39 protein-coding genes and 2 tRNA genes (1 of these 41 cut by a window edge) are annotated in these 43,879 nt (G+C 72.3%); 19 read left to right on the forward strand and 22 right to left on the reverse strand.

Features of this window, described 5'->3' with window-relative positions; genetic code table 11:
- The 3 genes in view from ACWC2T_RS04825 to ACWC2T_RS04835 are tightly spaced (at most 8 nt apart) and all read left to right on the forward strand, a layout consistent with a single transcriptional unit that may run on beyond the window.
- Positions 1-624, forward strand: the 3' portion of a protein-coding gene (locus ACWC2T_RS04825) for a DUF1648 domain-containing protein (protein ID WP_450669014.1). The gene continues 357 nt to the left of window position 1, outside the view; only the last 624 of its 981 coding nucleotides appear in the window; the start codon falls outside the window, past its left edge; its stop codon occupies positions 622-624.
- Positions 625-632: 8 nt separating this feature from the next.
- Complete coding sequence (locus ACWC2T_RS04830; RefSeq protein ID WP_450669015.1) at positions 633-1,184, forward strand: RNA polymerase sigma factor; 552 nt, start codon at positions 633-635, stop codon at positions 1,182-1,184.
- On the forward strand, positions 1,181-1,645 hold the full coding sequence (locus ACWC2T_RS04835; RefSeq protein ID WP_450669016.1) for a hypothetical protein: 465 nt from the start codon (positions 1,181-1,183) through the stop codon (positions 1,643-1,645). Before ACWC2T_RS04830 ends, ACWC2T_RS04835 begins: the two co-directional genes overlap by 4 nt.
- On the opposite strand, the gene ACWC2T_RS04840 is transcribed toward ACWC2T_RS04835, so the two are convergent.
- Positions 1,633-2,535 carry an alpha/beta fold hydrolase gene (locus ACWC2T_RS04840; RefSeq protein WP_450669017.1) on the reverse strand — a complete coding sequence of 301 codons (903 nt, stop codon included), beginning with the start codon at positions 2,533-2,535 and terminating at the stop codon, positions 1,633-1,635. The two genes, ACWC2T_RS04835 and ACWC2T_RS04840, sit on opposite strands and share 13 nt — an antisense overlap.
- A 64-nt stretch (positions 2,536-2,599) precedes the next feature.
- The gene (locus ACWC2T_RS04845) at positions 2,600-3,463 is read right to left on the reverse strand and encodes a hypothetical protein (protein WP_450669018.1); all 864 of its coding nucleotides are present in this window, start codon (positions 3,461-3,463) and stop codon (positions 2,600-2,602) included.
- A 577-nt stretch (positions 3,464-4,040) separates the two neighbouring features.
- Here ACWC2T_RS04845 and ACWC2T_RS04850 point away from each other — a divergent pair.
- The 4 genes from ACWC2T_RS04850 (at position 4,041) to ACWC2T_RS04865 (ending at position 7,697) form a co-directional block, all read left to right on the forward strand.
- Positions 4,041-4,115, forward strand: a tRNA-Arg gene (locus tag ACWC2T_RS04850).
- A 7-nt stretch (positions 4,116-4,122) separates the two neighbouring features.
- A tRNA-His gene (locus ACWC2T_RS04855) sits at positions 4,123-4,194 on the forward strand.
- Positions 4,195-4,196: 2 nt separating this feature from the next.
- A complete protein-coding gene (locus tag ACWC2T_RS04860) occupies positions 4,197-6,545 on the forward strand; it encodes a hypothetical protein (RefSeq protein WP_450669019.1) in 2,349 nt (782 codons plus the stop codon).
- Positions 6,546-6,656: 111 nt separating this feature from the next.
- On the forward strand, positions 6,657-7,697 hold the full coding sequence (locus tag ACWC2T_RS04865; RefSeq protein WP_450669020.1) for a BRO family protein: 1,041 nt from the start codon (positions 6,657-6,659) through the stop codon (positions 7,695-7,697).
- 91 nt (positions 7,698-7,788) lie between these two features.
- Here ACWC2T_RS04865 and ACWC2T_RS04870 read toward each other — a convergent pair whose 3' ends face one another.
- From ACWC2T_RS04870 to ACWC2T_RS04885, 4 genes are all read right to left on the reverse strand, one after another.
- Positions 7,789-9,180, reverse strand: coding sequence for a dihydrolipoamide acetyltransferase family protein (locus ACWC2T_RS04870; protein WP_450669021.1), 1,392 nt, complete (start codon positions 9,178-9,180; stop codon positions 7,789-7,791).
- Positions 9,181-9,191: 11 nt separating this feature from the next.
- A complete protein-coding gene (locus tag ACWC2T_RS04875; RefSeq protein ID WP_450669022.1) occupies positions 9,192-10,169 on the reverse strand; it encodes an alpha-ketoacid dehydrogenase subunit beta in 978 nt (325 codons plus the stop codon).
- A gap of 1 nt (position 10,170) precedes the next feature.
- The gene (pdhA, locus tag ACWC2T_RS04880) at positions 10,171-11,370 is read right to left on the reverse strand and encodes a pyruvate dehydrogenase (acetyl-transferring) E1 component subunit alpha (RefSeq protein ID WP_450669023.1); all 1,200 of its coding nucleotides are present in this window, start codon (positions 11,368-11,370) and stop codon (positions 10,171-10,173) included.
- Between the two features lie 389 nt (positions 11,371-11,759).
- Complete coding sequence (locus tag ACWC2T_RS04885) at positions 11,760-12,176, reverse strand: hypothetical protein (protein WP_450669024.1); 417 nt, start codon at positions 12,174-12,176, stop codon at positions 11,760-11,762.
- 354 nt (positions 12,177-12,530) lie between these two features.
- Between ACWC2T_RS04885 and ACWC2T_RS04890 the strand changes: the two genes are divergently transcribed.
- Entirely contained in the window at positions 12,531-13,547 is a 1,017-nt protein-coding gene (locus ACWC2T_RS04890) for a phosphotransferase (protein WP_450669025.1), read from the forward strand.
- A gap of 61 nt (positions 13,548-13,608) precedes the next feature.
- Here ACWC2T_RS04890 and ACWC2T_RS04895 read toward each other — a convergent pair whose 3' ends face one another.
- Positions 13,609-15,240 (reverse strand): protein kinase domain-containing protein, encoded by a 1,632-nt coding sequence (locus tag ACWC2T_RS04895; protein WP_450669026.1) that lies wholly within the window; start codon positions 15,238-15,240, stop codon positions 13,609-13,611.
- Positions 15,241-15,583: 343 nt separating this feature from the next.
- Between ACWC2T_RS04895 and ACWC2T_RS04900 the strand changes: the two genes are divergently transcribed.
- Positions 15,584-17,245: a protein kinase domain-containing protein gene (locus tag ACWC2T_RS04900; protein WP_450669027.1), complete on the forward strand. Its 1,662-nt coding sequence runs from the start codon at positions 15,584-15,586 to the stop codon at positions 17,243-17,245.
- A 171-nt stretch (positions 17,246-17,416) separates the two neighbouring features.
- On the opposite strand, the gene ACWC2T_RS04905 is transcribed toward ACWC2T_RS04900, so the two are convergent.
- Entirely contained in the window at positions 17,417-17,962 is a 546-nt protein-coding gene (locus ACWC2T_RS04905; RefSeq protein ID WP_450669028.1) for a bacterial proteasome activator family protein, read from the reverse strand.
- A 173-nt stretch (positions 17,963-18,135) separates the two neighbouring features.
- Between ACWC2T_RS04905 and ACWC2T_RS04910 the strand changes: the two genes are divergently transcribed.
- Entirely contained in the window at positions 18,136-18,936 is an 801-nt protein-coding gene (locus tag ACWC2T_RS04910; protein WP_450669029.1) for a hypothetical protein, read from the forward strand.
- Between the two features lie 345 nt (positions 18,937-19,281).
- Here ACWC2T_RS04910 and ACWC2T_RS04915 read toward each other — a convergent pair whose 3' ends face one another.
- The 6 genes from ACWC2T_RS04915 to pdhA (ACWC2T_RS04940) form a co-directional block, all read right to left on the reverse strand.
- On the reverse strand, positions 19,282-20,262 hold the full coding sequence (locus tag ACWC2T_RS04915; protein ID WP_450669030.1) for an NAD(P)H-quinone oxidoreductase: 981 nt from the start codon (positions 20,260-20,262) through the stop codon (positions 19,282-19,284).
- 132 nt (positions 20,263-20,394) lie between these two features.
- Positions 20,395-21,744 (reverse strand): molybdopterin molybdotransferase MoeA, encoded by a 1,350-nt coding sequence (locus tag ACWC2T_RS04920; RefSeq protein ID WP_450669031.1) that lies wholly within the window; start codon positions 21,742-21,744, stop codon positions 20,395-20,397.
- Entirely contained in the window at positions 21,741-22,673 is a 933-nt protein-coding gene (locus tag ACWC2T_RS04925) for an NTP transferase domain-containing protein (protein WP_450669032.1), read from the reverse strand. The genes ACWC2T_RS04920 and ACWC2T_RS04925 overlap by 4 nt, the downstream gene beginning before the upstream one ends.
- A gap of 69 nt (positions 22,674-22,742) precedes the next feature.
- Entirely contained in the window at positions 22,743-24,203 is a 1,461-nt protein-coding gene (locus ACWC2T_RS04930) for a dihydrolipoamide acetyltransferase family protein (RefSeq protein ID WP_450669033.1), read from the reverse strand.
- Positions 24,203-25,207: an alpha-ketoacid dehydrogenase subunit beta gene (locus ACWC2T_RS04935; RefSeq protein WP_450669034.1), complete on the reverse strand. Its 1,005-nt coding sequence runs from the start codon at positions 25,205-25,207 to the stop codon at positions 24,203-24,205. The genes ACWC2T_RS04930 and ACWC2T_RS04935 overlap by 1 nt, the downstream gene beginning before the upstream one ends.
- Positions 25,204-26,358 (reverse strand): pyruvate dehydrogenase (acetyl-transferring) E1 component subunit alpha, encoded by a 1,155-nt coding sequence (gene pdhA / locus ACWC2T_RS04940; protein ID WP_450669035.1) that lies wholly within the window; start codon positions 26,356-26,358, stop codon positions 25,204-25,206. Before pdhA (ACWC2T_RS04940) ends, ACWC2T_RS04935 begins: the two co-directional genes overlap by 4 nt.
- A gap of 175 nt (positions 26,359-26,533) precedes the next feature.
- Between pdhA (ACWC2T_RS04940) and ACWC2T_RS04945 the strand changes: the two genes are divergently transcribed.
- Positions 26,534-27,067 (forward strand): Lrp/AsnC family transcriptional regulator, encoded by a 534-nt coding sequence (locus ACWC2T_RS04945; protein WP_450669036.1) that lies wholly within the window; start codon positions 26,534-26,536, stop codon positions 27,065-27,067.
- Between the two features lie 90 nt (positions 27,068-27,157).
- Here the strand turns inward: ACWC2T_RS04945 and ACWC2T_RS04950 are convergent, their stop codons facing one another.
- Both ACWC2T_RS04950 and ACWC2T_RS04955 read right to left on the reverse strand, forming a co-directional pair.
- Positions 27,158-27,745 carry a TetR/AcrR family transcriptional regulator gene (locus ACWC2T_RS04950; protein ID WP_450669037.1) on the reverse strand — a complete coding sequence of 196 codons (588 nt, stop codon included), beginning with the start codon at positions 27,743-27,745 and terminating at the stop codon, positions 27,158-27,160.
- Complete coding sequence (locus ACWC2T_RS04955; RefSeq protein ID WP_450669038.1) at positions 27,742-29,259, reverse strand: 3-hydroxyacyl-CoA dehydrogenase; 1,518 nt, start codon at positions 29,257-29,259, stop codon at positions 27,742-27,744. The genes ACWC2T_RS04950 and ACWC2T_RS04955 overlap by 4 nt, the downstream gene beginning before the upstream one ends.
- Positions 29,260-29,419: 160 nt before the next feature.
- Here ACWC2T_RS04955 and paaN point away from each other — a divergent pair, with 160 nt between their 5' ends.
- On the forward strand, positions 29,420-31,117 hold the full coding sequence (gene paaN / locus ACWC2T_RS04960) for a phenylacetic acid degradation protein PaaN (RefSeq protein WP_450669039.1): 1,698 nt from the start codon (positions 29,420-29,422) through the stop codon (positions 31,115-31,117).
- Here the strand turns inward: paaN and ACWC2T_RS04965 are convergent.
- Genes ACWC2T_RS04965 through ACWC2T_RS04975 form a run of 3 tightly spaced genes read right to left on the reverse strand, consistent with a single transcriptional unit; the run spans position 31,114 to position 34,072 of the window.
- On the reverse strand, positions 31,114-31,869 hold the full coding sequence (locus ACWC2T_RS04965; protein ID WP_450669040.1) for a TrmH family RNA methyltransferase: 756 nt from the start codon (positions 31,867-31,869) through the stop codon (positions 31,114-31,116). The genes paaN and ACWC2T_RS04965 overlap by 4 nt on opposite strands.
- Positions 31,866-33,110 (reverse strand): HTTM domain-containing protein, encoded by a 1,245-nt coding sequence (locus ACWC2T_RS04970; RefSeq protein WP_450669041.1) that lies wholly within the window; start codon positions 33,108-33,110, stop codon positions 31,866-31,868. The genes ACWC2T_RS04965 and ACWC2T_RS04970 overlap by 4 nt, the downstream gene beginning before the upstream one ends.
- Complete coding sequence (locus tag ACWC2T_RS04975; protein WP_450669042.1) at positions 33,107-34,072, reverse strand: DUF5819 family protein; 966 nt, start codon at positions 34,070-34,072, stop codon at positions 33,107-33,109. The genes ACWC2T_RS04970 and ACWC2T_RS04975 overlap by 4 nt, the downstream gene beginning before the upstream one ends.
- 359 nt (positions 34,073-34,431) lie before the next feature.
- Between ACWC2T_RS04975 and paaA the strand changes: the two genes are divergently transcribed.
- The 6 genes from paaA to ACWC2T_RS05005 all read left to right on the forward strand — a co-directional run bounded on the left by paaA (position 34,432) and on the right by ACWC2T_RS05005 (position 39,442).
- Positions 34,432-35,499, forward strand: coding sequence for a 1,2-phenylacetyl-CoA epoxidase subunit PaaA (gene paaA, locus ACWC2T_RS04980; RefSeq protein ID WP_450669043.1), 1,068 nt, complete (start codon positions 34,432-34,434; stop codon positions 35,497-35,499).
- Positions 35,496-35,783, forward strand: a complete 288-nt coding sequence (gene paaB / locus ACWC2T_RS04985) for a 1,2-phenylacetyl-CoA epoxidase subunit PaaB (protein ID WP_190016117.1) — start codon at positions 35,496-35,498, stop codon at positions 35,781-35,783. The genes paaA and paaB overlap by 4 nt, the downstream gene beginning before the upstream one ends.
- A complete protein-coding gene (gene paaC / locus ACWC2T_RS04990; RefSeq protein WP_450669044.1) occupies positions 35,780-36,499 on the forward strand; it encodes a 1,2-phenylacetyl-CoA epoxidase subunit PaaC in 720 nt (239 codons plus the stop codon). Before paaB ends, paaC begins: the two co-directional genes overlap by 4 nt.
- Positions 36,493-37,044, forward strand: a complete 552-nt coding sequence (gene paaD / locus ACWC2T_RS04995) for a 1,2-phenylacetyl-CoA epoxidase subunit PaaD (RefSeq protein WP_450669045.1) — start codon at positions 36,493-36,495, stop codon at positions 37,042-37,044. The genes paaC and paaD overlap by 7 nt, the downstream gene beginning before the upstream one ends.
- Complete coding sequence (locus tag ACWC2T_RS05000) at positions 37,044-38,108, forward strand: 2Fe-2S iron-sulfur cluster-binding protein (RefSeq protein WP_450669046.1); 1,065 nt, start codon at positions 37,044-37,046, stop codon at positions 38,106-38,108. Before paaD ends, ACWC2T_RS05000 begins: the two co-directional genes overlap by 1 nt.
- Positions 38,109-38,299: 191 nt before the next feature.
- A complete protein-coding gene (locus tag ACWC2T_RS05005; protein WP_450669047.1) occupies positions 38,300-39,442 on the forward strand; it encodes an acyl-CoA dehydrogenase family protein in 1,143 nt (380 codons plus the stop codon).
- Positions 39,443-39,495: 53 nt separating this feature from the next.
- On the opposite strand, the gene ACWC2T_RS05010 is transcribed toward ACWC2T_RS05005, so the two are convergent.
- The 3 genes from ACWC2T_RS05010 to ACWC2T_RS05020 all read right to left on the reverse strand — a co-directional run bounded on the left by ACWC2T_RS05010 (position 39,496) and on the right by ACWC2T_RS05020 (position 42,356).
- Complete coding sequence (locus tag ACWC2T_RS05010; protein ID WP_450669071.1) at positions 39,496-39,825, reverse strand: rhodanese-like domain-containing protein; 330 nt, start codon at positions 39,823-39,825, stop codon at positions 39,496-39,498.
- A 69-nt stretch (positions 39,826-39,894) separates the two neighbouring features.
- A complete protein-coding gene (locus tag ACWC2T_RS05015) occupies positions 39,895-40,707 on the reverse strand; it encodes a hypothetical protein (protein WP_450669048.1) in 813 nt (270 codons plus the stop codon).
- Between the two features lie 251 nt (positions 40,708-40,958).
- A complete protein-coding gene (locus ACWC2T_RS05020; protein ID WP_450669072.1) occupies positions 40,959-42,356 on the reverse strand; it encodes a DUF2252 domain-containing protein in 1,398 nt (465 codons plus the stop codon).
- A 483-nt stretch (positions 42,357-42,839) separates the two neighbouring features.
- Between ACWC2T_RS05020 and ACWC2T_RS05025 the strand changes: the two genes are divergently transcribed.
- Complete coding sequence (locus ACWC2T_RS05025) at positions 42,840-43,628, forward strand: Fpg/Nei family DNA glycosylase (protein WP_450669049.1); 789 nt, start codon at positions 42,840-42,842, stop codon at positions 43,626-43,628.
- Positions 43,629-43,879 lie beyond the last annotated feature (251 nt).

The following is a 43,879-nucleotide window of genomic DNA, read 5'->3' on the forward strand; positions in this document are numbered from 1 at the left end:
GCCGACTGGCACGAGGCCCGCGATTCGCCCCTGGACGTCGTGCTGGTCCTCGTGGCGACAGCGGTTGCCGGTGTGCTGGCCTGGAGAGGGAGCACCCGCCCCAGCACCGCCCCGGTCGCCGCCACCCCCGAACTGCGCCTGCCGGAGGGCGAGCGGCTGGTGTGGTTCTCCCGCGCGGCCAACCCCTGGCTGCAACTGCTGGCCGCGTCGACCGGCCTGGCCGGCGTCGGCACCCTGGTGGCCCTGGCCGTCGGCCTGGCCGACTCCCTCGCACTGTGGCTGGTGTGCGCCTCCTGCAGTCTCACCGCCCTCCTCGGCGCCGCGTTCTCCTCGGTCCAGGCGAAGGTGTCGGAATCGGGCCTGGAGGTGTCCTTCGGCCCCCTCGGCTGGCCCACCCGCCGCTGGTCTCCGGCCGCCATCGAGTCCGCCCGCGCCGAGCACCGGCAGCCCTCCCAGGTCGGCGGCTGGGGCTACCGCCTCAGCGGCCTCGGCACGACCGTGATGCTCCGCGCCGGCGACTGCCTGGTCGTACGCCCCCGGGGCCGCCGTACGGACTTCGCGGTGAGCGTGGACGACGCCGAACGGGGCGCGGCCCTGCTGAACGCGCTGCGACGGCGGGGTTGAGCCGGCCCATGGCCCCCCAGGCAGAGGACGACGGCCGGGCGGCGCCCTGGGACACGGCCGCCGCGCTGGTCCGGGCCTCACAGGACGGGGACGCCCTGGCCATGGACGAACTGCTCACACTGGTCACCCCCTATGTGACCCGGCTGTGCCGCCCGATCGCCCCGCACGACGTGGCCGACGCCGTACAGGAGTCGCTGCTGGCCGTCTTCAAGGGCCTGCGCACACTCCGCGATCCCCAGGCCTTCTACGGCTGGCTCCGTACGACCACGGTGCGCGAGGCGGTACGGGTCGCCCGCCGCACCCGTGCCGAGGAACCGGCCGACCCCGCCGACCTGGCCCGCCTCGGCGGGCTGCGCGCGGACGCCGACGGAGAGCTGCCGGCCGATGTGCGGGACGCACTGGCCCGGCTGCCGGTCCGGCACCGCGCGGTGCTGGTCCTGCGCGAACTGGAGGGCCTGGACGAGGCCACCGTCGCCACCCTGCTCGGCGTACCGCAGGGCACCGTCAAGTCCCGGCTGAGCCGGGCCCGTTCCTCCTTTCGGAAGGCGTGGTCACGATGAATTCCTCCGATCCGGTGCTGCGACTGCGGGTGCTGGCCGCGGGACTGCACGCCGGCCTGTACACCGAGGAGCATCTGGCGCTGCCGTACGACCGGGTCTGGGCGGTGGCCGCCGACCTGGAGGCGGAACTGCCCCATCTGGTGCCCTTCCTCCGCGAGTTCCGTGTTCCACCCGGCGACGCGGAGCGCAAACGGGCCGTGGCGGTGGGCCGTTCGGGCCTGACGGAGTCGTTCGAGGTACGGCTCTCCCCCGGCTGGTGCCTGATGCAGTCCCGGCTGATCGTCGGCGGCATGGCGGCCGCCCCCGAGGCCGGCGGCACCCGTTTCGCCGTCCTCGGCGCGACCCGCCCCACCGCCCTGCGCCCCGCCCAGTGGCTCTACGGCAGGCTGCTCGGCGCACGGCGCGGACGGGCGTTCACCACCCGGGTCGCCGAGCGGGCGGCGCTGCGTCAGACCTCCTGAGCGAAGGGGGCGAACAGCTCGCGGACACCCTCGGCCACCTCCTCCGGCCGCTCCTGTGGCAGATAGTGCCCGGCGCCCGGCACCAGCCGCACACGCAGCTCGTCGGCGTACGGTTCGGCGCCGACCAGCATCGACGGCACGACCACGTTGTCCCGCTCCCCGCCGAGCAGCAGCGTCGGCACGGTCAGCCGCTGCCGCCGCGAGGTGCCCCGGAGCTGCGCGGGGATGTCGTGCAGGACGTACTGCCAGAACAGGGACTGAACGGCGGGGGCGCTCACCGAGGTTGCCTCCGCGTACTCGGCGATCTCTGCCTGCGTCCACACGGCCGCCGGATCGGCGACCTGGTGACGCAGCAGGAAGCGGGTGAAGCCGGGCCAGTGCCGCAGCACGGCCCGCCCGAGCACCGGGTACTCGACGAACGCGGTGAACCACAGCCGCCACAGGTTGGGCAGGACCGCCCGGTGCCGGGGCCACGGGTGGGTCATGTTGAGCGCGAGGTAGCCGGTGAACCGCTCCGGCGCCCTCAGGCACAGCCGGAACCCGAGATGCGCCCCCCAGTCGTGCCCGACCAGCCCGACCCGCTCCAGCCCCAGCGTGTCGAGCAGCGCGAGGGCGTCGTCCGCCAGGCCGTCCATGTCGTAACCGCGCCGTGTGATCTGCGACCAGCCGAAGCCCCGCAGGTCCGGGCAGAGCAGCCGGTATCCGTCGGGCAACTGCCCGGCGACCTTGTGCCAGGCGTACCAGTGCTGCGGGAAGCCGTGCAGCATCAGCAGCGGGGTGCCGCCGCCGGTGCTGTACTGCGCGAGATGCAGCCGGGCGGAGCCAACGTCCAGCAGGCGGTGTTCGGCGCGCTCGTCCTTCGGCAGTGGACGGTCGGTGTGCGGTGCCATGCATGACCCCTCTCGGACAGGTGCGGTCCCCGTCGGGCCCGCGTCGCCGGGTCAGGAGTCGGCGTCAGCGCGAAAGGTTCCCTCCGTTCTGTCTCTTGCCGTCGGCCCGATCAGCAAGCCGGTCGTAGGTCTTGAAGGTGTACGAGGCGTCGTACGACAGCAGGTTGCGCTCGGCCGAGGGCAGGCCCAGGGGTCGGTCGAGGGCTCCGTTGAGGGGCCCGCAGTGTTCGGCGGCCGGGGCGGTGAAGGTGTCGTCGTAGGCCGAGAACTCGATCACCGGAGGGTCCTGGGAGACCCACTTGGAGGGGCCGGAGCGCTTCAGGCGGAAGTCCAACGGTTCGTCCTCGCCGATCGTGCAGCCGCGAGGCACCAGCGGGCCGAGGAGCCGGAAGCGGAGGCTGAACTGCCCGGTGTAGAAGTCGGACCGGCCGCCGTACTCCGGCTGTATCGCCAGGCCCAGGACGGCCGCGCGATCGCCCGCGGGCGTGCCGGTCAGTCCCCCCGGAACGGCGGTGGGGGAGCTGTGCATGGCACCCCAGACCTGGCCGTTGCTGCCGTCCGGCATCGGGCCCTCGGCGTGCGTCATGGTGATCGGAGCGAGGTTCACCGTGACCTTGCCCATGGTCAACCGTGGGGCGGCCGTGTGCACTTCGCATCTCCATCGGGCCGGGTCGACACCGTCGGGCAGGGCCGGGCAGTCGCTGAAGTCGGGCGCGGAGACGGCGGCGACACGAGGTGCAGCGTAGGCGACACCGGGTGCGCACACCGCAGCCGTACCGGCGAGGACGGCGGCGCCTGCGACGGCGGCGACACGGCGGACGGAGGAGGAAGAGGAAGAGGAAGAGGAGGGGGAGGGGGACGCCGAGGCGGAGAGGGATGGGGAGGGGCAGAGGGCGGAACTGGGGCGGGCGGCAATTGATTTCGTCATGGCACCAGCGTGCCGCCGTGGCCACTCCACCACCATCGGTGACGTCCCCGACAGCACCCCGACCCTTCCCTGATACAACGTCAGGGGGCCGCCCGGAGCGACATCGAGGCGCTCGCCGAGGCCAGCGGGAACCGGGAACCCGTCGAAGTTCGCCGGTCTTCAGTGCTTTGCCCACCGCCACATGGACGAGACCGAGGGCGAGCGAGCCGGCGACGGTCGTCAGAAGCGTCCCCGCCGTACCATGCCCCGCCACCCCGGCGCAGCCCCGCGCCACGGCCCAGCCCGCCACCGCAGCGACACCTCCGGCGCACAGCAGCTTGGTGTAGGCGCTGCGCAGGGTGCCGTCGTCCAGCCGGCCCCCGGTGCGGCGGGCCAGCAGAGGGGCGGTGAGGAGGAGCCCGGCGAAGTAGGAGACGGTGTAGGCACCGGCCATGCCGGTGACCGCCCACCGTCCTTCGGCGCCATGTGAAGCCGCCTCCGATCGACGGGTCGGTGGTCGAACGCCGTCCGGCCCCGGCCGGGCGAGGCGCCAAAACCGTTTGTGCGTACGGTTTCTCGCCGTCTACCGTCGCCCCATCGGCGTGTAGCTCAGCAGCAGAGCACCGGGCTCCTAACCCGGAGGGCGCAGGGGCGGAACCTGCCACGTCGGCCAGGAACGACGACGTGTAGCTCAGCAGCAGAGCACCGGGCTGTGATCCCGGAGGGCGCGGGGGCGGAACCCGCCACGTCGGCTATGAACGACGACGCTGAGCAGCAGCACCTCGCGCAGGCGAACCCCGGGTACGCGGCCGGTCAGCTGGCCGCCGCGCTCCGTACGGCCGCCGCACACCCGGACCCGGAGACCCGCCGACGCGGCGAGGAACGCGGCCGCAGGTGGCGTGCGGTCCTGAACGGGATGGCGGACGGCCTGCTGAAGATCGGTTCCCGCACGCCCGTCTCCGGGCTGCCCGCGTGGGTCACGCCGGAGGTCGTCCGGGGCGGCTTCGCCACCGGCGAGCCGAGCGCGGGCGGCGCCTTGCTCGACTTCGAGGTCGCGACCGCGCGCCGGGCCGGTGTGCCCGAGGAGCGGCGGGCCCTGTTCGGCTATTTCCTGTCCGAGGACGGGCTCGCCCATCTCCACGGCCTGCTCGACAGCGGTCGTTACGAGGTGACCGTCCCCGAGGAGGCCGCCCTGCTCACCGTGGCCTGGCTGGTCCGGGCCGGGGAGCCGGACGCCGCCCTGGATCTGGTCGAGGAACTGGCGCCGTTCGCGGACCGGCTGCGGTTCAGCCCGCGGCCGGCCGAGCGGCCCGCGCCCCGGCCCGACGCCGTGCACCGCTCCACCGTGGGCGACGCCTGCGCGGCACTCGCGCGTCGACGTCCCAGCACGGCCGTCGAGACCCAGCGCGAGGCCCTGGCCGTCTGGCAGCCCTTCGGTGACGAACTGCTGCTGCACTGGCTCGAGGTGACGGACGAGGAGGGATACGTGCTTGTCCCCGCCGACGACCGCGACGCCTGGCACGTCCGCTCCGCCGAACTGCTGCGCCGTTACCACGGCCTGGCCCGGCGCCACACCCACTGCACCAAGCACCTCAAGCCCAAGGAGAACCTGGGCATCCTGCGCGGCGCGCTGGAGGAGACGGTCGCCGGACGGGACCTGGAACCGCGGCGGCTCGGACTGCTGCGGCACGCCGTCGCCTCCATGGTCCGGCGGCGAGGCCGGCCCGGCTCCGCGACGCACACCGCGCTGCGCCGGGACCAGGCCGCCCAGGCCGCGCTGCCCTCGCACCACGCGCTGGCCGGAGTGGTGCTGGCGCGGCTCTCCGCCCTGCCGCAGGACGGCGGGGTGCCCGAGACCACGCCGCTCGTCGCGCCGGTGAGCACCCAGGAGGCCGACGAGACCGGTGTGCCCGCGGGCACGGCGATCCCGGCCGCCGTACGCCGGCCCGTCGAGGCGGCACTCAGTGCATCCGTCGGCACGCTCGTGGAGCGTGGTGTCGTCCCTTCGGCGGAGGTCCTGGCCGAGCTGGTCCCCCAGCTCGTCGCCGCCGCCACCGCCGCGGCACACCCCGAACCGGCCCTGCGCTCACTGGCCGCCGCGAACTACCGCGCGTTCCGCAACCGCCGCTCCCTGCTGCTGCTCAACCTCCAGCGGCAGGTGCGGGTGGAGGAGCTGCCGTGGGTGCGGGCCGTCGCCGCCCACCGCGTCGACGCGGGGGCGGAGGAGGTCGCGGCCGGCGTGCTGCGGGAGCTGGGCGGGCTCGCGGTACGGGCCTTCCCCGGCACGATCCTGCCCAACCCGCTGATCCGCGAACTGTCCGTGCTGGCCCGGCAGGCCGAGCTGGGGGCGCCCTTCGTCGAGGAACTCGCGGCGGACATCTTCATGGGCACGTTCACCCCGAAGTTCCTGACCGCCGCGCGTGTCGCGGCCGAACTGCTCGGCGGTGGCTCGCTCTACGAGCGGTACTACGCCATCGACTACCGGGCGGTGCGCAACCTCGCCGTCGCCGAGGCGGGGGACGCGGCACTCCGGTCCCACGGTGCGCGTACGTCGCCCGGGTTCGCCGCGCTGTGCCGGCAGCGGGCCGCCGAACTCGCGCCGGGCGCAGGCACGGGCACGTCCGGCTCCTGGGTCGCCGGGAACGGCACGGTGATCGAGCAGGCGCAGATCCTCACGACCCACAACCTGGCCACCCTCGTCCACCGGGTCGGCATCCAGCCCGGCGCCGGCTGGGACGAGCCGGCGCTGCGCTGCTTCGACACCGTGTGCCTGCTGACCGGGCGCGTGCACCACAACCCACGACCGCTCGGCACCATCAAGGACGTCGCCTACGCCTGGCGCCAGATGGTGTTCCACCTGTCGCTGTGCACGCCGCAGGAACAGCGGCGCGTCCTGGACCGCATGGCCGAGGAGACCGCCCGTCTCCCGTGGCACATCGCCGGCCGTCTCGCTCCGGCCCTCACCGGGCTCCGCCAGGTCATGGACGGCGCCCCGGCCGACGCCGGCGCGGGCCGTCGTCTGCTGGGCTGGAGCACCGGGGGCCACTGGTTCCGTGCGGACCCCGGTCCGTCTGCAAGAGGAACTGCCGTGCTACGACGTTGAGTTCCCCTGTCCGGAGTTTTCGGCAAACTTCACCCTCAATTGTGAACATCATGCTTGCGACTGGCATATTCGAATTCCTCCGCTCTACGTTCCGCAGCGGAGGTGGTTCACATGAGCGAACCCAGCAAGCGACCCGACTCGCCCGCACGGCACGAGGCGATCGACATCAGCGACTTCGTGTACGCGGCGACCGGAGCCCGCGTGCGCAGGCTGACCATGCCGGACGGGAGCCATTGGTTTCCGGCGGTGGATGTGTGCAAGGAACTCGGGCACACGAACCCGCAAAAGGCACTCTCCGACCATGTGCCGGCCGACCATCGAGAGTCTCTCGAGACCCTAACTGGAGGTTACGGTCTCAGCGTTCCCGCAGGTAGGGAGTGGCGCCGAGACCTGAATGTCATCTCTCTGCAGGGTCTCATCCTCCTCGTCAACGCCTGCACCAAGCCGGCCTGCGCCCCCTTCAAGCAGTGGGCCGCCGAGGTGATCGAGACCATTCAGCGAGACGGTTCCTACACGCTGGAGGAAGCCGAGGTTCAGCCCGCCGAACCGGGCGCCCCGATCGCCTACGCCATGCCCGAGCAGGTCGCCGAGGCCATCGTCCGCCTGGAGGCGCACAACCTCCAGCTGGACGAGGAGCTGGCGAACGGGCAGCGCAAGTCGATCGAGCTGCAGCAGGAAACGCTGGGCGTGCAACGGGAGACCCTGGCCCTGCAGCAGGAATCACTGACCCTGCAGCAGGAGTCACTGACCCTGCAACGGGAGATGCTGGCCACGCAGAAGGCCACCCTCGCCGTGCAGCAGGCCATGGTCCGGGCGATGGAACGGATCGCGGACCGGCTCGACGCCCTCGTGCTGGACCGCCGTAGGCCTGTCGCAGAGCTCAAGGCGCTGCCCACCACGGAGACCGTGCTGGCCGACTGGCGGCAACGCCTCTCCGTGACGGAGGACGTGTGGACCGTGGCCGTGGTCATCGCCCCGGTCCTCGTCGAGCGGGGAGAGTTGCGCGAACCGCTTGAATCCCTCGCGGCACGTACGGGGCTCTCCGTGCACCGCGTCAACGAATGTCTGCGACTTCTGCGCAAGCACGCCTGCATCCGTTCGCGCGGCGGAGCCGAGGACGGTGCGCCGGTGTACGTGCTCCACCAGGTCTGATAGCCGAGCGGAACCTGAAAGAAGAGGGGGCGGCCGCAAGGCGATTTTGCGGCCGTCCCCTCAACGCTTCGAGGCTACCCACTCAGAGCCCTCACGCCCAGGTGATCAACCTCTTCGGCTGCTCCAGAATCGCCGCCACGTCCGCCAGCACCTTCGAGCCCAGCTCGCCGTCGACCAGGCGGTGGTCGAAGCTCAGCGCCAGGGTCGTCACCTGACGCGGCTTGACCTTGCCCTTGTGGACCCACGGCTGGAGCTTGATCGCACCGATCGCCAGGATCGCCGACTCGCCGGGGTTGAGGATCGGCGTGCCCGTGTCGACGCCGAAGACGCCGACATTGGTGATCGTCACCGTGCCGCCCTGCATGGCCGCGGGGGAGGTCTTGCCCTCTCTCGCCGTCGACACCAGCTCGCCGAGCGCAGCGGCCAGCTGCGGGAGCGTCTTGTCGTGCGCGTCCTTGATGTTCGGCACGATCAGCCCGCGCGGGGTGGCCGCGGCGATGCCCAGGTTGACGTAGTGCTTCTGCACGATCTCCTGGTTGGCCTCGTCCCAGGACGCGTTGATCTCCGGGTTGCGCTTGATGGCGACCAGCAGGGCCTTGGCGATGAGGAGCAGCGGGTTGACCCGCAGGCCCTGCATCTCCTTGTCCTGCTTCAGCTCCTCGACCAGCTTCATCGTGCGGGTCACGTCGACCGTGACGAACTCGGTGACATGCGGCGCCGTGAACGCCGAGCCGACCATCGCCGCCGCCGTGGCCTTGCGGACGCCCTTGACCGGGATACGGGTCTCGCGCGTGCCGTCGTAGGACGCGACCGGGGCCGGTGTCACCGGAGCCGCAGCGACCGGGGCCGGCGTCGGCTCGGTCGGCTTCGGCGTGGCCGCCGCGTGGACGTCGTCGCGGGTGATGATGCCGTCCGGGCCGGACGGGGTGATCGTGGCCAGGTCGACGCCGAGGTCCTTGGCCAGCTTGCGCACCGGCGGCTTGGCCAGCGGGCGGGGCTTCTCGGCGACCGTGCCGTGGCCGTGGCCGTTCAGCTCGGTCTGGATCGCCTGGGCCAGGGCCGGGACGGTGACCTCGGGGCCCTTGCGGGGGCGGCGCTTGGTGGAGGACGTCGACACGCCGTAGCCGACCAGGACCGGCTGGCGGCCCTGCGGCTTGGCCTCGGGCTCCAGCTCCTCGGGTGCTGCCTCGGGCTGCTCGGCCGGGGCCCCGGCGGGTGCCGCGCCGGCCACCTCCACCGCGATGATGGACGTGCCCACGTCGACCGTGGTGCCCTCGGGGAAATGGAGTTCGCGGACCACGCCGTCGTAGGGGATGGGCAGTTCGACGGCCGCCTTGGCGGTCTCGACCTCGCACACCACCTGGCCGTCGGTGACCGTGTCACCCGGCTGGACGTACCACTTGAGGATCTCGGCCTCGGTGAGTCCCTCGCCGACGTCCGGCATCTTGAACTCGCGTACGGACGCTTGCGTCATCGTCGTCACGACCCTCTCCCTCAGTACGCCAGCGAGCGGTCGACGGCGTCGAGCACGCGGTCCAGGTCCGGCAGGTACTCCTCCTCCAGGCGGGCCGGCGGGTAGGGGGCGTGGTAGCCGCCGACCCGGAGCACGGGGGCTTCGAGGTGGTAGAAGCAGCGCTCGGTGATCCTCGCGGCGATCTCCGCGCCGGAGCCGAAGAACACCGGTGCCTCGTGGACCACGACCAGACGGCGGGTCTTCTCCACCGAGGCCTGGATGGCGTCGAAGTCCAGCGGGGAGACCGACCGGAGGTCCAGGACCTCCAGGTTCTTGCCCTCCTCGGCCGCGGCCGCCGCGACCTCCTGGCACAGCTTCACCATCGGGCCGTAGGCCGCCAGGGTGAGGTCGGTGCCCTCGCGGACGACCTGGGCCTTGTGCAGCGGGGCGGGGATCGCCTCGACGTCCACCTCGGCCTTGTCCCAGTAGCGCCGCTTCGGCTCGAAGTAGATCACCGGGTCGTCGCTCTGGATGGCCTGCTGCATCATCCAGTACGCGTCGGAGGCGTTGGAGGGGCTGACGATCTTCAGGCCCGCCACGTGCGCGAACAGGGCCTCGGGGGACTCCGAGTGGTGCTCGACCGCGCCGATGCCGCCGCCGTAGGGGATGCGGATGACGACCGGCATCTTGACCTTGCCCAGGGAGCGCGCGTGCATCTTCGCGAGCTGGGTGACGATCTGGTCGTAGGCCGGGAAGACGAAGCCGTCGAACTGGATCTCCACCACCGGGCGGTAGCCGCGCAGGGCGAGACCGATCGCGGTGCCGACGATGCCGGACTCCGCCAGCGGGGTGTCGATGACGCGGCTCTCGCCGAAGTCCTTCTGGAGGCCGTCCGTCACCCGGAACACGCCGCCGAGCTTGCCGACGTCCTCGCCCATGACCAGGACCTTGGGGTCCTCCTCCAGGGCGCGGCGCAGCGACTCGTTGATGGCCTTCGCCATCGCCATCTTCTCGGCCATCTCAGCGACCCCCTTCAGCGTCCGCGAACGACGCCTGGTAGGCGGCGAACTGCGCTCGTTCCTCGTCGACGAGCGCGTGCCCGTCCGCGTACACGTTCTCGAAGATGGCGAAGTGGTCCGGGTCGGGCATGGCGCGGACCGCTTCGCGCACTCGTTTGCCCAACGCCTCGGACTCCGCCTCGAGTTCCGCGAAGAATCCCTCGTCCGCGTGGTTTGAGGCCTCCAGATACCGGCGAAGGCGCAGGATCGGGTCCTTCGCCTCCCAGGCCAGGCGCTCCTCGTCGCCCCGGTAGCGGGTGGGGTCGTCGGAGGTGGTGTGGGCGCCCATGCGGTAGGTGAACGCCTCGACCAGGGTCGGGCCCTCGCCGCTGCGGGCGCGCTCCAGGGCCCACTTGGTGACCGCGAGGCAGGCCAGCACGTCGTTGCCGTCCACGCGTACGCCCGGGAAGCCGAAGCCCTGCGCGCGCTGGTAGAGCGGCACCCGGCTCTGCTTCTCGGTCGGCTCGGAGATCGCCCACTGGTTGTTCTGGCAGAAGAACACGACGGGGGCGTTGTAAACCGCGGAGAAGGTGAACGATTCGGCGACGTCACCCTGGCTACTCGCGCCGTCACCGAAGTAGGCGATCACCGCGCTGTCCGCGCCGTCCTTGGCGATGCCCATGGCGTAGCCGGTGGCGTGCAGCGTCTGGGAGCCGATGACGATCGTGTACAGGTGGAAGTTGTTGCCGTTGGGGTCCCAGCCGCCGTTGTTCACGCCGCGGAACATGCCGAGCAGGTTGGTCGGGTCGACCCCGCGGCACCAGGCGACGCCGTGCTCGCGGTAGGTCGGGAAGACGTAGTCGTCGTCGCGCAGCGCCCGGCCGGAGCCGATCTGGGCGGCCTCCTGGCCGAGCAGGGAGGCCCACAGGCCCAGCTCGCCCTGGCGCTGCAGGGCGGTGGCCTCGGCGTCGAAGCGGCGGGTGAGCACCATGTCGCGGTACAGGCCGCGCAGGTCTTCGGGGGTGATGCCGGCGACGTAGGCGTCGTACTCGGCGTTCTTGACCCGCTTGCCCTCGGGCGTCAGCAGCTGTACGAGCTCCGGTTCGGTGTTCTTCTTCGCGCGCCCGGCGGTGCTGCGGGTGCCGGTCTTGGTGCCGGTGGTGCCGGCCTTGCCTGCGGCGCTGCGTCGCGGCTGGCGCGCGGCACTGCTGTCCACGGTCACGTGTGCTCCTCCGTCGTTCCGGCCCCCGGGGTTGCCGGTAGGCCAGTGCGGCTCACCTGTTTCGACCACCGGGCACGGGGTGGGTGCCACTCGGCCGGGAACAGGCGTGACAGGTGCCCCGGCGAGCGCCCTGCAACCATCACGTTACCCAGTGCTCCACATTTCTGTGAAACCCCACCTGACCTGCGTTTTTGCTTGGATTTCCAAGTAAATCGAGGAGGTGGTCAAGCGTGCTGGTCACAGCCTTGCGGAAGGCCGGAGCACCCGCACGTTATCCCGCTGACCCAGGTGACGGGAAGAGTTTGTTTGTGAGACCGGCCTCGTGCGCGCGGCCGTAAATTTCGCCTAAAGAGATCACGAGTTCCCGAAGATTTCGCGACAGGTCCTTCTCAGCGCGGGCGCAGCGGTCCGGCGATCCGTTCCGCCTCGGAGCGCGGCGTGGGCGCCGCCTTCCACTGGCCGCAGTGGATCGACCGCAGCGGAGTCGCCACGTCGGCGAGCCACACCAGATGGCCGCCCGTGCCGAGCATCAGCAGCACGTCGGTGAAACCCTGCTCGACGGGTTCGGGCAGGCCGTCCCCGGTGAACAGGCCGACGACGAAGGCGAGGACGCCGAGGCAGAGAAGGGTCCGGGGCAGCAGGAGCCGTTGGATGAGCGGGTCGGCGGCCGCTCGGCCAGGGCGGACACCACCGGCCGCCCATACGGCCCGAGGCCGCCCGCGCCCGGACCGACGAGGCCGAGGGCGTCGCCCGCGCTGAGCCGGAACATCCGGAAGGGCCCGTAGATCCGCCGGGCCGGCCGCCACGGCAGCAGCACGTCCAGGCCCACGCCCGGGCACCGCTCAGCCGCGCGGACACGGCCGGGACACAGTACGGCGGCCGGTCGTAGGCGTCGGTCGCGCTCATGGCCGCTCTCGCTCCCCCGGAGGACGGCATCATGATCGGAACGCGATCATCCTGGCAGGAACGCCGTCAACGGCCAACGGCACGACCTGACTTGATGCGGCGGCGAAGGTCCGGCGGATCGAGGGGAACGTGCGTCCCGGGCCATCGCGTGACCGAAAGCGACCGACGACGACTGCCTGTGACACCGCCCAGCTCACGGCCGCTTTTCGTGCCCTAACATCTGCGGCGTGCCGCGCTCATGTGTACCACCCCCTGTGCCCCAAGTGCCCCCTCTGGGCGCCTTGCTGCGCCTGTACGCCGCCGGTACCGCCCTCACCTGCGAGCCCGTCGACCAGGGCCTGCTGAACCGCGGTTACCGGCTGTGCACCACCCGCGGCCGCTACTTCCTCAAGCACCACTTCGACCCCGACACCGCCGACCCGGCCGCCATCGAACGCCGGCACCGCGCCACCCAGCGCCTGGCCGACCTCGGCGTCCCCGTCGCCGTACCGCTCGCGCACCGCGAAGGCCGTACCGTCGCCGTCGTCGGCGGTCACGCCTACGCCCTGCACCCCTGGATCGACGGCAGGCACCGGCACGGCGGACAGCTCACGCCCGGGGAGAGCGCGCGCCTCGGGGCGCTGCTGGGCGCCGTGCACGCCTGTCTGGAGCGCGTGATGCCACCCAAGGGGCGCACACGTCCGGCCACGAGCCCCCACCCCGTGGAGAGCGCCGACCCCGCCGACACCTTCGCGCTCATCGACGACCTGCTCGCCCATGTGCGCCGGCACCGGCCCGCCGACGCCTTCGACGAGCTGGCCCGGCACCGGCTGCTGGAACGCCGGGCGCTCCTGGAGCAGCACGCGGACCGGCGCCCGCCGCGCGGCGGCTCGGTGGGCTGGGTGCACGGCGACTTCCACCCGTTCAACGTGCTCTACAAGGACGACGCCCCGGCGGCCATCGTCGACTGGGACCGGCTCGGCGTGCAGCCCCGCGCCGAGGAGGCCGTACGCGCCGCGGCGATCTTCTTCCTGCGCCCCGCGGGCGCCCTGGACCTGCCGAAGGTACGCGCGTACGCGCGCGCGTACCGGCGCGCCGCCGACGCCACGCCCTCCGAGCTGGCGGCGGCCGTGCGCCGGGTGTGGTGGGAGCGGCTGAACGACTTCTGGATGCTGCGCTGGCACTACGAACGCGGTGACACGCGCGCGGACTGCCAGTTCCCGGCCGCGTCCGCGCTCGTGGTGTGGTGGACCCGCGCGTACGACGCGGTGTGCGCCGCGTTCACCGAGTGACGGCGCCCGCCCTGCCGGTACCGGCTCAGCGGGACGCCGCCGAGGGCGATGCCGGAGTCGTTCAACCGGTGGTGTTGCCCACGCCGCCGTCCGCCGCGTTCCCGACGGTGGTACCGCCGTTGGCGGGCCCGGAGGGGCCAGTGGAGCCGGTGGTACCAGTGCCGCCGGTGTCCGTGCCGCCATTGGTCGTGCCGCCGTTGGTCGTGCCGCCGCCGGTGGGGCTCTGGGACTGCGACGGCGGGGTCGACGGGTCCGTCGGCTGGTCCGTCGGGCTCGTGCTCTGCGACTGCGAGGTCTGCGGGTCCGACGGGGTGTAGTCGGACCCCCCAGAGCTCGTGTTCGAGCCGTTGTCCGTGGTCGTGTCCGTGGGCTGGTCCGTGGTGCTGTCCGACGGGCTCGGCGAGTTCGAGTCGCCGTTGGTGGTCTGGGAGTGTGTCGAGGGCGGCTTGGTGTCGGTGCCCGTACCGGTGCCGCCGGTGTTGTGGTTCAGCGCGAACGCGACGCCCGCCGCGATGGCGATGACCGCGAGGACGGCGAGGATCCACAGCTTGCCGCGGCCGCCGCCCCTGTTGCCGTGCCCCTCGAAGCCGCCGTCGTCGCCTCCGTAGCGCTGCGGCAGGATCGGCTGGGGGATCTGCGCGGTCCCGGAACCGAAGTCGCCCGGGTGCTGCATCGCGGTCGTCCCCGTGAAGCCGCCCGGCGGGGTGTGCCGGCCGTCGTGCGCCGTCACCGGGCCGGTGTTCCACGTGCCGGTGTGCCCGCCCTGCTCGTAGAGCATCTGCAGGCCGTACTGGACCAGGCCGCGCATCTCCTCGGCCGTCTGGAACCGGTCGTCCGGCTCCTTGGCGAGCGAACGCATGACCAGGCCGTCCAGCTCCGGCGGGCAGCCGTCGGCGACCTCCGAGGGCGGGGTCGGGATGTCCTGGACGTGCTGGTAGACCACCGACAGCGGGGTCTCGCCGGTGAACGGCGGCCGCAGGGCGAGCAGTTCGTACAGCAGGCAGCCGGTCGCGTACAGGTCGGAGCGGTGGTCCACGGCCTTGCCGAGCGCCTGCTCCGGGGACAGGTACTGCGGCGTGCCCATGACCATGCCGGTCTGTGTCATCGTTGTCGACGCGCCGTGCAGGGCGCGCGCGATGCCGAAGTCCATCACCTTGACGGCGCCGCTGTTCGTGATGATCACGTTGGCGGGCTTGATGTCGCGGTGCACGATGCCGTGCTGATGCGAGTAGGCGAGCGCGTCCAGCACCCCGGAGACGATGATCAGGGCCTGCTCGGGGCCCGGCGCCTCGGCGTTCAGCAGCAGGTCGCGGATGGTGCGGCCCTCGACCAGCTCCATCACGATGTACGGCACGGACTGGCCGCCGACGAAGTCCTCGCCGGAGTCGTACACGGCGACGATCGCGTGGTGGTTCAGACCGGCCACGGACTGCGCCTCACGCGTGAAGCGAGCCTTGGAGACCGGGTCCTCCGCCAGGTCCGCGCGGAGCAGCTTCACCGCGACGGTACGGCCCAGCCGGACGTCCTCGGCCGCGAACACCTCGGCCATGCCGCCCCGGCCCAGCCGGTGCGTCAGCCGGTACCGGCCGTCGCCGACGAGCCCGCCGTTGCCCCACATTTCCGGCGCGTCCGACATACCGCCGCCACTCGCCTCGGGGTCGGACGGGCCCTGGGCGCGCTGCGTCTGGTCCATCAGTCCTCGCCGTCGTTTCTGCCCGCGGTGCGCGCGGTGTTGTCACGGTCTCCGTCGGCCACGCTACAGCCTCGGCGTGAGCCACCGGTCCGGAACCGGAACCCGTACCGGCCGAAGCCTGACCGGCCATGAAACCTGTAGCACGCGCTGTCGTGCAAATTCTGTGGACCGCTCGTACGCCCCCTGTAACGCTTGCGCGACGCTTCTTGCGCGTACGGTCACGGAACGGGCACCGAGCTTGACGTGTCAGTGCCCTGGGGCAGACTTGGCCGGGAATGACACATTCGATCAAGGCCCGTGCGATGAGCGAAGGCACCGGACGGCCAGTGGGGGACACGGAGAGATGAGCCAGGACGGCGCACACGGCCGGTACGCGGGGCAGTCGCTGGCCGGCGGGCGCTACCAGCTGCGCGACTTGCTCGGCGAGGGCGGCATGGCCTCGGTGCACCTGGCGTACGACGCCGTACTCGACCGCCAGGTCGCGATCAAGACGCTCCACACGGAACTCGGCCGGGAACAGGCGTTCCGCGAGCGCTTTCGCCGCGAGGCCCAGGCCGTGGCCAAGCTCACGCACACCAACATCGTGTCGGTCTTCGACACCGGCGAGGACGATCTGGGCGGTCTGACGACGCCGTACATCGTCATGGAGTACGTCGAGGGCCGCCCGCTGGGCTCGGCCCTCGAGGAGGACATCCGGCAGTACGGCGCGATGCCCGCCGACAAGGCGCTGAAGGTCACCGCGGACGTGCTGGCCGCCCTGGAGATCAGCCACGAGATGGGGCTGGTCCACCGCGACATCAAGCCGGGCAACGTGATGGTGACCAAGCGTGGCGTGGTCAAGGTCATGGACTTCGGCATCGCCCGCGCCATGCAGTCCGGTGTGACGTCGATGACGCAGACCGGCATGGTCGTCGGCACCCCGCAGTACCTCTCACCCGAGCAGGCCCTCGGCCGTGGCGTGGACGCCCGTTCCGACCTGTACTCGGTCGGCATCATGCTGTTCCAGCTGGTCACCGGGCGGCTGCCGTTCGACGCGGACTCCCCGCTGGCGATCGCCTACGCGCATGTGCAGGAGGAGCCGGTCGCACCCTCCTCGATCAACCGCTCGCTGCCGCCCGCGGTGGACGCGCTGGTCGCCCGCGCGCTGAAGAAGAACCCGAACGAGCGTTTCCCGAGCGCCGAGGCCATGCGCGACGAGTGCCTGCGCGTCGCCGCCTCCTTCCAGGCGGCCGCGCCGAGCATCGTGCCGGGCACCGGGCCGACGCAGAGCGGCGCGGGCGTCGGCTCCGCGGTGTTCCCGCCGGTCGACCGGACCGCCCAGCCGGCCCCCGGGCCGGTCCAGACGCCGTACCAGCCGGGCCCGTACGGCGCCCCGCAGACGCCCGCCCCGGCCTACGGCTACCCGCAGCAAGGACAGCAGGGCGGCTATCAGACCCCGCCTCCCACGAGCGGCTACGGCCCGCAGGCTCCGCAGGTCGCGTCGACCCCGCCGCCGTACACGATCTCGCCGCAGACGGCCCCGCAGTCGTCCGCTGCGGGCTCCGGCCGGGGCAAGAGCAACAAGCCGGTGATCATCGGCTCGGTCGCGGTGTCGGTCGTCGCGGTCATCAGCCTGGTGGTCGCGCTGACGCTGAACAGCGGCGGCAGTGACAACAAGGGCGGGGGCGGCGGCGCGAGCGCCTCGACGTCCGCGTCCGCCTCCCACTCGGCGGGCTACCGCGGGCCGGACCGGACCCGTGTGATCGACAAGTCCAAGTGCACGGATCCGACGGAGTCCTGGAACGACTCGAGCAAGATCGAGCTGCCCGACTTCCGGTACAAGGACATCAACTCGGTGAAGGCGTGCTTCCAGGCCGCGCACTGGCAGTACTCGATCAAGTCGGTGAACGACAACACCTGGGGCGACGGCACCGTACTGGACCAGTTCCCCTCCGCGGACACGGAGGTCGACCCGAAGAACCCGGGCACGATCGAGCTGAGCGTCTCGAACGGCAACCCCGCCTGAGACCCCGCCTGAAACCCCGTGCGGGCCGAAGGAGTTGACGCTTCCTCACCGCTCGGCAGGTGAGCCCCGACCGGGACGCCGGTCCTGACAGGCTTCCTGGACAAGGCTGGGCCCGGCACTTCCCGTGCCGGGCCGGTCGTTTCGGGTACGGCGCTACAGGTACGACGCTCGCTACAGGTACGGCCCGCCGGAGCGGCCCGCGGCACGGTGGTCGTCGCCGCCCTCATGGCCGGTCACGCCCGGCGGGAGCGCCCGGCGCATCTGCTCCAGCTGGGCCCGCGCGGCCATCTGCTGGGCGAACAGCGTCGTCTGGATCCCGTGGAAGAGGCCTTCCAGCCAGCCCACCAACTGTGCCTGGGCGATGCGCAGTTCCGCGTCGCTCGGGGTGACGTCGTCGGTGAACGGCAGGGAGAGCCGCTCGAGTTCCTCCACCAGCTCCGGCGCGAGGCCGTCCTCCAGCTCCTTCACCGAGCTGGCGTGGATCTCCTTCAGCCGCACCCGGCTCGCCTCGTCCAGAGGAGCCGCGCGCACCTCCTCCAGGAGCTGCTTGATCATGCTGCCGATCCGCATGACCTTCGCCGGCTGCTCGACCTGCTCCGTCACCGGAATCTCGCGGGAGTCGTCGTCCCCGTTGCCGCCACCGAGCGCCATCCCGTCCTGGCCCACGACGAGGATCTGCGGATTCTCCGGCGACCGTTCGTTCCTCGGCATCTCCATGCCGCCATTCTCTCGCACCCGTACACCTCATCACCGTGGTGCCCCCTCACGAGGCTGATCCACCGTTTAGACCCGACGGCCCCCTATGAAATGCCCTATTTGTCCTTGAATGTGAGGCTTATTTCTGTCGGTCATCCATCGATCACGCCATCGGGCTCCGGGAGGTCACCGACGTGACTCCATGGCTGCGCATCACGCCCCGCCACATACGGCTGCTGCTCGTCCTCGCGGTGACCCTGCCCGCGTACGGCACCGTCACCGCGCCCGCCACACCCGCGTACGCCGCCGAGCCCGCCCCGAGCACTTCCCCCCACCCCGACGCCGGCCCCTCGAACCAGCCGGCCCCCGACGCGGCGGACCACCCCGCACCGGCCCACACGGGCCGCCTCGCACCGGAAGAGGCGGGCCACCTCGCGCCCGGAGAGGCGGGCCGCACCAGGCACCCCGGCCGTCAGGAACACGCCGACGGTCACAGTCATGGCCACGGACACGGACACGGGCACGACGACTTCCCTGCGACCGACCCCTCGCCCATACCGCTGCCCATACCGCCAAGGCCTGCTGTACCCCCTATACCCCCGCTCCCTCCCATGCCCTCCGATTCCGCTTCTGCCTCGTACCGTCCGGCGGCCGTCGAGCCGACCCGGGCGGGCAGCCGGGCCGGCGAGGGTCGGATGCGGCCGGGCCGACCGGACGGCCCCGCGGCCGAGGTGGAGGGCGACGACGACCCCGTGCCGACCCAGGCTCCCGGCACCGGCCACGCGGAGGAGCCGGAGATCGCGGACCTCCCGACCGCGACACCGCCGACCTCGACCGTCCCCGACCACCCCCCGGCCCCGGCCCGGAACCCCGCCCGCCAGGGCTCGAACGCCTCCGAACCGGTCCTGCAGATCCTCCCCCTCGGCAGCGGCCTGATCCTCATAGGCCTGGGCCTGGCCCTGGCCCTCCTGGGCCTCAGACTCCGCAGAGCCTGACTCGACCGACACCGGCCGACCGCCTCCGCGTGACCACACCGCCACGCCCCCGAACGACGCCCCTGCGCAGCAACGGGCTGTCGCGCCACCGGACGACGTCCTCGCGGAACTGCGGGCAACCACACCACCGGATGACGCCCCTGCGGAGCTGCGGGCCGTCGCGCCACCTCACGATTTCCCCGCGTAGCCACGGACATCCATGCCACCGGACGGCGTCCCGGCGTAGCTGCGGGCAGTCGTGCCGCTGGGGTGGCACGGGTGGGCGCAGCGGCACCTGCCGGCGCCGACACGCGACCCCACCCCCGGTCAGCACCGGCACCGGGCACCGCTCCAGCCCCCTCGGTGCTACGACGTCACCAGCAGCACCTTCCCCACGTGCCCGCTGGCCTCCACCACCCGATGCCCCTCGGCCGCCTCCGCCATCGACACCTCCCGATCCACCACCGGCCGCACATGCCCCCCGGCCAGCAACGGCCACACATGCTCTCGCACAGCCGCCACGATCGCCGCCTTCTCACTCAGCGGCCGCGCCCGCAGCGAGGTGGCGCTGATCGCGGCCCGCTTGCTCAGCAACGTGCCGATGTTCAGCTCCCCCTTCACCCCGCCCTGCATGCCGATGATCGCGAGCCGCCCGCTCACGGCGAGTGCCTGGACATTGCGGTCGAGATACTTCGCACCCATGTTGTCGAGGATGACGTCGGCCCCCGCACCGCCGGTGGCCTGCTTGATCTCGGCGACGAAGTCCTGCTCGCGGTAGTTGATGAGGATGTCCGCGCCCAGCTCGGCACACCGCTCCAGCTTCTCCTTCGTGCCGGCCGTCACCGCGACCTTCGCCCCGACGGCCTTGGCGAGCTGAATCGCCATGGTGCCGATGCCGCTGGACCCGCCGTGCACAAGCAGCGTCTCACCGGGCCGCAGATGGGCAACCATGAACACGTTGGACCAGACCGTGCAGACGACCTCGGGCAGCGCGGCCGCCTCCTTGAGGCCGACCCCCTCGGGTACCGGCAGCAACTGCCCGGCCGGTACGACGACCTTCTCCGCGTAACCGCCGCCTGCCAGCAGCGCGCACACTTCGTCGCCGACGGCCCAGCCGGACACTCCGGGTCCGAGCGCGGCGATCCTGCCGGAGCACTCCAGGCCGGGGTAGGGGGAGGCGCCGGGCGGCGGGGCGTAGAAACCCTGCCGCTGCAGGATGTCGGCACGGTTGACGGCGCTGGCCACCACCTCGACCAGCACCTCGCCCTCGCCGGGCGCCGGATCGGGGACCTCCGCCCACACCAGCGCCTCGGGACCACCAGGTTCGGGAATCGTGATCGCATGCATGCCCGAGACGCTACTCCCCGCGCATGGCGTCTCCGGGTCAGACCCGCTCGCTCGGGGAGGTCCGGAACGCCGCGTCGGTCGCGGGGCGGAGCCGGGCATCCGGGGTGACCTGGACGCCTTGGCCCGGACGTTTCACGTGAAACACACCTCGATCCCGGCGGTCGCCCACGGCAGGTCCAACAACTCGGCCTCCTCCCCCTGCCGGGCTCCGCCGGGCGGTACGACCGCCAGCGCATCGGCAGCGGCGATGCCGCGGAGCATGGCCGGACCGTTGTAGTGCAGCGGTACCGCACGGTCGCCGCGCAGCACCACGGGGATCAGCCGGGTGTCGTAGGGATGCCCCTGGACCGCCTCGCTGAGCGGCAGCGTGTACGGCTCGGGGGCCGGGTGGGCGGCCAGGGTACGCAATAGCGGCTCGGCGAGTGTGAGCAGGCCGGAAATGGCCGCGAGGGGGTTGCCGGGCAGGCCGACGAGGTGCTGGGCGTCGTTGGTGCGGGCCAGCAGCATGGGGTGGCCGGGCCGTACCTTGACGCCGTCGACGAGGAGCTCGGCGTCGATGCGTTGCAGGACGGGGTGCACGTGGTCGACGGGACCGCCGGCGGTGCCGCCCGTGGTGACGATGAGGTCGGCCTCGGAGCCGGTGACGGCCCGGTGCAGGGCCTTGGCGTCGTCACCGATCCGGCGCACCTTGATGACCTCGGCGCCGAGCGCGCGCAGCCACGGCGGCAGCATCGGGCCGAGCGCGTCCCGGATCAGCCCGTCCCGCGGCAGTCCCTCGGCCAGCAGTTCGTCACCGAGCACGAGGACCTCGGCACGGGGCCGCGGTACGGCGGTGACGGCGTCGTATCCGGCCGCCGCGGCGAGCCCCAGGACGCCGGGAGTGACCCGGGTGCCGACGGGCAGCAACTGGTCGCCGCTGCGGCACTCCTGGCCGCGCGGGCGGATGTCCTGGCCATGGACGATCTCCCGCGTGGCGTGCAGCCGCCCCTGTGCGTCGGTGCGGCCGTGTTCACTGCGCAGTACGGCGGTGGTGTCGGCCGGGATGCGGGCGCCGGTGGCGATCCGGACCGCCTCGCCGTCGGTGAGCGGCTCGGGCTGGGCGTGCCCGGCGAGCACACCCTCATCGCGCACCTCCCAGGGTCCGGGGCCGGCGACCGCCCAGCCGTCCATCGCGGAGGTGTCGAAGGAGGGCAGGTCGGTCAGCGCGTCGAGCGGGGCGGCCAGGACCAGGCCGAGGGCGTCGCCGAGCGGCACGGAGACGGGGGCGCGGCGGATCCGGGCGCGCGCGGCGCGAGCGGCGATCTCGCGGGCCTCGGCCCACGGGGTGGCCCGGTGCCGCTCGCCCTGTGCTTCCGCCGCCGGAGCGGGAACCTGGCCCGCACGGTCGTCCTTGGCTTCCCTCACGAGGGCCAGGGCCTCCTCGACGTCGAGGTCGTCGCTGTCCTCCGCGGGTGCTCCCGCCCGGGTTCCGGGGGCGGTCATCCGGCGTCCGGGGCGCTCGGGCCCCCGCTGTGCTCGTTACCGCCCCCGCCGTTGTCCTTCCCGCCCCCGTTGTTCTCCTCCTCCCAGCGCAGCGCGAGCGCGGCCGCCTTGCGGGCGGCGTCGGCGACCGCGTCGGGGCCGCCCTTGCCCTGGGCCGCGGCATAGCCGACAAGGAAGGTGGTCAGCGGGGCGGCGGGCCGGGCCACGCCGTGCGCGGCGTCACGGGCCAGGTCGAGCAGGACGGCGGTGTCGACGTCCAGGTCGATGCCCAGCTCGTCCTTGACTGCGGAGATCCATTCATCCAACACGTGACCATGCTCCCTGATGCGTGCCCTGGCGTTGACGAGGTCGTCCCAGGTGTCGCAGTCGAAGGACGCGAGCGGGTCCGGGACGCGGGTGAGGCTGAGGGCGCCGGTCAGCCGGCGCAGGGGCAGTCCGGTCAGGCCGTCGGGTCCGGTCGTGAGGGCGGCCAGCTCGCGGCGGAGCGCGGCGGTGCGATAGGCGGCCACGAGCGGCTGGTCACGGCCGTCGGCGTCGGTGAGCAGCGCCCCGTCGGCGCCGGTGTCGCCGAGGGCGGTCAGCAGGTGGCGCAGCGTGGCCGGTGTGAGGAAGGGCAGGTCGGCGGAGAGGACGACCGCGTGTTCGGCGGTGGTGAGCCGCAGGCCGGCTTCCAGCGCGGCGACCGGTCCGGCGCCGGGCGGCTCCTCGCGCGCCCAGCGCACCGGCCGCGCGGTGGGCCGTCGGCCGGCCACCACGACGGTCGTCCGGGCGTCCGCGCAGGCCGCGAGCACCCGGTCGAGCAGCGACCGGCCCCCGACCCGCAGACCGGGCTTGTCGGCCCCGCCGAGCCGCCGGGCGGCGCCGCCGGCCAGCACGACGGCGTCGTACGGCACGGGCGTCCCGGGAGCGGCGGGAGCGTTGTCGGTCACCCCCCGAGTATGTCCCGAGGGGCGCCGCTTGTGTCTTCCGCGGGGCCCTCCTTCCGAGCCCCGCTTGCGTCACAGGGTGCGCAGGAGCACCGCCGGCTGTTCCACGCAGTCCGCGACGTACCGCAGGAAGCCGCCCGCCGTGCCGCCGTCGCACACCCGGTGGTCGAAGGTGAGCGAGAGCTGCACGACCTGACGCACGGCCAGCTCGCCTTCGTGCACCCAGGGCTTGAGGACGATCCGGCCGACGCCGAGCATGGCCGCCTCGGGGTGGTTGATGATCGGCGTGGAGCCGTCGACGCCGAAGACGCCGTAGTTGTTCAACGTGAAGGTTCCGCCCGTGAGTTCCGCGGGCGTGAGGGTCCCGCTGCGGGCGGCCTCGGTGAGGCGGGCGAACTCGGCGGTCAGCGCCTCGGCGTCGCGCGCGTGGGCGTCCCGGACGACCGGCACGACGAGCCCGCGTTCGGTCTGCGCGGCGAACCCGAGGTGGACCTGGTCGAGCTGGACGACCTCGCGGGCCTCGGTGTCGACGTAGGAGTTCAGCTCCGGGAACCGGGCGAGCGCGGCCGTGCAGATGCGGGCGAGCAGCGCGAGCAGGGAGATCTTCGGCCCGCCGGCCGCGTTCATCGCGGCTCGCGCGCGCATGAGCTCGGTCGCGTCGGCGTCGACCCAGCAGGTGGCGTCCGGGATCTCCCGGCGGCTGCGGGAGAGCTTGTCGGCGACCGCGCCGCGCACACCCTTCAGGGGGATGCGGGTGCCCGCGGCGCGCGTGGCCGAAACGGCGGCGGGTGCCGACGGGGCGGCGGCGGGGGCCGCCGCGGCGGGCGCCTCGGCCGTACGGCTGCCGACGGCCGCCCTGGCCCGCAGCGCGTCCTCGACGTCCGCCCGCAGGATCAGCCCGTCCGGGCCCGAGCCGGCCAGCTGCCGCAGGTTCACACCGCCCTCGCGGGCCAGCCGGCGGACCAGGGGGGAGATCACGGGCACCGGCCCCTCGGCGTGGAGCGCATCCACACGCGCGTGGGCCGTCCCCGTGGGCGCCGTGCCGTTGCGGGCGGCCGTTCCGTCCGCTCGTGCCGCCCCGGAAGCCGCGGCCGGACTCCGGCGCGCGTCCGGGCCCGTGCCAGAGGCCGCGCCGCTGGTCCGTGCACCGTCCGCGCCGGTCCTGCCGTTCGCGGCACCCGTCGCCAACGGCGTGGGCCGCACCCTCCGGCGCCGGACCGGAGCTTCCGAGGTGCCGTATCCGACCAGGACGTTGCCCGACCCCTCGCTGTCCCCCGCCGGGGCCTGCGGTCCCACCGCCACCGTCAGCAGCGGTGCGCCGACCGGCAGTTCGGTGCCCTCTTCGCCGAAACGGGCGGTCACCACACCGCCGTACGGGCAGGGCACCTCGACCATCGCCTTGGCCGTCTCGACCTCGACGACCGGCTGGTCGACGGCGACGACGTCACCGACCTGGACCAGCCAGCGGACGATCTCCGCCTCGGTGAGTCCCTCGCCGAGGTCGGGGAGCTTGAACTCCAGCACCTGTGCCATCAGCCCTCGGCCTCCCACTGCAGCCGGGCCACAGCGTCCAGGATGCGGTCGACGCCGGGCAGGTGGTGCCGCTCCAGCATGGGCGGCGGGTAGGGGATGTCGAAGCCGGCCACGCGCAGCACCGGCGCCTCCAGGTGGTGGAAGCAGCGCTCGGTGATCCGGGCCGCGATCTCGCCGCCCGGCCCGCCGAAGCCGGTGGACTCGTGCACGACGACCGCGCGTCCGGTGCGCCGTACGGCCGCGCAGACCGTCTCGTCGTCGAACGGCACCAGCGAGCGCAGGTCGATCACTTCCAGGTCCCAGCCCTCGGCCTGCGCGGCCTCCGCGGCCTCCAGGCAGACCGGCAGGGAGGGGCCGTAGGTGATCAGCGTGGCGCTGCGGCCCGGCCGGCGCACCACCGCGCGGCCGATGGGCTCCACGTCTGTGGGGTGCTCGGGGTTCCAGGAGTCCTTCGACCAGTACAGCCGCTTGGGTTCCAGGAAGACGACCGGGTCGTCGGAGGCGATGGCCTGGCGCAGCAGGCCGTAGGCGTCGGCCACGGTCGCCGGCGTGACCACGTGCAGTCCCGGCGTGGCCATGTAGTAGGCCTCGGAGGAGTCGCTGTGGTGCTCGACGCCGCCGATGCCGCCGCCGTAGGGGACGCGGACGGTGATGGGCAGAGGCATCCGGCCGCGCGTGCGGTTGCGCATCCGCGAGACATGGCTGATGAGCTGCTCGAACGCCGGGTAGGCGAAGGCGTCGAACTGCATCTCCACCACCGGGCGCAGGCCGTACATGGCCATGCCGACGGCGGTGCCGAGGATGCCGGCCTCGGCGAGCGGGGTGTCGGTGCAGCGGTCCTCGCCGAACTCCTTGGCGAGGCCGTCGGTGACCCGGAAGACTCCGCCGAGGGTGCCGACGTCCTCGCCCATGACGTGCACGGCCGGGTCGGCGGCCATGGCGTCGCGCATCGCGCGCGTGAGGGCCTGCGCCATGGTGGCGGGCTTGACGGCGACGGTGGTCATCGGACGCCGCCTTCCTGCTCGCCGTGCTGCTCCTGCTCGGCTTCCAGCTCGGCCCTGAGGAGAGCGCGCTGTTCGCGCAGCTGGGCGGTGGTCTCGGCGTAGACGTGGTCGAAGAGGGCCATGGGGTCCAGTTCGGGGTCGCGGTTCATGCGTTCGCGCAGGGAGGCGGCCATCGCTTCGGCGTCCTTCCTGGCCGCCTCCATGCCGGCTTCGTCGAGCAGGCCGCGGGCGGTCAGCTCCTGCTCCAGCAGCTCGATCGGGTCGTGGGCGCGCCAGGCCTCGACCTCGGCGTCACCGCGGTAGCGGGTGGCGTCGTCGGCGTTGGTGTGAGCGTCGATCCGGTAGGTCACCGCTTCCACGAGAGTCGGTCCGCCGCCCGCGCGCGCGTGCCGTACGGCGTCGCTGAGGACTTCGTGGACGGCCGCCGCGTCATTGCCGTCGACCAGCCGGCCCGGCATGCCGTACCCGACGGCCTTGTGGGCCAGGGAGGGCGCGGCGGTCTGCTTGGCGAGCGGGACGGAGATGGCGAAGCCGTTGTTCTGCACGAGGAAGACGACCGGCGCCTGCCAGACGGCGGCGAAGTTCAGCGCCTCGTGGAAGTCGCCCTCGCTGGTGCCGCCGTCGCCGACCAGGGCGAGCGCGACCACGTCGTCGCCCTTGAGGCGGGCGGCGTGGGCGAGGCCGACGGCGTGCGGCAGCTGGGTGGCCAGCGGGGTGCTGAGGGGGGCGACCCGGTGGGAGTAGGGGTCGTAGCCGCTGTGCCAGTCGCCGCGCAGCAGGGTGAGGGCCTCGACGGGGTCCACGCCCCGGGCGACGACGGCGAGGGTGTCGCGGTAGCTGGGGAAGAGCCAGTCCCGCTCTTCGAGGGCCAGGGCGGCGGCGACCTCGCAGGCCTCCTGGCCGGTGCTGGAGGGGTAGACGGCGAGGCGGCCCTGCTTGGTGAGCGCGGTGGCCTGCGTGTTGTAGCGGCGGCCGCGCACCAGCTGGACGTAGAGCCGGCGCAGCAGGTCCGGGTCGGCCTTGGCGGCCGCCTCGGTGCCGAGGACGCGGTAGGGCTCGGCGTCGGGCAGCAGCGGCGCGGGGTCCATACGGGGCTGCCAGGCGGGCGGCGGCGATGGCCGGTACGCGCCCCGCTGCTCCATGACCGTCATGACGGCACCTCCTCGTGGGAGCGGCTACGGGAGGCGCGTCGGCTGTGAGGCGCCTCACCAACCGATTGTTCGGTCGTCGGCACATTTTGGCTACAGGCACCTCCAGGCTGTGGACAAACGGTTCTCCACAGCCTGGAATGAACGCAGGACGTCCACGGCGAGGGAGCGGGGGGCAATGGCATCTGAACAAATGGCCGACGGACCGCAGGACGGCCCCGCGCTCGCGCCCCCACGCCCGCAGGACGGCGCCCCGCTGCCGCCGCCACGCCCGCTCGACGCCATCGATCAGGACATCCTGAAGATTCTCCAGGCGGACGGCCGCGCCTCGATACGGTCCGTCGCCGAACGCGTTCACGTCTCGCGCGCCAACGCCTACGCGCGCATCAACCGGCTCGTCGAGGACGGGGTGATCCGGGGCTTCAGCGCGCGCGTGGACCACGAGCGGGCGGGGCACGGCACGTCGGCGTACGTCACGCTGAAGATCGTGCAGAACACCTGGCGCACGGTCCGCGAGCAGCTCAGGCAGCTGCCCGGCGCTTCCCACATCGCGCTGGTGGGCGGCGACTTCGACGTGTTGCTGCTGGTGCACACGCCCGACAACCGGGCGCTGCGCGAGCTGGTCCTCACCCGGCTCCAGGCGATCCCCGAGGTGCTCAGCACCCGCACGCTGCTGGTGTTCGAGGAGGAGGACCTGGAGCCGGAGGCGTAAGGCGGGGGGTGTGCCGGAGGCGTAAGGCGGGGGGTGTGCCGGAGGCGTAAGGAAGGGAGTGCGCCGGAGGCGTGAGCAGGGGAGACCGGCTCAGCTCTGCTTGAGGCCCGCAAAGACCAGCTGGCTCACGGCGTCGGCGACCTCGCGTTCACCGACACCGCGCGGGTCCGGCCGGTACCACTCCACGATCGAGTTGATCATTCCGAAGACCAGCCGGGTGGCCAGCCTGACCTCGATGTCACCGCGTACGTCCCCGTCGGCCGCCGCGGCCTTCAGCAGTTCCGCGACCCGGTGGTCGAAGTCGCGCCGCCGCTCCAGCGCCCACCGCTCGGTGGCGGTGTTGCCGCGCACCCGCAGCAGCAGCGTCACGTACGGCAGCTCGCCTATGAGCACCTCGACCATGCGCCGTACGACGTGCTCCAGCCGGTCGACGGGCCGCCCCACGCGCGCGTGCTCCTCGTCCAGGATGGCGAACAGGCCGTCCAGGGCGCGGCTGACGGCCCGGCGCAGCAGTTCCTCCTTGCCGCTGACGTGGTGGTAGATCGACGACTTGGAGATCCCGGCCGCCTTGGACAGGTGCTCCATGGAAGTGCCGTCGTATCCGCGCTCGTTGAACACCCGGACGGCCACGGAGAGCAGCGTCTCGGGGGTGTAGGTGTCGCGCTTGGCCGTGGTCATGACCGGCCCTCCCGCTTGTCGTCGATGGCGTACGCGTGGCGGTAGAGGGCGAGGGAGGGCGCGTAGCGTCCGGAGGGGTCGCGCTCGTGCATCTCGTCCAGGACGTCGAAGGCGAACTCGCGGCCGAGCCTGCGGTCCCACTCGAACGGGCCGAGGGGATAGTTCACCCCGAGGCGCATCGCCGTGTCGATGTCCTCCTGGGTGGCGACGCCCTTGGCGACGGCGTCGTGCGCGAGGTCGATGATCCGGGCGACCGTGCGCGCGACGATCATGCCGGGGACGTCGCCGATGACGCTGACGTCCTTGCCGAGGGCCTGGAAGAGGCCGGTGGCCTCGGCGAGGGTCTGCGGCGAGGTGTCCTGGGAGGCGGACAGGGCCACGCGGGTGGCGGTGCGGTAGTCGAGGGCGAGGTCGAAGTAGACGACGTCGCGGAACTCCACTGAGGTCTGGCCGTCGGCGAGCACCAGTTGGCCGCCGCTGGGCAGCACCAGGCGGGTGCCGTTGTCCTCGTCCTCCTCGCGGACCTGGATGCCCGCCTCGCGGATCAGCGCGAGCAGCTCGGCCGCGGGGCCGAGACCGCCCTCGGCGACGACGTAGGCGGGCGGCTGCTCCTTGTCGGCGGTGTGCGGCTCGGGCCGCTCGGCGTCCTCGGTGTGGTCGTACCAGCCGTGTCCCGTCTTGCGGCCGAGCCGGCCGGACTCCACCAGGCGGCGCTGGGCCAGGGACGGGGTGAAGCGCACGTCCTGGAAGAAGGACTGCCACACCGAGTGGGTGACGGACTCGTTGACGTCCTGCCCGATCAGGTCGGTCAGCTCGAAGGCACCCATCCTGAACCCGCCGGACTCGCGCAGGATCGCGTCGATGGTGGCCGGGTCGGCGGCCTGAGCCTCGTAGACGGCGAAGGCCTCGGCGTAGAACGGCCGGGCGATCCGGTTGACGATGAAACCCGGGGTGTCGGCGCAGGCCACCGGGGTCTTGCCCCAGGCGCGGGCGGTCTCGTACGCGCGCGTGGCCGACGTGACGTCGGTCGCGAACCCGGAGACGACCTCGACCAGGGGCATCAGCGGGGCCGGATTGAAGAAGTGCAGGCCCACGAAGCGGCCGGGCTGGCGCAGGGCACCGCCGATGGCCGTCACCGACAGCGAGGACGTGTTGGTGGCGAGCAGGCAGTCCTCGGCGACGATGTCCTCCAGCTCGCCGAAGAGCTGCTGTTTGACGTCCAGCCGCTCCAGGACGGCCTCGACGACCAGCGTGCAGTCCGCCAGCTCCGCGAGGCTCTGGGCGGGGTTGAGGCGGGCACGGGCCGCGTCCCGGTCGGCGGCGGCGAGCCGGCCCTTCTCCACGAGCCGGTCGAGGCGGGCGCCGATCGCCGCGGCCGCGTCCCGGGCACGCCCGGCTGCGGCGTCGTACAGCCGCACGGGGTGGCCGGCGACCAGAGCGACCTGGGCGATGCCCTGGCCCATGGTGCCGGTGCCGACGACGGCCACAGGGCTGCTGAGGTCGAGTGCTGTCATGTGCGCGATCCTCCCGCACGGCGTTTTCCACAGATGCGGCAGGCCCCCTTGTCCCGACCGATCGTTCGGTTACTCTAGCTCTGACCGTCCGATCCCGCTGCTCTTTCCGCCAGGTCGACGAACTCGACGAAGAGTTCCACAGACGAGGAGTTGGTCCCGCATGGCCACCGCCGAACTGACCACCGACGAGCTGATCGCCAAGCACCGGCCCACCCTTGACCAGGCGCTGGAAGCGATCCGCACGCGCGCGTACTGGTCCCCGCACCCCGAGCATCCGAAGGCCTACGGCGAGAACGGCAGCCTGGACGCGGCGACGGGCAAGGCCGCCTTCGACGCCCTGCTGGGCAACCGCCTCGACTTCGCCGACCAGCCGGGCACCGACGACTGGGTGGGCGGCGAGGTCTCCCCGTACGGCATCGAGCTGGGCGTGACCTACCCGCACGCGGACATCGACGTGCTGCTGCCTGCGATGAAGGCCGGGCAGCGCGCCTGGCGGGAGGCGGGTCCGGAGATCCGGGCCATGGTCTGCCTGGAGATCCTCAAGCGCATCAGCGACCGCACGCACCAGTTCGCGCACGCCGTCATGCACACCAGCGGCCAGGCCTTCATGATGGCGTTCCAGGCCGGCGGCCCGCACGCCCAGGACCGCGGCCTGGAAGCGGTGGCGTACGCGTACGCGGAGCAGATCCGCACGCCCGAGACGGCCGAGTGGACCAAGCCGCAGGGCAAGCGTGACCCGCTGGCCCTCACCAAGCGGTTCACGCCGGTCCCGCGGGGCATCGCCCTGCTCATCGGCTGCAACACCTTCCCGACGTGGAACGGCTACCCGGGCCTGTTCGCCTCCCTCGCCACCGGCAACGCGGTCCTGGTCAAGCCCCACCCGCGCGCGGTGCTGCCGCTCGCGCTCACCGTGCAGATCGCGCGCCAGGTGCTCGCCGAGACGGGCTTCGACCCGAACCTGGTGGCACTGGCCGCCGAGCGCCCCGGCGAAGGCATCGCCAAGACCCTCGCCACCCGCCCCGAGGTCCGGATCATCGACTACACCGGGTCGACGTCCTTCGGTGACTGGCTGGAGGCCCATGCCCGCCAGGCGCAGGTCTACACCGAGAAGGCCGGCGTCAACACGGTGATCGTGCACTCCACCGGCGACTACAAGGGCATGCTGTCCAACCTGGCGTTCTCCCTGTCCCTGTACAGCGGCCAGATGTGCACCACCCCGCAGAACCTGCTCATCCCCCGGGACGGCATCCACACCGACGAGGGCCCGAAGACCTTCGACGAGGTCACCGCCGACCTCGCCCGCGCGGTCGACGGCCTCCTCGGCGACGACGCCCGCGCCAACGCCCTGCTGGGCGCGATCGTCAACCCGGACGTCAAGGCGCGTCTGGAAGCCGCCGCCGGCCTCGGCGAAGTGGCCCTCGCCTCCCAGGAGATCAGCAACCCGGACTTCCCGGGCGCGGTCGTGCGCACCCCGGTCATCGTCAAGCTGGACGGCGCCAAGCCGGACGACGAGGCCGCCTACATGAGCGAGTGCTTCGGCCCCGTCTCCTTCGCCGTCGCCGTCGACTCGGTGAACGACGCGGTGGAGCTGCTGCGCCGCACGGTCCGCGAGAAGGGCGCGATGACGGTCGGCGCCTACACCACCGACAGCGAGGTGGAGCGGTCGATCGAGGAGGTGTGCCTGGAGGAGGCGGCCCAGCTGTCGCTCAACCTGACCGGCGGGGTGTACGTGAACCAGACCGCCGCGTTCTCCGACTTCCACGGCTCCGGCGGCAACCCGGCGGCCAACGCCGCGCTGTGCGACGGGGCGTTCGTCGCCAACCGGTTCCGGGTGGTCGAGGTGCGCCGGGAGGCCTAGGAAGCCGGAAGCGCGCCCCCGGTCGCGCTCCAGTGGTACAGCGTCATCGCCACGCTGGTGGCAAGGTTGTAGCTGGAGACCTGGGGGCGCATCGGCAGCCGCAGCAGCTGGTCGGCACGCGCGCGCAGCTCGGCCGACAGCCCGCTGCGCTCGGAGCCGAAGGCGAGAACGGCGTCGTCCGGGAGCTGCACGCCCCGGATGTCGTCGCCCTCGGGGTCCAGCGCGAACACCGGCCCCGGCGGCAGCTCGTCGACGTCCAGCCGCTCCACGGCCGTCGCGAAGTGCAGGCCGGCGCCGCCGCGCACCACCGTGGGATGCCAGGGGTCCAGAGTGCCCGTGGTGATCACGCCGGTCGCCCCGAAACCGGCGGCCAGCCGGATCACGGCACCGGCGTTGCCCAGGTTGCGCGGGTTGTCCAGGACGACGACGGGCGCGGTGCGGGGCATCTCGGCGAGCCTGCGCAGGTTGGCCTGACGGGACGGCCGTACGGCGAGCGCGGCCACGCCGGTCGGGTGGGGCCGCGGCACGAGCGAGGCGTACGTCGGCGCGGGCACCTGCGACAGCAACGCATCGAGCGCGTCGCGCACGTCCCCGGCCAGTTCCCCGGCGAGAGCCAGCGCCGCCTGCCGGTCGGTGGTGACCGCCACCGGGATCTCGGCCCCGAAGCGCAGCGCGTGCTTGAGCGCGTGGAAGCCGTCGAGCAGCACGGCGCCATCGGCGCACTCGCGCCAGCGGGTCAGCGGGTCGGTCATGCGGTGGACCCTCCCCCACGCTCGGCCACGCTCGCGTGGGGGGAGCCCCACCGGCCCTGGGTGCTCTCCGCGGGGCTCTCTTCAGGGGCGCGGGGCGCGGGCACCGTAGGGGCGTCATGCCGGACGAGCCGCCCCCGCGCGCGTGCCACCAGCGCACCCACCCGGCGCAGGAACGGCGTCGGCAGGAAGACCGCGTCCGCGGTGATCATCGCCATCGAGAAGAACGGCAGGCCGAGCACGACCGCGATCACCGCGTGCTCGGTCATCATCAGCACCAGCAGGACGTTCTTCACCCGCCGGTTGAACAGGGTGAACGGGAAGGCGACCTGCACCATGACCGTGCCGTAGGCGACGAGCATCATGATCGTGCCGCTGGAGGACATCAGGTCGGCGAGGCCCGGCCAGGGCGAGAAGTAGTCCAGGTGGAGCGGGTAGTAGACGGCGGTGCCGTCCTGCCAGCGCGAGCCCTGGATCTTGTACCAGCCGGCCGTCGCGTAGATCAGGCAGGCCTCCGCCATGATCACGAACAGGGCGCCGTTGTGCAGGACGTTGGCGACGACGTCCAGCAGGATCCGCGGCTGCTGCGACTTCGCCCAGCGGCCGACGGCCCACCACAGGCCGAGCACCATCCAGGCCGTCCACAGCAGCGCGGGGATCAGCCAGCCGTTGTCGAACCGACCGGTGAACGTCGCCATGAGCAGCGCCAGGCCGAACACCGCCCACAGGACCGCCCCGACCCGGTCGACGGGCATCCGTTCCCCACGCGCGCGTGCCGCGCGCCGCGCGTCCAGGGACCACACCTGTCCGCAGCGCGTGAACACGAGGTAGAAGGACATCAGGTGCAGGACGTTGTCGCCGCCGTCACCGACGAAGACGCTGCGGTTCTGCAGCGACAGCACGCCCACCATGAACAGCACGGACGCCGTGCGGGTGCGCCAGCCGAGCATCAGCGCCGCGCTGGCGAGTATCGCCAGCAGGTAGAAGCACTCGAACCACAGCTGTCCGTCGGACCACAGCAGGGCCGTGAACGCGTGGTTGTCGGCGGCCAGCTCCTTGGCGAGGTTCCAGCCCCAGGGCCCGGTCGGGCCGTACAGCTCCTGGCGGTGCGGGAACTCGCGCAGCAGGAACAGCAGCCAGGTCCCGGCGAACCCTATGCGGATCACCGCGCTCTGGTACGGCCCGAGAGCCGACTCGGTGACCCTGGCGATACCGCACGAGACAGTCAGGGAGAGCCTGTTCACCGCACACCTCCCGCTGCCTCGTCGGCCGTCACGTTCCACCAGGGCAGCACGCGGTAGACAGGCTTGTCGGACACGCGCTCACGACTCCACTCGGGCGGCTGCACATTGGTGGTGCTGGACCGGATCTGCACGCGCTGGATCACGCCGTCGCGGTCGGCCGGATAGGTCCGGTACAGGCGCATCACCACGATTCGGCGCAGGTACTGCTCGGAGAGCGAGCCGCGCATGCCCACGGCCCGGTTGTCGGCGCTGTGCGTGGCGGTGAAGAAGTCCCAGGCGCGGCGGAGCTCGTTCTGCTGGGTGTGGCTCGGCACCAGGTTGCCGTCGATGGCGGCGCCGTCCTGGGCGGACAGGTCGGTCCACCCGGTGGTGCGCAGCCCGCCGTCCCTCACGCGCTCCACGGCACGCACCTGGACGGCGATGTTCTGCTGCAGCGGGTTGGGCGCGAACAGCTTCCAGTTCTGCTCGAACTCCGGGTACACCCATTCCTCGACGGCCTTGCCGTGCTGCTTGGACACGGTGTTCGCGGGGGCAAGGCTGAGGAACACCATCAGCAGATGGACACAGGCGGCGACACCGACCACCGCGAGCGCCAGCGCCGCGGCGACCTGGTAGCGGGGGGAGAGGGCGGCCACGCCGGTACGGGGCGCGGTGGGCGGCGCCGTGGCGGCGGCCCCGTCGGTCACGGAACCCGCGCCGCTGGCCGCAGCCGCTGCCGCCCGGGAACCAGCGCCCGCCCGGGAGTCCGCGTCGACCCGCAGATCCCTGCCCGCCTCGGAACCGGCGTCGGCCCGGCCATCCGCATCGGCCGAGCGGCCGACACCGGCTCGGGGCTCCGCGTCGGTCGAGGATTCCATGTCGCTCGAGGAGCCCACGCCGGTCCGGGAGCCCTCGGGCAGACGCGCCCGGGCCGACCCGCCGGGGTCGGGTCGGGCCCCCGGGTCCTCGTCGTACGCGTCCATTCCGCCCCGTCCCCCGTTTCGGTCAAGTCGTTCGGTCCAGTGGTCCAGCTCAGTGATGCGGCGCCCGCCACGAGTGCCCCACCGTCCACGTACGCCACTCCTCGGCGTCAGCACGGAACGGTACTCAGCCCTGACCGCCGGGCGCAGCCCCGGGTGGGGGCCGCGGCCGTGGTCCTCGCCACGCGGCACGGCCCGACACTCCGCCCTACCCCGACCTCCCGCCCGTTGTCCACAGGCTGCCCGCCGGAGTTTTCCACAGCGGTTGACACCCCACGGCGGCCCGGCACACCATTGACTACGCACGGACCGAACGATCGGTCGGGACAGTTCACCGCAGAGCCCGAAGTCAGGGGGAGCGCATGGCCACAGCAGCCGCGCAGCGCACGGCCCGCACAGAGGCGGACGGCGCACCGGACACCGTCGGCACGGCGGCCTACCAGCACGCCTTCGACGCGGCCGTCGCCGCCGACGAACGCATCGAACCGCGCGACTGGATGCCCGACGCCTACCGCGCCACCCTGGTCCGGCAGATCGCCCAGCACGCGCACTCCGAGATCATCGGCATGCAGCCGGAGGCCAACTGGATCACTCGCGCGCCCTCCCTGCGCCGCAAGGCCATCCTCATGGCCAAGGTCCAGGACGAGGCCGGCCACGGCCTGTATCTGTACAGCGCGGCCGAGACCCTCGGCACCAGCCGTGACGAACTGCTCGACAAGCTCCACAGCGGCCGCCAGAAGTACTCCTCGATCTTCAACTACCCGACCCTGACCTGGGCCGACGTCGGCGCGATCGGCTGGCTCGTGGACGGCGCCGCGATCACCAACCAGGTACCGCTGTGCCGCTGCTCCTACGGCCCCTACGCCCGCGCCATGGTGCGGATCTGCAAGGAGGAGTCCTTCCACCAGCGTCAGGGCTACGAACTGCTGCTGGCCCTCAGCAAGGGCACACCCGAGCAGCACGCGATGGCGCAGGACGCGGTCAACCGCTGGTGGTGGCCCTCGCTGATGATGTTCGGCCCGCCCGACGACGAGTCCCAGCACTCCGCGCAGTCGATGGAGTGGAAGATCAAGCGTCACTCCAACGACGAGCTGCGTCAGCGCTTCGTCGACATCTGCGTCCCCCAGGCCGAGTCCCTGGGCCTCACCCTCCCCGACGCCGACCTGCGGTGGAACGAGGAACGCGGGCACTACGACTTCGGCCCGATCGACTGGACCGAGTTCTGGGACGTCCTCAAGGGCAACGGCCCGTGCAACGAACAGCGGATCACCCAGCGCAGGCGCGCCCACGACGAGGGCACATGGGTACGGGAAGCGGCCGCCGCCTTCGCGGCCAAGCGCACCAGCGGCACCACCAGCACTAGCGACACCAGCGGCACCAACGCGACGGCACACGAGACAGGCCACGAAACAGAAGCGGAGCGAGCATGAGCACCACCGACTGGCCCCTGTGGGAGGTCTTCGTGCGCTCCCGGCGCGGCCTCTCCCACACCCACGCCGGCAGCCTGCACGCCCCCGACGCGGAACTCGCCCTGCGCAACGCCCGCGATCTGTACACCCGCCGCGGCGAGGGCGTGTCGATCTGGGTCGTCCCGGCCACCGCCATCACCGCGTCCTCGCCCGACGAGAAGGACCCGTTCTTCGAGCCGGCCGCCGACAAGCCCTACCGGCACCCGACCTTCTACGAGATCCCGGAAGGAGTGAAGCACCTGTGACCGCCACCGTCCCGGTGACCGCCGCCCTCGCCCTCGGCGACGACGCCCTGGTGCTCTCCCACCGCCTGGGGGAGTGGGCCGGGCACGCCCCTGTCCTGGAGGAGGAGGTCGCCCTCGCCAACATCGCCCTCGACCTGCTCGGCCAGGCCCGGATACTGCTGTCCATGGCCGGCGACGAGGACGAACTGGCCTACCTGCGCGAGGAGCGGGCCTTCCGCAACCTCCAGCTGGTCGAGCAGCCGAACGGCGACTTCGCCCACACCATCGCCCGCCAGCTCTACTTCTCCACCTACCAGCACCTGCTCCACGGCGAACTGGCGGCCGGAGACGGCCCGTTCGCCCCGCTCGCCGCGAAGGCGGTCAAGGAGGTCGCCTACCACCGCGACCACGCCGAGCAGTGGACCCTGCGGCTCGGCGACGGCACGCAGACCAGCCACGAGCGGATGCAGCGCGCCTGCGACGCACTGTGGCGGTACACCGGCGAACTCTTCCAGCCGGTGGAAGGGCTCGACGCCGACTGGCCGACCCTGGAGACACGCTGGCTGGAGTCCGTCCAGGACGTCCTCGGCCGGGCCACGCTCACCCTCCCCGAGGGACCGCGCACCGGCGCCTGGTCGGCCGGCGCCGGCCGGCAGGGCCTGCACACCGAACCCTTCGGCCGGATGCTCGCCGAGATGCAGCATCTGCACCGCAGCCACCCGGGGGCGACATGGTGACCGCCACCGCCCTGGAGACAGAACTGCTGGAGCTGGCCGGCTCGGTGCCCGATCCCGAACTGCCGGTGCTCACACTCCAGGAGCTGGGCGTGGTGCGCGCGGTGCATCTCCACGGCCCCGGCACGGTCGAGGTCGACCTGACCCCCACCTACACCGGCTGCCCCGCCATCGAGGCGATGAGCGTGGACATCGAGAGAGTCCTGCGCGCCCACGGCATGCACGACGTCACGGTCCGCACGGTGCTCAGCCCCGCCTGGACGACCGACGACATCAGTCCCGAAGGGCGCCGCAAACTCCAGGAGTTCGGCATCGCTCCCCCGCGCGTGCGCTCCGCCTCCGGCCCCGTGCCGCTGACTCTCGGGCCGACCCGGACCACCTCCGAGGCCACGAGCCGCACCGACGACGCACTCACCGAGCCCGTCCGCTGCCCGCACTGCGGCTCCGCCGACACCGAACTGCTCAGCAGGTTCTCCTCCACCGCGTGCAAGGCACTGCGCCGCTGTCTCGTCTGCCGTGAACCGTTCGACCACTTCAAGGAGTTGTGATGGCACGCTTCCACCCGCTCCCGGTGGCCGAGGTCGAACGGATCACCGACGACTCCGTCGCCCTCACCTTCACCGTCCCGCCCGAACTGCGCGAGGAGTACCGGCACGCACCCGGCCAGCACCTGGCGCTGCGCCGGCAGGTCGACGGCACCGAGATACGGCGCACCTACTCGATCTGCTCCCCCGCGCCCGACCCGGCCGGCGCGGGCCCCGACACCCTCCGGGTGGGCGTGCGGCTGGTCGAGGGCGGGGCCTTCTCCGCCTACGCGCTGAAGGAGATCAACGTCGGTGATGTGCTGGAGGTGATGACCCCGGCCGGTCGCTTCACCCTGGAACCGGCACCGGGGCTGTACGCGGCGGTCGTCGGCGGCAGCGGCATCACCCCGGTGCTGTCCATCGTCTCCACACTGCTGGCCCGCGAGCCGGCGGCCCGGTTCTGCCTGATACGCAGCGACCGCACGGCCGCCTCGACGATGTTCCTGGAGGAGGTCGCCGATCTGAAGGACCGCTATCCCGAGCGGCTTCAGCTGGTGACCGTGCTCTCCCGCGAGGAGCAGCAGGCGGGTCTGCCCTCCGGCCGGCTCGACCGCGAGCGGCTCACCGGGCTGCTGCCCGCGCTGCTGCCGGTCGGCGAGGTCGCGGGCTGGTTCCTGTGCGGGCCGTACGGGCTGGTGCGGGGCGCCGAGCAGGCGCTGCGCGAGCTGGGCGTGGACCGGTCGCGCATCCACCAGGAGATCTTCCATGTGGACGCGGGCCCGTCCCCGGCCACCACCGCTCAGGCTCCCGCGCACAGCACGGTCACCGCCCGGCTCGACGGACGAGGCGGCACCTGGCCGGTGCGCGACGGCGAGACGTTGCTGGAGACGGTCCTGCGCAACCGCCCCGACGCGCCCTACGCCTGCAAGGGCGGCGTGTGCGGGACGTGCCGTGCCTTCCTGGTCTCCGGCGAGGTCCGCATGGACCGCAACTTCGCCCTGGAGACGGAGGAGACGGAAGCCGGCTATGTACTGGCCTGCCAGTCGCATCCGCTGACGGAGCAGGTGGAACTGGACTTCGACCGCTGAGGGCAGCGTCTGCCGTCTAGGCGGGAGCCGACTCGGCGGGAGCCAATTCGGCGGAGGGGCGGGGTGGGAGGGGGAGGGGGAGGGGCCCCAGGAACACCGGAAACACCGGGATCCCATGCCATTCCCTTCTCCTAGAACCTGTTCTATCTTGACGCTCCGTCAGATCACCGACCCCGTCGAAGGGACAGGCCGTGGACTTCACCTTCACCGAGGAGCAGCGGGCGGCGGCCGAAGCGGCGCGCGGGGTGTTCGCCGGGGTGGTACCGGACGCGGTGCCCAGCCCGGCGCTCACCACCGGTGCCGTGGCCGAGGGCTTCGACCGGGAGCTGTGGTCCCGGCTGGCCGACGCGGACCTGCTGAGCCTGCTGCTCCACGAGGCCCACGGCGGTTCGGGTCTGGACGTGATCGCGCTGTGCCTGGTGCTGCGGGAGTCCGCCAAGGTGCTCGCCCGGGTGCCCCTGCTGGAGCACAGCGCGGCGGCAGCGGCCGTACAGGCCTTCGGCGGCGCAGAGTTGGCGAACCGTGTGCTGGCGCGGGCCGGACGGGGTGAGCTGGTTCTGACCGTCGCAGCGAACGGCCGTACCGGCCATGACCCTGCCGAACTGTCCGTCGGCGCACGGCGGGACGGTGCGGTCTGGGTGCTGGACGGAGTGCAGACCGCGGTGCCGTGGGCGTACGACGCGGACCTCGTCGTCGTACCGGCGCACCTCGAGGGCACGGCCGCCGAGCGGACCGTGCTCGCGCTGGTACCGCGCGAGCGGGACGGGGTGGTGCTCGCCGAGCAGGTGTCCACCAGCGGGGAGCGGCTGGCCGAGCTGCGGCTCACGTCCGTGCGGATCGCCGCGGAGGATGTCATCGAGGCCGAGGGCGCCTGGGAGTGGCTGCACTTGCTCCTCACCACCGGCAGTTGCGCGCTGGCGCTCGGGCTGGGCGAGCGGGTGCTGGCGATGACCGCCGAGTACACCGGCAAGCGGGAGCAGTTCGGGTATCCGATCGCGACCTTCCAGGCGGTGGCCGTGCAGGCCGCGGACCGGTACATCGATCTGCGGGCCATGGCTGCCACCCTCTGGCAGGCGGCCTGGCGGATCGCCTCCGGGGCGCAGGGAGCGCTGCCCGCCGCCGGGGATGTCGCGGTGGCGAAGATCTGGGCGTCGGAGGGGGTGCGCCGGGTGGTACAGACGGCACAGCATCTGCACGGCGGGTTCGGTGCCGACACCGACTACCCACTGCACCGGTATCACGCCTGGGCCAAGCACCTGGAGCTGGCGCTCGGCCCGGCGGCGGCGCACGAGGAGCGGCTCGGGGATCTGCTGGCCGCCCATCCGCTGGGCTGACCGTGCGGCCCCGCCACCGGGGCAGCGGGGATCGGGCTACAGCGGGGATCGGACTACAGGACGAAGCCGGGCCGGCCGTCGTCGGTGATCACCGGGCGGCCCGCGGTCTGCCAGACCTGCATGCCGCCGTCGACGTTCACGGCGTCGATGCCCTGCTGGACCAGGTACATGGTGACCTGCGCCGAACGGCCGCCGGAGCGGCAGATGACGTGCACACGGCCGTCCTGCGGTGCGGCCTCGGTCAGCTCGCCGTAGCGGGCCACGAACTCGCTGATGGGGATGTGCAAGGCTCCCTCGGCGTGGCCCGCCTGCCACTCGTCGTCCTCGCGGACGTCGAGCAGGAAGTCGCCGTCCTTGAGGTCCGTGACCTCCACCGTGGGCACACCAGCTCCAAAACTCATGTCCCCGACGCTACCCGAAGAACCGCCGGGGCCGGACGGACGAGCCGCGGCTCAGGCCTTCCCCAGCAAGGCCGACAGCTCCGCCTCCCGCTGCGCGATGTCGGCGCGCAACCGGGCGGCGATCTCCTCGAGCAGCCCGTCGGGGTCGTCCGGGGCGAGCCGGAGCATGCCGGCGATGGCGCCCTCCTCCAGTTCACGGGCGACGAGGGTGAGCAGTTCCTTGCGCTGGGCGAGCCATTCGAGGCGGGCGTACAGCTCCTCGGCCGGGCTCGGGCGCCGCTCCGGCGGCACCGGGCCGGCCGCCCATTCCTCGGCCAGTTCCTTCAGCAGTGTCTCGTCGCCACGGGCGTAGGCCGCGTTGACGCGGGTGAGGAACTCCTCACGCCGCTGCCGCTCCTCTTCGTCCTGTACGAGGTCGGGGTGCGCCTTGCGGGCCAGCTCGCGGTAGAGCTTGCGGGCCTCCTCGCTGGGCCGTACCCGCTCGGGGGGCCGTACGGCCTGGTCGGTCAGCATGGCGGCGGCCTCCGGGAACAGGCCGTGGCCGTCCATCCAGCCGTGCAGCAGCTCTTCCACACCGGGGATCGGCAGGATGCGCGCGCGGGCCTCCTCGGCGCGGCGGATGTCCTCCGGGTCGCCGGTGCGGGCGGCCCTGGCCTCGGCGATCTCGGCGTCCAGCACCTCGATGCGTGCGTAGAGCGGGCCGAGCCGCTGTTCATGCAGCCGGGAGAAGTTCTCGACCTCGACGCGGAACGTCTCCACGGCGATCTCGTACTCGATCAACGCCTGCTCGGCGGCCCGTACGGCCTGCTCGAGCCGTTCCTCGGGCCGCGGCGCCTGGGACTGTTCGGCTTCCGGGGTCGTCACCCGCCCAGCGTAGCCGCTGCGCTCGGCCCGGGCCGGGATGCGGTGCCCCGCCGTGGGGCTAACGGCCGTCGCCGGGCGCGGATCCGTCGTGGGGCTGTCTGCTGCCGTGGGGCTAGCGGCCGTCGCCGGGCGCGAGTCCCTCGTGGAAGGTCAAGGGTGGTTGCCCGCGCCCACGCACCGGAGCCGCATATCGATTCGGCCTCGCCCCTGACGGGCGCTGCAGTTCCGCCCCTGGACAGCGCCGCCCTGCCTCACACGCCCAGCTCCGCCGCGATCCGCCCTGCCCGGATGCCCGTGACCAGTGCGGCGTGGTCGGCCTCGGTGCGGTCGGCGTAGGTGACGGCGAAGGTGGCCATCGCCTCGTCCAGTTCCTCGTTCTTGCCGCAGTAGCCGGCGATCAGGCGCGGGTCTGCGCCGTGGGAGTGGGCGCGGGCCAGCAGGGCGCCGGTCATGCGGCCGTAGTCGTCGATCTGGTCGGCGGCGAGGGCGGCGGGGTCGACGCTGCCCTTGCGGTTGCGGAACTGGCGGACCTGGAAGGGACGGCCACGGACCGTGGTCCAGCCGAGGAGGATGTCGCTGACCACCTGCATCCGCTTCTGGCCGAGGACGACCCGGCGGCCCTCGTGTTCCACCTGCGGCGTCTCGAAGCCGGCCGTGGCCAGATGCGGGACGAGCGCGGAGGGGCGGGCCTCCTTCACCTGAAGGACCAGCGGCTGCTCACGGTGGTCGAGGAGCAGCACGACGTAGGACCGGGTTCCGACACTGCCGGTGCCGACGACCCGGAAGGCCACGTCGTGCACGGCGTGCCGGGCGAGCAGGGGGTGCCGGTCCTCGCTGAGCGTGTCGACGTACGCCTCCAGGGACGCGGCGACCGCCGCCGCCTCGGCGTCCGGGATGCGGCGCAGGACCGGTGAGGCGTCCACGAAGCGACGTCCGCCGTCCGCCACCGCCTCGGTCGCCTTCGCCGCGAAGCGGCCGCTGGTGTTGGCGCGTGCCTTCTCCGAGACCCGCTGCAGGGTGCCGAGAAGGTCGTGGGCGTCGGTGTGGGAGACCAGTTCCTCGTCGGCGATGGCGTTCCACGCGTCCAGCACCGGCAGTCTGGCGAGCAGGCGCATGGTGCGGCGGTAGGCGCCGACCGCGTCCTGCGCGGCCGCGCGGCAGGTGTCCTCGTCGGCGCCGGCCTCCCGACCGGCGAGCACCAAAGAGGCGGCGAGCCTCTTCAGATCCCACTCCCAGGGGCCGTGCACGGTCTCGTCGAAGTCGTTGAGATCGATGACGAGGCCGCCGCGGTGGTCGCCGTACAGGCCGAAGTTGGCCGCGTGCGCGTCTCCGCATATCTGGGTGCCGATCCTGGTCATGGGGGTGCGGGCCAGGTCGTACGCCATGAGTCCGGCCGAGCCGCGCAGGAAGGCGAAGGGGGTCGCGGCCATCCGTCCGACGCGGATGGGGGTCAGCTGCTCTATACGGCCGGCGTTGGACTCGATGACCGCGCTCACCGCGTCGGGGCGGGAGGCGTCCAGGTCGAGCGTGCGGTGCGCGCTGCGTGGCACGCCTGTCCGCAGCGCCTTGCCCTCCTCCTTGGGCGAACCCTGCCGCGGCCACTGGGCGAACCCGCCCACCCGCGGCAGCCGGCGCGTCCCCCGGTCCATCGCGTCCGCCAGCACTTCCCGACCGGTTCCGGTCACCGCGACCGCCTCCCCCGAACGCCCTTCGGCACGAACACCGACACCAACATCAACTCGTTCAGACCGTACAGCCGGTGCCCGGAACGCGTCAGGCCCTGTGGATGACGCCCTGTGGACAACCTGCTCCGCGCAGAGAGCCGTCGACCGGCATGTGAGGAAGAGCGAGCGGGCGGAGCGGGGAGAGTGAAGGGTACGAAACGGTACGAACGGCGGCGCGCAGGGCACTCGGAAGGGCGGAAGGCCGGAAGGGCGATCCAGCCAGTGTCGGCATCGGCACCTTCACAGGCCCGGCATCAACCCGGCGCAGCAAGGAGGCCGCCGTGGACCTGAGGCGGAAACCGGCGTCCGCGACCGCATCCGCTCCCGCCCTCACGCGGGCTCAGGCGGCTCTGTCCCGCAATCCGCCGAGCGTCGTCCGCCGGTACGGAGGCGTCCGAGGCGTCCGCCGTGCCTGAGCTGCCGGATGTCGAGGGTTTCCGCAGGGTGCTCGTGTCCTGCGCGAAGGGCAGGGTGATCCGCCGCGTCGACGTGCGCGACGCGGGCGTCCTGCACGGCATGAGCGCACGGCGGCTGCGGGACGCGCTGGAGGGCCGGCGGTTCACCGAGCCGGAGCGGCACGGCAAGTGGCTGCTCGCCCACACCGGCGGCCCCACCCTCCTGCTGCACTTCGGCATGACCGGCCGGCTGCTCTGTGCCGGTCCCGACGACGCCGTCGAGGCTCACGACCGCGTCCTGTTCGACCTGAGCGGCGACCACCAGCTCCGCTACCGCGACCAGCGCAAGCTCCAGGGCCTCTGGCTGGCCGACGACGACTCCGACGTGGCCCGGCTGCTGGATGGTCAGGGGCCCGACGCGCTGGCCGTGGGCCGTGGGGACTTCGAGGCCGCGCTCGGCGCACGCCGCGGTCACATCAAAACCGCGCTCACCGACCAGTCCGTCCTGGCCGGTCTCGGCAATCTGCTCGCCGACGAGATCCTGTGGCGTGCCGGGCTGCACCCCGCGGCCCGGGCCGGCGACCTGACGGAGAGCGATCGCCGGCAGCTGTACACCCACATGCGGCGCACTCTGCGTTCCGCGGTCACCGCCGGCTGCGTCCCACCGCGCGGTGCGTGGCTCACCGGCCACCGCGACGATCCCGACCCGATCTGCCCCCGCTGCCACACCCACCTGCGCCGATCCCGGCTGGCAGGCCGCGGCACGGTGTGGTGCCCGAAGTGCCAGCCGGGCGCGGCATGAGCCCGAAAGACAGAAACCCAGCCGACCCCAGAGCCCATGGGGGCTGCCCACCAATTCCGTGAGATAGCTCACCGCCGCCCCGGGCATCCGCCCGTCCACAGACTGTGCGATGCCTCACGCTCGCCGTCACGGCTCACGGGCTCACGGCTCACGGGCTCACGGGCTCACGGGCTCACGGGCTCACGGGCTCACGGGCTCACGGGCTCACGGGCTCACGGGCTCACGGGCTCACGGGCTCACGGGCTCACTAC

This window comes from Streptomyces sp. NPDC001393, assembly GCF_053597455.1.

Bases quoted from the DNA above. Each gene is read 5' to 3' on its own strand.
- ACWC2T_RS05020 (WP_450669072.1), bottom strand. From the start codon at position 42,356: ATGGACCGGGGGACGCGCCGGCTGCCGCGGGTGGGCGGGTTCGCCCAG.
- pdhA (WP_450669035.1), bottom strand. From the start codon at position 26,358: ATGACGGTCATGGAGCAGCGGGGCGCGTACCGGCCATCGCCGCCGCCC.
- ACWC2T_RS04905 (WP_450669028.1), bottom strand. From the start codon at position 17,962: ATGGAGATGCCGAGGAACGAACGGTCGCCGGAGAATCCGCAGATCCTC.
- paaD (WP_450669045.1), top strand. From the start codon at position 36,493: ATGGTGACCGCCACCGCCCTGGAGACAGAACTGCTGGAGCTGGCCGGC.
- ACWC2T_RS04930 (WP_450669033.1), bottom strand. From the start codon at position 24,203: ATGGCACAGGTGCTGGAGTTCAAGCTCCCCGACCTCGGCGAGGGACTC.
- paaN (WP_450669039.1), top strand. From the start codon at position 29,420: ATGGCCACCGCCGAACTGACCACCGACGAGCTGATCGCCAAGCACCGG.
- ACWC2T_RS04835 (WP_450669016.1), top strand. From the start codon at position 1,181: ATGAATTCCTCCGATCCGGTGCTGCGACTGCGGGTGCTGGCCGCGGGA.
- ACWC2T_RS04895 (WP_450669026.1), bottom strand. From the start codon at position 15,240: ATGGACCAGACGCAGCGCGCCCAGGGCCCGTCCGACCCCGAGGCGAGT.
- ACWC2T_RS05000 (WP_450669046.1), top strand. From the start codon at position 37,044: ATGGCACGCTTCCACCCGCTCCCGGTGGCCGAGGTCGAACGGATCACC.
- paaA (WP_450669043.1), top strand. From the start codon at position 34,432: ATGGCCACAGCAGCCGCGCAGCGCACGGCCCGCACAGAGGCGGACGGC.
- ACWC2T_RS04845 (WP_450669018.1), bottom strand. From the start codon at position 3,463: ATGACGAAATCAATTGCCGCCCGCCCCAGTTCCGCCCTCTGCCCCTCC.
- ACWC2T_RS04945 (WP_450669036.1), top strand. From the start codon at position 26,534: ATGGCATCTGAACAAATGGCCGACGGACCGCAGGACGGCCCCGCGCTC.
- ACWC2T_RS04975 (WP_450669042.1), bottom strand. From the start codon at position 34,072: ATGGACGCGTACGACGAGGACCCGGGGGCCCGACCCGACCCCGGCGGG.
- ACWC2T_RS04830 (WP_450669015.1), top strand. From the start codon at position 633: ATGGCCCCCCAGGCAGAGGACGACGGCCGGGCGGCGCCCTGGGACACG.
- ACWC2T_RS04915 (WP_450669030.1), bottom strand. From the start codon at position 20,262: ATGCATGCGATCACGATTCCCGAACCTGGTGGTCCCGAGGCGCTGGTG.
- paaB (WP_190016117.1), top strand. From the start codon at position 35,496: ATGAGCACCACCGACTGGCCCCTGTGGGAGGTCTTCGTGCGCTCCCGG.
- ACWC2T_RS04860 (WP_450669019.1), top strand. From the start codon at position 4,197: ATGAACGACGACGCTGAGCAGCAGCACCTCGCGCAGGCGAACCCCGGG.
- ACWC2T_RS04875 (WP_450669022.1), bottom strand. From the start codon at position 10,169: ATGGCCGAGAAGATGGCGATGGCGAAGGCCATCAACGAGTCGCTGCGC.
- ACWC2T_RS04935 (WP_450669034.1), bottom strand. From the start codon at position 25,207: ATGACCACCGTCGCCGTCAAGCCCGCCACCATGGCGCAGGCCCTCACG.
- ACWC2T_RS04950 (WP_450669037.1), bottom strand. From the start codon at position 27,745: ATGACCACGGCCAAGCGCGACACCTACACCCCCGAGACGCTGCTCTCC.
- ACWC2T_RS04955 (WP_450669038.1), bottom strand. From the start codon at position 29,259: ATGACAGCACTCGACCTCAGCAGCCCTGTGGCCGTCGTCGGCACCGGC.
- ACWC2T_RS04840 (WP_450669017.1), bottom strand. From the start codon at position 2,535: ATGGCACCGCACACCGACCGTCCACTGCCGAAGGACGAGCGCGCCGAA.
- ACWC2T_RS04900 (WP_450669027.1), top strand. From the start codon at position 15,584: ATGAGCCAGGACGGCGCACACGGCCGGTACGCGGGGCAGTCGCTGGCC.
- ACWC2T_RS04965 (WP_450669040.1), bottom strand. From the start codon at position 31,869: ATGACCGACCCGCTGACCCGCTGGCGCGAGTGCGCCGATGGCGCCGTG.
- ACWC2T_RS04865 (WP_450669020.1), top strand. From the start codon at position 6,657: ATGAGCGAACCCAGCAAGCGACCCGACTCGCCCGCACGGCACGAGGCG.
- ACWC2T_RS04920 (WP_450669031.1), bottom strand. From the start codon at position 21,744: ATGACCGCCCCCGGAACCCGGGCGGGAGCACCCGCGGAGGACAGCGAC.